Source organism: Streptomyces sp. NPDC051913, from assembly GCF_044593635.1.
In the GTDB taxonomy this organism is placed as follows: domain Bacteria; phylum Actinomycetota; class Actinomycetes; order Streptomycetales; family Streptomycetaceae; genus Streptomyces.
In genome coordinates this window covers 169,404-215,852 of sequence record NZ_JBIUCI010000016.1, presented here as the reverse complement: position 1 = coordinate 215,852, position 46,449 = coordinate 169,404, and the positions used below count along the sequence as shown (strand labels likewise).

Sequence of the window (46,449 nt, the reverse complement as noted above, 5' to 3'; positions counted from 1 at the left end):
GAGGCGCCGGAGTGGGGCTGGACGTTGGCGTACTCGGCGCCGAACAGCTCCTTGATCCGGTCGATGGCGATCTGCTCGGCGACGTCGACGTGCTCGCAGCCGCCGTAGTAGCGGCGGCCGGGGTAGCCCTCGGCGTACTTGTTGGTCAGGACCGAGCCCTGGGCCTCCATGACCGCGAGCGGGGCGAAGTTCTCGCTCGCGATCATCTCCAGGGTGGACTGCTGGCGGTTCAGCTCGGCGTCGACCGCGGCGGCGACCTCCGGGTCGAGCTCATGCAGGGGCGTGTTCAGGACGGTCATCTGCGGCTTCCTAACGTCCGGCATTCAGCGGAAGACCACCGTGTGGTGGCCGTTGAGCAGCACGCGGCTCTGGCTGTGCCACTGCACGGCCCGCGCCAGGACCTGGGCCTCGACGTCCTGACCGATGGTCACGAGTTCGTCGGGGTCGCGGGAGTGGTCCACGCGGACGACGTCCTGCTCGATGATGGGGCCTTCGTCGAGGTCCGGTGTGACGTAGTGGGCCGTGGCGCCTACCAGCTTGACGCCCCGTTGGTAGGCCTGGAGGTAGGGCCGGGCGCCTTTGAAGCTGGGCAGGAAGGAGTGGTGGATGTTGATGGCCCGGCCTTCGAGCTGCTTGCAGAGGTCGTCGGAGAGGATCTGCATGTAGCGGGCCAGGACGACCAGGTCGATGTCCAACTCGCGGACGAGTTCGAGGAGTCGGGCCTCGGCCTCGGGCTTGGTGTCCCTGGTCACCGGGATGTGGTGGAAGGGGATGCCGTAACTGTCGGCCAGGCCCTCGAACTCGCGGTGGTTGGAGACGATCGCCGGGATCTCGATGTTCAGCGAGCCGGCCCGCTTGCGGAACAGCAGGTCGTTCAGGCAGTGCCCGAACTTGGAGACCATGATGAGCGCGCGGGTGGGGGCGTGGGCGTCGCACAGCCGCCAGTCGATGCCGTACGCCTCGGCCACCGGTGTGAAGTCGGCGCTGAGCCACTCCACCGAGGCCTTCGGGTCGGAGACGTCGAAGTGCACGCGCATGAAGAAGCGCCCCTGGCGCCGGTCGTCGAACTGCCTGCTCTCCAGGATGTTTCCGGAATGGGTGACGAGGAAGCCGCTGACGGCGTGGACCAGTCCGGCCTGGTCGGGACAGGAGAGGGTGAGGACGAACTCGCGGCCTGTGTGGGGGCGAGGGGGCATGGCATCCTCCAGCAGTGCGTCATGAGCAACAGTGCGAGCGATACGCAACATGGTCCAAGCGTGAGGGGGTCTGGTCAAGGGCGTCACCACCCCGGTTGTGTTGTGTATGGAGAAAAACTCTGCTCAATGAGCAACGCTGTCGGGCAACGACTGCTCGAACCAGACGACTTTGCCGGTGCTCAGCCGAGTCGCGCCCCAGCGCTCCGACAGCTGGTCGACCAGGAACAGTCCCCGGCCGCCCTCGTCGCTCAGCCGGGCGTGCCGCATCCTCGGCACCACCGGCGAGTCGTCCCCGACCTCGCAGCGCAGCACGTCCGTGCAGAGCAGGCGCAGGGTGATCGGGCGGGACGCGAAGCGCACGGCGTTCGCCACCACCTCGCTGACCATGAGCTCCGTGGTCTCGATCAGCGAGTCGAGGCCCCAGCGGTGCAGCGTCCGCCGGGTCAGCCGTCGGGCCTGGCCGGCGGTCTGCGGTCGCGGTGCCATGTACCAGTACGCGACGGTCTCCGGCAGGATGCCCTCGAACCGGGCGGCGAGCAGGGCGACGTCGTCGTCCCGGTCGCCCTTGCCCAGCGCGCCGAGGGCCGCGTCGCAGAGGGTCTCCAGCGCCGGGGGAGTGCCCTGCGTGGCGGCCGTACGGAGCCGGGCGCGCAGGTTCTCGACGCCGGTCAGCACGTCGGAGTCGCGGGACTCGACCAGGCCGTCGGTGTAGAGCAGCAGGGTCGCCCCGGCCGGGGCGTGGATCTCGGTGGACTCGAAGCCGCCGCCGCCCACACCGATCGGCGGCCCGGGCGGGACCGACAGGATCTCGCCGGTTCCGTCGGGACGCAGCAGCACCGGCGGCAGATGGCCGGCGTTGGACACCAGCAGCCGCTGGAGGACGGGGTCGTAGAGGGCGTACAGACAGGTCGCGGTGTGCTCGGTGCCGAGGCGACCGGCCTGTTCGTCGAGGTGGTGCAGCACCTCGTCGGGCGGCAGGTCGAGCAGGGCCAGGGTCTGCACGGTGGTGCGCAACTGCCCCATGATCGCGGCGGACGTCATGGAGTGGCCCATCACATCGCCGATCACCAGGGCGACCCGGTTGCCCGGCAGCGGGATCGTGTCGTACCAGTCGCCGCCCACCTGCGCGGTCCGTGAGGCCGGCAGATAGCGGCTGGCCAGCCGGACGCCGGGCGGCTCGGGGAGCGACGGCGGGAGCATGGTGCGCTGGAGCGTGTCGGCGACGGACGCCTCACGGGCGTACAGCATCGCCTTGTCGATGCCGAGCGCGGTGTGGGTGGCGAGCTGCGAGGCGACCAGCAGATCGTCGTCGGTGAAGGGGTGCCGGCCGGTGCCGCGCAGGAGGACGACGCTGCCGAGGACGTGGCTGCGCCCGTGCAGCGGGGCGAGGATCAGGCGCCGCCCGGGCGGTGGCGTCGTGCCGACACTCGCCGGGCCCAGCAGCTCGGCCACCGTGGCGGCCGCGTTCGGCGCGTCCCCGAAGACGGGCCGGCCGTCCCTCAGCCGCGTGGCCAGCGGACCGCCCACGGCCGGATGCGCGGCCTCGGTCGCGGAGGCCGGCGCCTGCGGGGAGGTCTGTCGCGTGGTGTGCAGCCTCAGGACGCCGGGGGCGGGGGTGGTCTCGTCGCCCACCGGCAGCGGGTCGTACAGATGAACGAGTGCCGTGTCGGCGAAGGCCGGGACGGCCGCCCGGCACAGCTCCGACAGGGTCTCGTCGAGGTCCATGCCGCGGGCGATGCTGCGGGTCGCCGCGTCGAGATACCGGAGCCGGTCCGTCTGCGGCTCGGCCGGGCGCGTCTCGTCGGCGCGGTCACCGGGGACGGACGCCGGGCCGGGGCGCCTCGGCCGGCGGGCGGGCGTGGCGCGCCCCTGCGCACCGGCCGCTTTTCTGCCGGTGCGCTTGCCGGTCCCGAGGCGCTTCGTCATGTGTGTCCTTCCCGCCGCGTGCCCGCGCGGAGCAGGGTCGTCAGGCGCGCCGCCGTCGGCAGCGCAGGAAGATCTGCACCTCGGGCTGGACGTCCGCGGAGGCCGGGGCGTAGGTGAACGAGGACTCGTCGACGATCTCGAAGCCCGCGGTCTCGACGACCTCGCGCAGCTCCTCCCTGAGGTAGCCGGAGACCCGGATGCTCTCCCCGATGAACGGGATGGAGAAGTCGTCGACGTCCGCCTCCACCATCGACAGCGCGAACAGACCGCCCGGCACCAGCAGGTGGTGGATGGTCCGCAGGGCCGGCGGGATCTCCGCGCGCGGCAGCATGAGCAGCGAGAAGAAGGCCGCCACCGCCTCGAACCGGCCGAGATCCAGCGGGCCGCCGGGCCGCAGGTCGGCGATGTCCGCCTGGCGGAACTCCGCGGCGGGCACGTTCCTGCGCGCCAGCGCCACCATCCCGTCCGACAGATCGACACCGACGACCGCCAGGCCCGCCTCCGCCAGCTGAAGCGCGGTCGGAATGCCGGTGCCGCTCCCCAGATCGAGCGCGCGGGACCCGGTCGGCAGCGACCGGATCAGCCACTCGGCTGCGGCGACCTGCCCCTCCTTGTGCGGGAAGGCCTCGTCGTAACGGTCACCGAGGGCGTCGAAGGCCGCGGCCTGACCGGTACGGTCGAGCCGCAGATTCGCGTAGCCGGAGTCGTCGGCGGGGCTGCTCACAGGAGTTCTCCTTCGGTGCCGCTATAGGCGAGTTTTTCATATTTGCACCGTCGAGGATGAGGCGTGGACAGCAGCACTGTCCGCTCGGCCCGTCCCGGGGGCCACCGCGCCGCTCAGGTCCCGATGCCCGCCGTCCTGGTCACCGCCGTGGTGGGCGGAACGCGGGCCCCGTGACTCCCCGGCAGACCCCGCACGCGGCGCTCGACACCGGCAAGCCGCCTCGCTGGCCGTCGCCAGCCGACGGTCACGGGTTCGAGGGCGGTGCGCTCGCGGAGCTCGCCGAGGCCGTCCTCCGCCGCGGGCGCGGACGCGATTGCGTGCCCGGCACAGGGTGCGCAGCCCGCTGCAGTCGATGAAGGACACCTGCCTCAGGTCCAGCACCAGGTCCGGGGAAGGCGGTACTCATGCCTCTGATCATGTTCGAGGCCCACGAGGATTCAGCGCCCTGCCACCCGCAGCGGGCCGTCGGCGGCACGGCGAGATCGACCTGTGCACAGGGCCACCGCTGTCGGCCCGTCTCGATGCCCTGACACCCTGTTCCCCAGCGCCCCGGTGTGGCGGAGATGGTGCCGGTCCCCTGCCGGACGGGGCCCGACCGGCCCAAGCGGAGGGCGGTCACCCGGGCCAAAGCTGAACAGGGGGCACAGCGGGGGACGGGCGGAGGGCCGGCGACAACGGCCCGGTCCTCCCCGGGCCGCTCCGGCGGCCCGGCACCAGCAGGAGGTGAGTGGTCGTGGCCGACACGACATCATCCGGTACGGCGGCCGGCCGCACCGAACATCCCGGAGGCGACCTCGGACGCCGCCTCATGCAGCGCCGCAGGGAGCTCGGGCTGACCCGGGCCGACGCGGCCGACCGGGCCGGTGTCTCCTCTTCCTACCTCCGGTATCTGGAGGAATCGTCCTCCGCCGCGCCGGGCAGGAGCGTTCTGCTCCGGCTCGCGGGGGCACTGGGGACCAGCGCGTCCGTACTCACCGGCGGCGCGGCCGAGGCCCCACCGGGCCGGGGACAGGCCGCCCGCGGTGCCGGGCTGGTCGCGCTCGGCGGCGAGGAATGCCGACGCCGCCTCGGTACGCACGGCGTGGGCCGCCTCGCGCTGACCACCGCAGACGGCCCGACGGTCCTGCCGGTCAACTACTCCGTCGTCGACGGAGTGATTGCCTTCAGGACGACACCCGGCACAGTCCTCTGCGAGGCCTTGGGCCGGCGGATCGCCTTCGAGGTCGACCACATCGACGAGGCCATGAGCCGGGGCTGGAGTGTGCTCGTACGCGGCCGGGCCCGGCGCGCCGAGGACCCCGCCGCCGTCCGCCGGCTGACCCGACAGGCGTACAGCGCACCCTGGGCGGGTGGCCGACGCGACCTGTGGGTGTGGGTCGACGCCGACGAGATCACCGGTCGTGAGATCAGGGAGGATCCGACGTCCGGCAGCTGACCGCACGACGGTCACGGTACTGAACAGGCCCTGTGCACAAGGACGTTCGGCCCTCCACTCCAGGTCTCACAGCCCCTGCGGCTCCGCTCGCCGCGGCGGGACATTGAGGGTGCGACGAACGTCGTCGAGTGCCCGAGCATCACCCCTGGAAGGGATGAGCACCATGGCCGTTCACGATCACCCGCACCGTCACCCGGGATTCCGCTTCCCGTCCCTGCGAAAGAGTGGGACGGCGAGCCCCTCGACCGAGACGAGCGCTGCCGCGGCGACGGCGACGAGCGCGTACGTTCTGGCCGGGCTGCGCATCCTGACCGGGTTCGTCTTCCTGTGGGCGTTCCTCGACAAGACCTTCGGCTTCGGGTACGCCACCCCGTCCGGCAAGGGCTGGATCGACGACGGCTCGCCCACCAAGGGCTTCCTGAGCGGGGTCGCCGCCGGCCCGATGGAGTCCACCTTCCACGACTGGGCCGGGGCGGGCTGGGCGGACTGGCTGTTCATGCTCGGTCTGCTCGGCATCGGCCTCGCGCTGATAGCGGGCGTCGCGCTGCGGCTCGCCGCGTTCGCCGGTACGGCGATGATGGCGCTGATGTGGATCGCCGAGTGGCCTCCGGCCAGGCACCTGTCCGACGGGTCGGTCAGCATGTCGACCAACCCCTTCGCCGACTACCACCTCGTGTACGCCGTCGTGCTGATCGCCCTCGCGGCCGCGGGCGCCGGTGCCACATGGGGACTGGGCAGGGCCTGGGCCCGGCTGCCCTTCGTCAGCCGCAACCGCTGGCTGCTCTGACCGGAACCGCCGGCTGATCGAAGTGACCGGCCATGACTTGGGCCCCGCCGTGGAGACGGCGGGGCCCCGGTCGTGTGCTCAGAGGTCCGGGACGGCCTCCGTCGTGGTGAGCAGCATCCCGGTCACCAGATCGGGGCGGATGCGGACGGCGTAGTCCATTGTCTGCTCCACCCAGGGCCGCAGCATCGTCCGGTACCGGGCCAGTTCACGCGGGTCGGTCACCAGATGCGCGTATCCCGTGACGACGACGCTCCAGCCGAGATGGGTGTCGGGGTCGATGACGTCCGCCTCGTAGGCGACCACCACTCCCTCGCCGTCCGCCTGGCGGGTGTGCGAGGTCAGGGCCGCACCCTCGTGGGTACGGATGACGATGTCCCCGCCGTCCACGACGTGGTTGACGGGGCGGATCTGCGGCAGCGCGTGACGGGTGAAGACGACCCGGCCCAGGGACACCCCGCCGAGCAGTCTCAGGGCTTCGGAACTGTCCAGTTCCCTCTTGATGGTCATGAGGTCTTCCAAAGGGGCCGCGGCGCCGACTGTGCGATCCGCCGGAGAGTGGGGGACGGATCCGATGGAACGCCCCCTGTTCCGCGGAGGCTAGGGCCGGATGGCCCTGGTCTTTGGGCCCGAGGGCGAGAAGGATCTCAGGGAGAAGCCGAAGACACACGCGACGAGGAGCGTTCGATGGCGGACGGCGCTGGACAGCCCGGCCCCGAGGACCCGATCAGGGTCTTCCTGCTGGACGACCACGAGGTGGTACGACGCGGGGTGCGCGACCTGCTCGACGACGAACCGGACATCACGGTCGTCGGCGAGGCCGGCACCGTCGAGCAGGCCCTGGTGCGGGTCCCCGCCCTGCGCCCCCAGGTCGCCGTCCTCGACGTACGCCTCCCGGACGGCGACGGCGTGACCGTCTGCCGGGAACTGCGCTCCCGCATGCCCGAGCTGGTCTGTCTGATGCTGACCTCCTTCGACGACGAGGAGGCCCTGCTGGACTCGATCATGGCCGGGGCGTCCGGATACGTCCTCAAGCAGATCCAGGGCTCCGACCTGGTGTCCGCCGTGCGCACGGTCGCCGCGGGCCAGTCGCTGCTCGACCCGTCCGCCACCACCAAGCTGATGACCCGGCTGCGCGAGGGCGAGAAGCAGGAGGCGGAGCCCGAGGCACTGCCAGGCCTGACGGAGCGGGAACGGGAGATCCTGGCCCTGATCGGCGAGGGCCTCACCAACCGGCAGATCGGGCAGCGGCTGTATCTCGCCGAGAAGACCGTCAAGAACCACATCTCCCGGCTGCTGGCCAAGCTGGGCGTGGAGCGCCGTATCCAGGCCGCCGTCATCGCCACCCAGGCCCAGGACCGGCTCCGGCAGGAAGGCCGCTGAACCGAAGGGCTCCGCGGACTCCCGGGGCTCGCGTACCGCTGGATGCGGCGGGCCGATACCGTGGCAGGAGAGTCGCACGGCCGGCCCCCGCAGGGCGTACGGGACCTGGAGGAACGCAGGTGGGAAGCTCCGAGGAGTTCTCGATGGCCCGGGTGCGGCTGCCGCAGCTGAGGCTGGACGAGCTGCTGGAGGAATTGCAGGCGCGTCTCGACGCGGCCCGTGGCACCCGCGACCGGGTGCACAGTCTGCTGGAGGCGGTCCTCTCGGTGGGGCGCGAGCTCGACCTGGAGCAGGCGCTGCGCAGCATCGTGGAGGCCGCGGCGGTGCTGGTCGACGCGCGGTACGCGGCGCTGGGTGTGATCGGCTCGGACGGCAAGCGGCTCTCGGCGTTCCACACGGTCGGGGTCAGCGAGGAGCAGATCGCCCGGATCGGCCCCTATCCCGAGGGGCACGGCATCCTCGGTGAGTTGATCACCCATCCCGAGCCGTTGCGGCTGGTGAAGCTCTCCGAGCATCCGGCCTCGTACGGCTTCCCGGCACACCATCCGCCCATGAACACCTTCCTGGGCGTCCCGATCCGGGTGCGCGACCAGGTGTTCGGCAACCTGTACCTGACGGAGAAGCGGGGCGGGGCGCAGTTCGACGAGGAGGACGAGTCGGTGCTGTCGACGCTGGCCGTCGCCGCCGGTGTGGCCATCGACAACGCCCGGCTGTACGAGGAGTCCCGGCTGCGCGAGCGCTGGCTGCGGGCCACCGCCGAGATCACGCACAGTGTGATGTCCGGCAGTGAACGCGGCGAGGTTCTGCGGGTGATCGCCGAACGGGCCCGGGAGATCACCGCCGCCGCGCTCGCGCTGGTCGCGGTCCCGGTGGAGGGCACCGGCTCGCTGGCGACGGAACTGGCCATAGGGGAGGGCGCCGACGCCTATCGGGGCCTGCTGGCGCCCGTGGACGACGGGCTGATCGGCCGGGCCTTCTCCAGCGGAGTGCCCGCCACCGTCGCCGACGTCGCACGGGACGCGTGGATATCGGCCGTCCCGTCGGGCGTCGCCGGGCTCGGGCCCGCGGTCGCCGTACCCATCGGCACGGGCGAGGGCGTACGGGGTGTCGTCCTGCTGGTGCGGGAGGCCGGGCACACCGTGTACTCCGGGCAGGAGATCGAGCCGCTCCAGGCCTTCGCCGCGCAGGCCGCGGTCGCCATGGAGCTGGCGGACCGCCGGCGGGACGCCGCCCAGATCGCCGTCCTCCAGGACCGTGACCGGATCGCCCGGGACCTGCACGACCTCGCGATCCAGCGCCTCTTCGCCACCGGCATGACCCTCCAGAGCGCGGGCCGTTTCATCGACCACTCCGAGGCGTCCGAGCGGGTGGCGCGGGCGGTGGACGACCTCGACGAGACCATCAAGATCATCAGGTCGACCATCTTCGGCCTGCGCTCGCGCGAGGACACCCCCGGCTCGGGACTCCGCGCCCGCGTGGTGCGGGTCGTCGGGGAGGCGGCACCGGTGCTGGGCTTCGCGCCGAGCGTGCGCATGGAGGGCCTGCTGGACACCCATGTGCCGAAGGACGTCGCCGAGCACGCGGTGGCCGTCCTCTCCGAGGCCCTGACCAACATCGCCCGGCACGCGCGGGCGACGCGCGCCGACGTGGTCCTGGAGACGGACGGCCGAGATCTGCGGCTGACGGTCTCCGACGACGGCGTGGGCATCCCGGCCGGGGGCCGCCGCAGCGGGCTGCGCAACATGGCGGAACGCGCCGAACAACTCGGCGGGGAACTGGAGTCGGCCTCTCGGTCCGGCGGCGGTACGACGCTCGTGTGGCGCGTTCCCGTCCAGGAAAAGTAGCGCGGGGCGCGCCTCACAGCTTGAGCGTGAACCAGGTGGTCTTGCCCTCGTCGGTCGGACGCACCCCCCAGCCGTCGGCCAGGGCACGGACCAGCAGCAGACCGCGGCCCGACTCCTCGTCCTCCGCGGCGATCCGCGGCTGGGGCAGATGCGGACTGAGGTCGCTCACCTCCACGGTGAGGTCCGTGGCCGTCCGGCACAGATGCAGGCCGATGGGGCCCTCGGCGTGCTGGACCGCGTTGGTGAGGATCTCGGAGAGCAGCAGCCGGGCCTCCTCCGCAGGACCGCCGCACTCCCAGGCGGTGAGCGCCTTGTTGAGGAAGGCGCGCCCCTCCGGCACCGAGGACGGCAGGGCCGGCAGATCGGTGGCGAGCGCCGCCAGCGGCGCGGCCGGAAGCTGCGCCAGCAGCAGGGTCACGTCGTCGTCATGACTGTCGGAGTCGGGCAGCAGACTGGTCAGGACATGGTCCGCCGCGCTCTCCAGACAGGGCGCGTCGACGGCGAACGAGTCGAGCACGGAGGTGAGTTGGCCGAGGCGCTCCTCGATGTCGCTGCCGGGTGTCTCGATCAGCCCGTCGGTGTAGAGGACGAGCGTGGCGCCGGGCGGGATGTCCGCGCAGGACTGCTCGTAGAGGATGCCGCCGACGCCGAGCGGAGCGTTAACCGGGGTCCGCAGACCGCTCACGGCGCCGCCCGGGGGAGCGATCAGGACGGGCAGATGGCCGGCCGAGCAGACGGTGACGGTACCGCTGTCCGGGGCGACGACCAGATAGCAGCAGGTGACCAGCTGGTCGGGGACGTCCAGGTCGGCGACACAGGTGTCCAGGGCCTGCATCAACTGGCGCGGCTGCATGCCGGTCTTGGCGAGGGCGTGCGCGGCGGAGCGCAACTGGCCCATCACGGCGGCGGCTTCCAGTCCGCGGCCCATCACATCGCCGATCAGGACCCCCACCCGGCCGGCCCCCAGCGGGATCAGGTCGAACCAGTCGCCGCCCACGCCCGCACCCTGGGTGGCCGGCCGGTACCGGCTCGCCGTGGCCAGCCCGGGGATCGTGGCCGGCGTGCCCATCAGACTGCGTTGCAGGGTCAGCGCGATGTGCCGCTGCTGCTCGTAGAGGATCTTGAGTTCGGCCTCGGCCCGTTTGCGGTCGCTGATGTCCCGGACGATGGCGCAGGCGCCGACGACCCGTCCGCCGGTGTCGCGGGTGGGCCACAGGGTGACGTCGACGTCGAGCAGTTCGCCGCCGCGGGTCAGCCGCAGGGTCTCGAAGTGCTCGACCTTCTCCCCGTGCCGCAGCCGTTGCAGGAGGGCGGTGACCTCCCCGCGCTTCTCCCTCGGGGCCAGGACGGAGACATGACGGCCGATGGCCTCCTTGGCGGTGTAGCCGTACAGGCTCTGCGCGGCGGCGTTCCAGTAGGTGATGTACCCGTCGAGGGTCTTGGCGAGGATCGCGTCCTGGGAGGACTCGACGAGCGCGGCGAGTTCGTTGATCCGGGCCTCGGCCGCCCTGCGGTCACTGACGTCGCGGACCGCGGCGGACACCAGCAGCCCGTCCGCGGTCTCCAGCGGGCTCAGGCTGATCTCGACCGGGAACTCGGTGCCGTCCTTGCGCAGCCCGTGCAGATCGAGTCCGGCGCCCATGGGTCGGACCTGCCGGTTGGCGGCGTATCCGCCGCGGTGCCGGGTGTGGTGCGGGCGGAAGCGGTGCGGGATCAGCAACTCCACCGGATGGCCGAGGAGTTCCTCACGGCGGTAGCCGAACAGGGCCTCGGTCTGGGCGTTGACGAGTTTGATGATGCCGCTGTCGTCCACGATGACCATCGCGTCCGGTGCCGCTTCCAGAAGACCGCGGAACCGGTCCTCGTCGGCTCCCGGCCGGAGTTCTCCGTCGCAGGCGCAGGGTGTCCGCGCCCCGCCGCCCGCCTCGTCCGGTACTGAAACCAGGTCCATGCCATTCCCCATCCGCCGCCGGTGATGGTGCGGGTCATCTCACCGCACCCGGACGGGAACCGGGACGCTATGTCGCTTACTGTCCGTACCCCGGCGGAACCTGTCCACCGCATATGCGCCCGATGGCCGTCTCACAGCGGTACGACGCTCACCGGCCGGGCCTGACACCGGGTACGGCACTCCGCGGCAGCCGCCGGTTCATGGTGCGCCAGACCGGCCCACCGGAGCGGCCCACCGGAGCGGCCCACCGGAGCGGCCCACCGGCGCGGCCCACCGGCGCGGACCGCCCCGGCTCCCGGCACCGGCGCCCGGAGCGGCGCCGCCCGGCGCACCCAAGTACCGGCGGGGACCAGGGTGCCGTCCGTCACCGCGAGAAGCGTCAGCGGCCTCCGTACCGGTCGGTGAGGGCGCCGACCGGGAGCCCGACGATATGAGCCCGGCCCGGCCGGATGCGGGGGATGGCCGGCGGATGCTCAGCGTCCTCTTCCACGAGGCCGTGGGCGCCGCGGGTGCGTGGTCCCCTGCGTCAGGAGGCGTCCGGCAGCCACAGGTCGGGGCCGAAGACCTCGTAGCGGATGTGACGCGGTGGGATGCCGCGGTCGAGCAGCTGGGTGCGGACGGCGCGCATGAACGGCAGTGGGCCGCACAGGTACACGGTCGCGTCGGCGGGCACGTCCACCCCGTCGAGGTCCATCAGGCCGGAGCGGGCCTCGGGTTCGGCGGTGCCGACACGCTCGTACCAGAACACGGCGTCGGCCTTCGGCAGCCGCTCGGCGAGGGCGCGCGTCTCGGTGCGCAGGGCGTGGGCGGCGGGGGAGTCGTCGGCGTGCAGGACCAGGACCCGGCGGGTGGAGCCGGTGGCGGCCAGGCGGGCCAGCATGCCGACCATGGGCGTGCAGCCGATGCCCGCGGAGGCGAGGACGAGGGGGGTGTCCGACTCGTCGAGGGCGACGTCGCCGAACGGCAGGGACAGGGTCAGCTCGTCGCCGGCCCGCACGGTGCCGTGCAACAGGGTGGACACCTCCCCGCCGCCCACCCGCTTGACGGTGATCCGCCGCAGCTCGCCGCCCGGGTCGCCGGACAGACTGTACTGGCGCAGCTGGTGCACGCCGTCCGGCATCAGGGCCCGGACGCTCACGTACTGCCCGGCCCTCGCCGCGGGGGCCGGGCCGCCGTCGGCCGGACGCAGGACGAAGGAGACGACGTCCACGGTCTCCTCGTGGCGCTCGACGACCTTCCACGGCCGCCAGACGTCCCCGGGCACGACGCCCGCCTCCTGGTAGAGGCGGGACTCCTGGGCGATGAGCGCGCCGGCCATCAGCCAGTACACCTCGTCCCAGGCCGCGGCCACCTCGGGGGTGACCGCGTCGCCGAGCACCTCGGCGATCGCCCCGAACAGGTACTTGTGGACGATCGTGTACTGGTCGTCGGTGACCCCGACCGCGGTGTGCTTGTGCGCGATCCGCGCCAGCAGCGCGTCCGGACGGACGTCCGGATCGGCGAGCAGCGCGGTCGCGAAGCCCGCTATCGACCCGGCCAGGGCCCGGCGCTGGGCGCCGTTCGCCTGGTTGCCCCGGTTGAACATCCCGTCCAGCAGTTCGGGGCGGTCGCGGAACATCGCGCCGTAGAAGCGCGTGGTGATCTCGTCGAGGGCTCCGGCCACGGCGGGCAGCGTGGCCCGGACGACGGCGGCGGACTCTGCGGACAGCATGAAGCCTCCGGGATGAGGGGGAACGCGGAAGTGCGGGGCACGGCCCCGCCGCACACCACCCTCGTCCCCGGACCCCCGCCTGCCCCAGGGCCCCATGGGACCAGGACCGGGGCCGATCGGCCCAACGCCGGGAGGGCCGCTCGGCGCCCCGCTCCGGCGGGGCCGGGGCGAGGGGAACGGGCCGGGGGCGCGTCAACTTCTCGGTCGGACACGGAAGTTCAGGCCCATCGAACGGTCCGGTCGGGCCGCTGTCCGATCGCAGTCGGACCCTCACGGATCAGTCCCAGAGAGTCGCTCCTCGCGGGCGGGCCGCGTGCGTACGGTCCGGGACATCGAGGCGGGCCGGCGGCGCCGGTCCGTCGCAGTCAACGCAGCGCAAGGGAGGCACTGTGGCGAGTGTGGAAGTGTCGCTGAAGGAGATGATGGCCGGGGTCGAGGGGGCTCTGGGGGCCGCGGTCGTGGACTACACCAGCGGAATGGCGCTGGGCACCCTGGGCGGGAGCAAGGACCTGGACCTGACCGTCGCCGCGGCCGGCAACACGGACGTCGTCCGGGCCAAGGTGCGCACCATGGAGCAGGTCGGCCTCAAGGGCCGGATCGAGGACATGCTGATCACGCTGGACAGCCAGTACCACCTGATCCGCCCGGTCACCGGCCGCAGCGGCAACGGCCTGTTCCTCTACCTCGTCCTCGACAAGGCCCGCTCGAACCTGGCCATGGCCCGGCACCAGCTCAAACGGGTCGAGGAGGGCATCGAGATCTGACACGGGCGCCGCCGCCGGGACCACCGCTGCCCTTCATGTGAAGACTTCTTCAAGTCACCACATCAGCATGGTTCCAATGTGTGTTCGCGCACGGCCCGGGACGTGAAGGATCGGCGTCCGAGGGCGGCCTGTGGTGCGGCGGCGCCCCCTCAGGTGCCGTCGCACCCCGGCAGCCGCAGTCCCTCAGCCGACAAGGAGCGAGCATCCATGCAGGCCCCCCTCTACCAGGTCAAGGCGGAGTTCTTCCGCATGCTCGGCCACCCCGTGCGGATCAGGGTGCTGGAACTCCTTCAGCACGGACCGGTGTCCGTACGGGACCTGCTGGCCGACATCGAGATCGAACCGTCCAGCCTCTCCCAGCAACTGGCGGTGCTGCGACGCTCCGGCATCGTCGTGTCCATGCGGGAAGGCTCCACCGTCCGCTACGCGCTCGCCGGCGGCGACGTCGCCGAACTGCTGCGCGCCGCCCGCCGGATCCTCACCGAGCTGCTCGCCGGCCAGAACGAGCTCCTCGCCGAACTCCGGCAGGCGGACGCCCCCGCCGAACCCCTGCGCACCAGCGGATGACCCGCGTGTGGATCAGAGGCTCGCCGTGTGGTCCGGGACGTAGGTCTGGAGATCACGTGGCGTACGTACATAGCCGGTGGACGGCGGGCGCTCCGGGAGCTCCAGGACCGGCGGCGGTACCTCCTGGTACGGCACGGAGTCCAGCAGATGGGCGATCATGTTCAGCCGCGCCCGCTTCTTGTCGTCGCTCTCGACGATGAACCACGGTGCCTCGGTGATGTCGGTGTGCACCATCATCTCGTCCTTGGCCCGGGAGTACGCCTCCCAGCGGCTGAGCGACTCCAGGTCCATCGGGGACAGCTTCCAGCGGCGCAGCGGGTCGTCGAGGCGGCGCCGGAAACGGTCCTGCTGCTCGGTGTCGCTCACCGAGAACCAGTACTTGCGCAGCAGGATCCCGTCCTCCACCAGCATCCGTTCGAAGATGGGGCACTGGCGCAGGAACAGCTGGTACTCCTCCTGGGTGCAGAACCCCATCACACGCTCCACGCCGGCCCGGTTGTACCAGGACCGGTCGAACAGCACGATCTCTCCGGCGGCCGGGAGATGTTCGACATACCGCTGGAAGTACCACTGCGTCCGCTCCCGCTCGGTCGGCTTCGGCAGGGCCGCGATCCGTGCGACGCGGGGGTTGAGATGCTCGGAGACACGCTTGATCGTGCCGCCCTTGCCGGCCGCGTCCCGCCCCTCGAAGACGACGACCAGCCGCGCGCCCTCCGCCCGCACCCACTCCTGAAGCTTCACCAACTCGGTCTGCAACCTGAGCAGTTCACCCTCATAGACCTTCCGCCCCAGCTTCTCCTTCGCCTTACCGGCCATGTCGTCCACCCACTTCTTCGCATATGTGGTCGAGTCCCCGTGTCGGCACAGTACTGGCCGATCAGCGCGGGAACGGGCAGGCCGGCGCCGACGCCACGCACGTGTGCGAGGGGCGCGGGCGCGCTAGGGCCTGTCCGGCGGATCAGGTCGCAGGGAAGTGCGGCGCCTCATCGACGCCGGTGAGCGGGGCTTGGGGCGTCCAGATGCAAGGCGGAGGAGGGCGGCGACGCGGAGCGTCGGCAACCGACGACAACGCCGAGCCGGCCAGTCCGGCAACACGCTCTACGACGGCTGGAACGACTCCGGCGCCACCAACGCCGCCCTCGCCCTCAACGCCACCGAGTGGCTCTCGACATGAGCTGAGCGGAGCGCGCGGTGATGCGGTGGGTGGCCTCGGGACACCGGCCCGGGGCCGCCCACCTGCGTCAGCTGTCGACGCGATGCACGCGTTGGCTGCTCAGCTCGTAGCGCGCGCCCACGATGGCCAGTTGCCCGCCGGTCACCTTCGCGGCGAGGTCGGGCTCGGCCGCCAGACGCGCGCGGACCGCGCGGACGTTGGCGTCGATCGTCGCGTCGATACGCGCGGCGCCGTCCTTCGTGTGATCGATGTTCGGTCGTATCTGGTCGGCCAAGTACTGGATGTGAGCCGGTAGTTGCTCGCCCGACTCCTCGGCCTCCACCGCCGCCCGCACCGCGCCGCACGACTGGTGCCCGAGGACGAGGACCAGCGGTATCGCCAGTTCGAGCACCCCGTACGCGATGCTGCCGAGCACGGCCTCGTCCAGGACCTCGCCGGCGCTGCGCACGGTCATCAGGTCGCCGAGCCCCTGGTCGAAGACCAGCTCGGGAGGGACCCGGGAGTCGATGCAGCCGAGGACGACCGCGAAGGGGTGCTGGCCGGAGACGAGGGCCTGACGGGTGGCCGGTGTCTCGTCCGGATGCTGCTCGTGGAAGGTGCGCCAGCGGCGGTTGCCCGCGGCCAGTTCGCGCAGCGCCGCGTCGGGTGTGTCGGGGCGAGGGTGCGACCTCGGGGAGGCGGCGGACGCCGGGGACGCGGCGAGGGTGAGGCCGGTGCCGAGAGCTGCGGCGCCGGTCAGTCCGGCCCGCAGGAACGTACGGCGGACGGGTCTGTCGGGGGTGGCTTGAGAGTTCACGGAGAGGAACGTATGTCCGAGTCCGGCCGTGATCCGTCCCGTTGCCAACAGCAGGGCAAAACAGGGGAGAAGCATGACCTTCACCGTGGTTCCCGTGCACTGCATTCGGGCCAACCTGTCGCCCGATACCCCCGGTTGAGTCATCGGATGCCCGTGCCATGGGGGAGTTGGATGGGGGACCTGTGGAGTTTTCGTCCACCGCCCGTACGGGCTTGCCACGCCAACGCCCGTGCAGTAATCAGGTGAATCATGAACTTGTTCAGCCGTGGCACTCCGTTCCGCCGAGCGGAGCCCACAGTCACCCCCCACCACCCCACCGGCAGTCCGGGCGCCCCCACCGCCCTTCTCCCGGACCCCGCCCTGGCCGGCCTGACCGGTGAGTGGGTCATCGACCCGGCGCACAGCAGGATCGGTTTTTCGGTACGGCACGCCATGGTGACGACCGTGCGCGGGGCCTTCGCGGAGTACCAGAGCCGGCTCTACTTCGACGGCCGTGACCCGTCCCGCTCGCAGGCCGAGATCACGATCTCCACGGCCAGCGTCGACACCGGCGTGGAGCAACGGGACGCGCACCTGGTGGGCCGTGACTTCTTCGACTCGGCGAACCACCCGCGGATGCGCTTCAAGAGCACCGCGGTGGAACCCCTTGGCAACGATGTCTACCGGATGACCGGTGACCTCACCATCAAGGCCGCCACCCGCCCCGTCGACCTAGAACTCACCTACATCGGCCAGGTCACCGACCCCTTCGGCTACCAGCGCGCGGGCTTCGACGGAACCACGACGATCGACCGCACCGAATGGGGCCTGAACTACAGCTCCAGACTGGCCGAGGGCGGGGCCATGGTCAGCGAGAAGGTCCGCCTCCAGTTCGACATCGCGGCGATCCGTACGGCTCCCATGGGTTGAAAGACCTCTCCCGCCGCGGCGATAACATCATGATCATGGCGGACTGGGAACTCCGAGCGGCATCGACGGCGGATCTCGAAGCGATCGTCGAGATCCGTGCCGTCGTCATGAGGGCGGACCTCGAGCGGCTCGGGCGATACGACGAACACCGGGTACGGCAGCGGCTGCGTGACGCGTACCAGCCTGAGCACACCTGGGCGATCGAGGTGGCCGGTGCCCTGGTGGGCTGTGTGGCGCTGCGGCCCGCCGCCGACGCCTACTGGCTGGAGCACTTCCTCCTCGCCCCGGACCTCCAGGGCCGGGGCATCGGCTCGGCCGTCCTGAGCACCCTGCTGGAACGCCCCGACCGGGAGGGCGCCCTGACCCGACTGAACGTGTTGCAGGGCAGCGCGGCCCGCAGGCTCTACGAGCGGCACGGCTTCGTGCCGGAGTCCGAGGACGAGGTGGACGTGTACATGGTCCGCACCCCGGCGGACCGCACGGCGTGACCCGGGTCAGCGACGCTGTCGCAGCAGATGACCGAAACCCGCGGTCTCCAGACGCTGGGCGAGCGCGGCGCTGTCGATGCCGAACTCGGCGGCCGTGTTCGCGAGATGCCAGTCGTGCGCGGCGAGACGGCTGAGCAGGAAACCGCGCCGGACCTGGTTCTCGGAGAGCCGGAAGGTCTTGAGGTAGGCGGTCCGGCCGTGCTCGTCGACGATCGCCTCGCCGATGTGGTTGTCCTGCTTGGGACGGAACTCGGGCAGGAACCGGGAGAGCGTGAAACGTCCCATCCGCCGCACCGGCTGCCATACGCTCTCCTGCTCCACCAGACCGGCCGCCATGGTCGTGTCGTGGAACTCCGCCCAGCGGTCCGTCTGCTCCGCGGCGGCCGCCCGTAGCTCGGCCAGCGAACGGATACCGGTGCCGGCGATGTGCGCCCGGAAGTCCGACACCGGCGGCATCAGCGTCGCGTAGTGGTGCACCAGATCGCCGTACAGGTCCTGGACCAGCGTCGGATGCAGCGTCCGGTAGTCCTCCGGATGCGGCACCACGAAGGCGGCGGCCAGCGCGTCGGCCAGGTAGACGAGCACACCGCACTGACCGGGGTGGATCTCGAAGACGCTCAGCGCGTCGGCCAGCCCCGGCACCTGTAGTCCCAGGTAGGCGGCCTCGACACGCGGCGAAAGACCCTGCCGTACGGCCTGCCGCGACCACTCCTCCCAGGCGATCGTGGGGCCGCCGAAGTGCAGGGCGAGATAGCCCTCAAGCGCGAGGTGCAGAGGCAGGAACCGCAGCCGCCGCCGGGCCTCCTGACGTGCCATCCGCCGATGGAAGTGCAGCCCCACCGCCGCCACCGGCTCCTGCCCGGGCCCGCCCTCGGCGAGCTGGGTGCCGTAGGCGGCGGCCGGGGAGCCGTCCCCGGTCCACTCGGCGACGAAGCTGTGCGGGATGTAGGAGCAGTAACTGCCCTTGCGGCCCAGGTCGACCACGCCGGGACCGGGATGGATCCGCGGATGCAGCCGCAGGTCCTCCACCGGCTCGTCCCGCACCAGCGGCACCAGCCGCACCGCGCCCCACACCTGCGAGGGACGCGTCCGCAGCCCGTCGAACAGGTCGGCGGGGGCATGGAGTTCGCTGTACGACGTCATCGCGCACCCCCGGCCGCGACCCGCTGCCCCGGCGCGGCGGTGAGCCGCTCCGCGCGGGCGTCCAGGTAGGCCGTCAGCTCGGCCAGCCCGGTCCGCCCCTCGGCGAACTGTGCGATCTCGACGAGCGCCGGCAGATCCTCCGCGTCCCGCACACCCGCGGTCGGCACACTCGGGGCGAGCCGTCGTACGTCGAAGTCGTCCGCGTCGTAGACCGGGTTGAGGTGGACCACACTGGTGCGGCGCTCCGGGTCGAGGCGGGTGCGCCAGACGCGGAGCACCTCGGCGGCGAGCCCGGGCGGGGCGTTGTCCCAGCCGTCGGAGACGATGACCAGCCGGTCCGGGGCCGTCTCCAGCGCGTCGAGGATCCGCTCGCCCAGCGGGGTGGGACCCACGGGATGCGCGAGCAGCGCGTCACGGCGGCCGGAGGTCCACAGTCCGGCATAGCGGGAGGCGAGCGCTTCGAGGAGGTAGTGGCAGGCGAGGGCGACCGCCAGCGGCCGGCGCCGCTTCACGCCCGAGCCGTAGGAGGAGAAGCTGTCGTCCAGTACGGCCGTCACCCGGCCCCACGTCCCCCGGTGCGCGCCCGCCACCCGCACGGCGGCCGCCCGCAGCGCGCCGGTGAGTTCCTCGCGCCGCTCGACGCGCTCCGCGGCGGGCAGCGACAGCACATAGCCGGCGAGCCGCGTCAGCGGCATCCGCGCCAGGTCGCCCCTGACCGAGTCCGCGACCCCTCGCCGCTCGGCCGTCTCCTGGAGCCGCAGCGCCTCAAGGCGGGTCAGCCGGGGCGCGATCCGCTCCAGGAAGACGCCACGCGCGATGCCGTGCTTGGCCGCGAATCCCTCGGCGACGGTGTACGGCAGCTCGTACAGGGCCGCCTGCTCGTAGTGCGCCCGGCGCCAGGTCTCCAGGATCGGGGTGTCGTAGTGGGCGCGGCTCAGGGGCGCGAACAGGAACGTGCCGAGCTCCCCGTCGCCCGGGGACAGATGAGCGTGCCGCAGGGCCTGCTTGAGGCCGCTGCGGTACTTGACCGCGTCGAAGGCCAGATCGGGACGGGCGGCCAGCCAGTCGCGCAGCAGCGCGCGCGTACGGCGGTTGTTCACCCCGGCGCGGCGCAGCGCGCGGAAGAGTCCGTAGACCCGCTGGGGCGGCAGCAGCGCCAGCCGCCCCGCGATCAGCCGTCCTTCACCGCGACGCTGCTCCACGGTGGCCTCGGCGGAGGTCTCCAGCAGTCGGCGGACGATCAGCGCGGCGTTGTGGTCGTTGATGTCGAGCGCCAGTACGCCCGCGTACAGATCGCGGTAGTTGCCGAGCATGTACGCGTGCAGGAAGTCGAGCGAGAGCCGCTGCGTGTCCGCGTCGGTGTGGAACTCGCGCTGCCCGGTCGCGGTGATCGCCGCGTTGACGAAGAGCAGTACGTCGTCGGCCGCGACGAGATCCCCGTACGACTCCATGCCTTTTGCCCGCCCCCTTCGGTACCGGATGCCGGCCGGGGAATGGGGGCACGAGCTGCGAATCATTGCTGTACAGGCAGGTTCCGGAAGTCGCACCGAAGTCCCGCGGCCGGCGCTGGGACGCTAACACGCCGCCGAGCTGCGCTTCCACGGCATTTCCGGGCCTCGGACCGGCTGCTACCCGGCACCGCCCCCGCGCGCCCGCCACAGGTCGCGCAGGAGGGCGATCTCGGCCATGTGGTGGATGAACTCGAGGTTGGCCCCCGACAGCACGCCGATGTACGGCTCGTCGGCATCGGAGCCGTAGGGGTACTGGGAGAAACCGACCGTGTCGAGCTGCTCCTCGGTCATCCGGCCCACGCTGTCGCGCCAGCGGTCGATCACCGGCCAGAACCGCTCAAGGGTCACTGTGGCCGAAGGCGAGAAGTCGACCATCTGCTTCGGATCCTGTCGCCGCTCGCCGAAGGCCCACTCCCACGCGCCCGCGAACTCGAAGTGCAGATGCCCGAGGCGCCACGCGATGGTGGTGACCGGCGTCCTGTCGGGCTCCAGCGGGCCGGTGTGGTCGAGGATCTCCTGGACCCGCGCCACGCTGACGCTCCAGTCGTCGGCGATCTTCTCGACGGACATGCCCGAGGCGACCTGCCGGCCGACCTCCTCGTACTCGTTCGACGGGATGTCCGGCGCGCCCAGGTCGAGCACCCAGTCACCCGGTCCGAACGCCCTGGGCGTCACCGCCTCGCCGCGACGCCGCAGCGACCAGCAGTCGGGTACGGGCTCCCACAGGTACTCCTCGTCGCCGAGGCCGATGAGCCGCACCTGGGCCATCTCCCTGGCGCGGTCGAACTGGTCGAGCAGCAGGCCGAAGCGGTCGGTGGGTGAGCCGGGCGTGTCCATGGGGTTCCCCTCGCGGTCGTGTGTCGCGTCCCAGGTGCGCGGGCGGGAGCCTATGGGCTCGGCGTCCGGCCGGGCGAGTGAATTAGCGGCTGCGGAAGTGAGGTTGCGGCGGCGCGGCCTAGGCTTCTCCCGCCACCGGCCCGACTTCGAGGAGCACCGCCGTGTCCCACCCCGCCGCACCCCCGTACCCGTACCGCGACGCCCACGGGCCGGACGAGGCTCCCGCACCGCACGCCCTGCTCAAGCCGGTGCTCGGACTGCTGGGTACCTGGCACGGCCGGGGCCGAGGCGGATACCCGACCCTGGACGGGGACTTCGCCTACGCGCAGGAGGTCACCTTCAGCCACGACGGCCGGCCCTTCCTCCACTACGAGGCGCGGGCCTGGCTGATCGACGCGGACGACACGCCGCTGCGTCCGGCGGCCCGCGAGAGCGGCTGGTGGCGGCTCCAGCCCGACGGCCGGGTGGAGGCGCTGATCACCCAGCCCACCGGTATCGCGGAGATCGCCGTCGGCCGGGCCACGGAGAACACCGTCGACCTGTCCACCCACCGAGTGGCCCTCACCCCGACGGCCAAGGAAGTCGAGGCCACCCGCCGCCGCTACAGCCTCACCGACCAGGACACGCTCACGTTCGTCCACGATCTGGCGGCGGTGGGGCAGCCGTTGCAGCACCATCTCTCGGCGGAACTGCGGCGCGGGAGCCGGGGCTGAGCGCCGCACGCGAAGGGTTCACCGCGGTGGGCGGCCGGGATACAGTCCCCCGACCGATTTCCGGCACAGCACGTTCACCACGGGGAGATCTGCCATGACCAGTACCGACGACGGTGCTTACGAGGGTTTCACGGCCGAGGAACGGGCCGCGATGAAGGATCACGCGCGGGAGATGAAGACGGCCGCGCGGCGGCGTTCGAACGCGGACAAGGCGGCGGAGGCCGAGCGGGACGTGCTCGCGAAGATCGCCGAGATGGGGGACTCGGACCGGGTGATGGCCGAACGGGTGCACGCCGTTGTCGTCGCCGCCGCACCGGCCCTCGCGCCCAAGCTCTGGTACGGCATGCCGGCCTACGCATTGGACGGCAAGGTCGTCTGCTTCTTCCAGAGCGCGGAGAAGTTCAAGGCGCGGTACGCGACGCTCGGCTTCAGTGATCTGGCCCAGCTGGACGAGGGCCCGATGTGGGCGGCCGGGTTCGCCCTGACCGAGGTGACGGCCGAGGTGGAGGAACGGATCGGCGCGCTCGTGAAGCGCGCGGTGGGCTGAGGCACCAGCAGGGGGCGCGGGCCCTGGCGGGCCCGCGCCAACACGGCTGGGAGCTCTGAGCGTTGACCACCCACGACATCGCTTGTTCGGTCTGTCGGACATTGTTCGAAACCTCTTGACGCTGCCCCACCAGCCGATTGACACTCTCGCAACACGACGTCATCCAGCCGAAACGTCAGGGCGCCCTTGGCCGAGGCGCCCGTTCCCGGCTGACTCCCGCTTGCCCTCCCTTCCCCCCGTCAGCCATGCCTCAGCAGGGAAACCCCACATGACGCACCTCGCACGTCCGCGTACCCGCGCGAGACGCTGGGCGGGCCGCCTCGCGGGCCTGACCGCCGTGTCGCTGCTCCTGGGCCTCGCCGCCCCCGTCACCTCCGCGACCGCGGCGACCGAGGCCGAAACCGCGGACGTCACCGACGGCCTGGCCCTCTGGTACAAGCTCGACGCCGCCTCCGGCTCCACCGTCACCGACGCCTCCGGCAACGGCCGCGACGGCACGGTCAGCGGCACCGCCGACTGGTCCGGCACCGGCCAGGGCCTCGCCTTCAACGGCTCCGACACCTACGTCAAGGTCCCGAACGACGTCATGAAGGGCATGACCTCGATCACCGTCTCGACGGACGTGCTGATCGATGCGGCGCAGTCCACGCCGTACTTCATCTACGGCTTCGGCAACTCCAGCGGGAGCAACGGGAACGGCTACCTGTTCACCACCGGCAACTCCCTGCGCACCTCGATCGCGACCGGCAACTGGTCGACGGAGCAGACCACCAAGCCGTCGGACGCGCACAACCTGACCCGCGCGGTGTGGAAGCACCTCACCTACACGCAGACCGGCTCGACGGCCGTGCTCTACGAGGACGGCGTCGAGGTCGGCCGCAACACCGCGGTGACCATCACCCCCGGCGCCATCGGCTCCGGCACCACCACCGCCAACTACATAGGCAAGTCCGTCTACTCGGGCGACAAGCTCTTCAAGGGCCGCATCCGCGACTTCCGGGTCTACGACCGTGCCCTGGACGCCTCCGAGGTCGAGCAGCTCTCGCTCCCCGTGGCCACCCAGGGCGTCGCCGACGACAAGGCGGCCCTCGACCTCGGCGACACCGGCGCCGTCACCGCCGACCTGGACCTGCCGAAGACCGGCGCGGCGGGCGGCTCCACGATCAGCTGGGCCAGTGACAACACCGCGGCTGTCTCGGACACCGGCAAGGTGACCCGCCCCGCCGCCGGTGAACCCGACGCCCACGCCACGCTCACCGCGACCCTGAAGAAGGGCACGGTGACCGACACCAGGACCTTCGAGGTCACGGTCCTGCCCGACTTCGACGACCAGTCCGCGACCGAGCAGGCCGCCGGGGCCCTCACCGTCCACAACCTCGACGACGTACGCGGCAACCTCACCCTCCCCGCGGCCGGCGACTACGGCACCAAGGTCGCCTGGTCCTCGGCGAGTTCGGACGTGATCACCGACGAGGGAGTCGTCCACCGGCCGGCCCACGGCGACGGCGCCACCACCGTCGAACTGACCGCCACCGTCACCAAGGGCGACGCCAAGACGGCCCGCACCTTCACCGCGAAGGTCCCCGAACTCCCGAAGCAGGAAGCCCTCAAGGGCTATATGTTCAGCTACTTCACCGGCGAGGGCACCTCGGACGGCGAACAGCTCTACTCCGCCCTCAGCAAGGGCGACGACCCGCTGAAGTGGCGGGAACTGAACGACGGCAAGCCGGTTCTGACCTCCACGCTCGGCGAGAAGGGCCTGCGCGACCCGTTCATCATCCGCTCCCCGGAGGGCGACAAGTTCTACCAGATCGCCACCGACCTGCGGATCTACGGCAACGGTGACTGGGACGCCGCCCAGCGCAGCGGCAGCAAGTCCATCATGGTCTGGGAGTCCACCGACCTCGTCCACTGGACCGACCAGCGCCTGGTGAAGGTCTCCCCGGACAGCGCCGGCAACACCTGGGCACCGGAGGCCTTCTACGACGCCGCGCTCGGCGAGTACGTGGTCTTCTGGGCGTCGAAGCTGTACGACAACGAGGCGCACTCGGGCGACACGTACAACCGCATGATGTACGCCACCACCCGCGACTTCTACACCTTCAGCGAGCCCAAGGTCTGGGTCGACCGCGGCTACTCGGTCATCGACTCCACGATGATCCAGCACGACGGCACCTACTACCGCCTCTCGAAGGACGAGCGGAACAACACCTCCTCGACCCCCAACAGCAAGTTCATCTTCGAGGAGAAGAGCGACTCGATCCTCGGTTCGTGGAGCGCGGTGGCCGAGGGCATCGGCAAGGGCGCCATGAACGCCGCCGAGGGGCCGCTGGTGTTCAAGTCCAACACCGAGGAGAAGTGGTACGCGTTCCTCGACGAGTTCGGCGGGCGCGGCTACATCCCCTTCGAGACGACCGACCTCGACTCCGGCGTCTGGACCCCGGTCGCCGACTACGACCTGCCGGCCAAGCCGCGCCACGGCACGGTCCTGCCGGTCACCCAGGCCGAGTACGACCGTCTGCTGCGCGCCTACCAGCCCGACCAGCTGGTGGAGAGCGTCGAGGACATCCAGGTGAAGACCCGGACCGGTGAGGCCCCGGTCCTGCCGGCCACCGTCATCGCCACCTACGCCGACGGCGTCAAGCGCCCCGTCGCCGTCGACTGGGCGGACGTCCCGGCGTCCAAGTACGCGCAGCCCGGCACCTTCACGGTCACCGGCAGCCTGCCCGACGGCGCCGCACTCCCGGTCCAGGCGGAGGTCACCGTCTCGGCGGAGGGTCCGGACGTCCCCGCGGACCTGCTCCTGGAGTACGGCTTCGACGAGACCGGCGGCAACATCGCCCGCGACACCAGCGGACACGGCTACCACGGCACCTACGCCCGAACTCCCGCCTTCGGCACCGGAGTCGACGGCGGCTCGTTCAAGATGTCCGGCGACTCCAGCACGTCCCCGTACGTGAAGATCCCCAACGGGGTGCTGAAGAACGCCGACAGCGTGACCGTGTCCACGTACGCCAAGTGGCAGGGCGGCGCGAGCTTCCAATGGCTGTTCGGGCTCGGCCCCGACAGCGACAAGTACCTGTTCGCCACCCCGTCCAACGGCGGCTCCAGCCTCTACTCGGCCATCACCAAGGCGAGTTGGTCCGCCGAGTCGAAGCTGACGGCCGGCTCCCAGCTCACCCCCGGTGAGTGGCGGCACGTCACCGTCACGCTCGACGGCACGACCGGCCTGATGGTCCTCTACGTCGACGGCGTCGAGGCCGCCCGCACCACGACCGGCATCAAGCCGTCCGAGCTGTACGACGCCAACAAGGACTACAGCGGCTACATCGGCCGCTCGCTCTACTCGGCCGACCCCTACTTCGCCGGTGAGGTCGACGACTTCCGTATCTACGACCGCGCTCTGTCGGCCGCGGAGGTCATGGAGCTCAGCGGCAACACCGCGGGCATCGCCAAGGCCACGCAGCCGGATCTGAAGGTCGACGCGATCATCGACAACGCCGACAGCAAGATCACGCTGCCGCTGAAGGAAGGCACTGATCTCACCTCGCTGGCACCGGAGTTCACCCTCGCCCACGGCGCGGCGATCAGCCCCGCCTCCGGCAGCGTCCAGGACTTCACCCAGCCGGTGACCTACGAAGTGACCGGCTCCGACGGCAAGAAGCGCACCTGGACGGTGTCGGCGCTCGTCATGAAGAGCCCGGTCCTGCCCGGCCTCAACGCCGACCCCAACATCGTCCGCTTCGGCGACACCTTCTACCTCTACCCGACCACCGACGGCTTCGACGGCTGGAGCGGCACCCAGTTCAAGGCGTACTCCTCCACCGACCTGGTCCACTGGAAGGACCACGGCGTCATCCTCGACCTCGGCCCCGACGTCTCCTGGGCGGACAGCCGCGCCTGGGCGCCGACCATCGCCGAGAAGGACGGCAAGTACTACTTCTACTTCTGTGCCGACGCCAACATCGGTGTCGCGGTGTCCGACTCGCCGACCGGCCCGTTCAAGGACGCCCTCGGCCAACCCCTGCTGAAGGCGGGCCAGTTCAGCGGCCAGATGATCGACCCCGCCGTGTTCACCGACGACGACGGGACCTCGTACCTCTACTGGGGCAACGGCCATGCCTACGTCGCTCCGCTGAACGCCGACATGGTCTCGATCGACACCGCGAAGATGCAGGACATCACCCCCAGCGGGTACAACGAGGGCTCCTTCGTCGTCAAGCGCAAGGGCACCTATTACTTCATGTGGTCGGAGAACGACACCCGGGACGAGAACTACCGGGTCGCCTACGCCACCGGCCCCTCGCCCACCGGCCCGTGGACCAAGCGCGGAGTGATCCTGGAGAAGGACCTCTCGCTCGGCATCAAGGGTCCCGGCCACCACTCCGTCGTCCATGTCCCGAACACGGACGACTGGTACATCGCCTACCACCGCTTCGCCATCCCCGGCGGTGACGGCACGCACCGTGAAACCACCGTCGACAAGCTGGAGTTCGACGCGGACGGCCTGATCAAGAAGGTCGTTCCGACGCTCACCAGTATCGACCCGGTGACCATCGTGCACGCCGGTCCGGACGCCGAGGGCACCGAGGGCAGCGCGATCGCGCTCAACGGCACCCTCTCCGGGGCCGGCAGCCCGAAGTGGACGGTCGAGGACGGTGCGCCCTGCGCCCTCGCCGACCCGGCGGCGGCGCGGACCACCCTCACCTGCACCGACGACGGCACCTACACCGTCACCCTGACCGGTGGCCGCAGCAGCGACACCGCCACCGTGAAGGTCGCCAACGCGGCACCGGCCATCACCTCCGCCACCGGCCCCAAGTCCCCGGTGTCGGTGGGCAGGACCGCCGTCGTCACCGCCGCCTTCACCGACCCGGGCACCTCCGACACCCACACCTGCACCGTCGACTGGAAGGACGGCAGCACACCCCGGGCCGGCAAGGTCACCGCCACCGGCTGCCGGGCCGAGCACACCTACACCAAGGCCGGCATCCGCCGCCCGGTGGTCACCGTCACGGACGACGACGGCGCCTCGGACGACACGACCCTGCCCGAGCTGATCGTCTACGACCGCGCGGCCGGCCCCGCCTTCGGCACCGGCGTCTTCACCTCCCCGGCCGGCGCCTACCCCACCCGCCCCGACCTGTCCGGCAAGGCCGCCTTCTCCTTCGTCGCCCTGTACGAGAAGGGGGCGACCGTTCCGAGCGGCAAGGCGTCCTTCGACTTCGGTGCGGCCAGGCTGAAGTTCCGCTCGACGGGCTCCGACTGGCTCGTGGTCACCGGCTCCCAGGCCGTCTACCAGGGATCCGGCACGATCGACGGCAAGGGCGGATACGCGTTCCGGATCACCGCGACCCCGGACACCTTCCGCGTCAGCATCTGGAAGAAGGCGGGTGGCGACATCGTTTACGACAACGCCACCAGCCCGAAGTTGACCGGCATCATCACCATCGGCGTCGCCCGACGGTGAGCCGGGCACCGGGCGGCGCGGGCACCGACAAGGGCCCGCGCCGCCCGCCGTACCCCACCGTTCAGGAGGCCGTGCCCATGGCAGTGCTGGAGATCGACGCCCTCGTGTTCGACGTGCTCGGCACCCTCGTCGACGAACCGGCGGGGCTCCGCGCCGGTATCCGCGCGCTCGATCCCTCGCTCGACGAGACCAGGGTCGAGGAGCTCCTCGCGCTGTGGCAGCGGCACGTCGAACGCGAGCAACGCCGCGTCGTGGACGGGGCAAGGCCTTATGTCACCAGCGAGACCATCGACGGGGAAGCGGCGCAGCTGGTCGCCGACGCGGTCGATGCCGACGCCACCGCGCTCGCCCGGTCGGCCCGCAGGCTGCCGCCGTGGCCCGACACGGTGCCGGCACTCGCCCGCCTCGCCGAACGGTTCCCCCTGATCGGCCTGTCCAACGCGAGCCGCACGGCCCTGCTGGGGCTCAACGCCCACGCCGGACTGCGCTGGCACCAGGCCCTGTCCGCCGAGGACGCCCGGACCTACAAACCGGATCCGGCCGTCTACCAGCTGGCCGTCACCGTCTCCGGGCTGCCGCCGGAGCGGCTGCTGATGGTCGCCGCCCATGCCTGGGACCTGCGCGGAGCCCAGCGCCTCGGCCTGCGCACCGCGTACGTGGCCCGCCCCGTCGGCGACCCGCCCGCGCCCGAGGACCGCTTCGACCTGTACGTCGACGAACTGGCCGACCTGGCCGACCGGCTCGACAAGCCGTAGACCCGGCGGAGGTGACGACGACCCGGACGTATGGTGCCCCTCATGAGCGCTCCCGCCCCGGATCCGTCCCCCTCACCCACCGCCCCCAGGGCCCGGGACATCGGGCTGGGCGTCGGTGATCTGCCCACCGGGCCGTACAACGCGGTCACCGATGTGCCGGGCATCCGGGTGGGACACACCACCCTCACCGATTCACCGCGCGTGCACAGCGGAGTCACCGCGATCGTGCCCGAGGGGGTGAGTCCGGCCCGCCCGTTGCCCGCCGGAGTGTTCGTGGGCAACGGCTACGGCAAGCTGCTGGGCGGTACACAGGTGGCCGAGCTCGGCGCCCTGGAGACGCCGGTGCTGCTCACGTCGACGCTCTCGGCGTTCCGGGTCGCCGACGCCCTGGTCGGCTGGATGCTGGACCGGCCCGGGAACGAGGGCGTGCGGAGCGTGAACCCGGTGGTGGGGGAGTGCAACGACGGGCTGCTGTCCGACATCCGCTCCCGCCCGGTCCGCGAGGCACACGTCCGGGCCGCCCTGGAGGGCGCGTCCGGCGGGCCGGTGGCCGAGGGATGCGTCGGCGCGGGGACGGGGACCGCCGCACTGGGCTTCAAGGCCGGTGTCGGCACCTCGTCACGGAGGCTGGTACTGGCCCGACGTGAGGTGACCCTGGGCGTGCTGGTGCAGGCCAACTTCGGTGGCACGCTCAGGATTTCGGGCCGCACGGTCACCCCCGTCGACGTCGGTCTGCCCGACCCGGACGCCGGGCCCGACCGCGGCTCCTGCATGGTCGTGGCCGCCACCGACGCACCGCTCGACGCCCGTCAGCTGACCCGGGTGGCCCACCGCGCGGTCTACGCGCTGGCCAGGGTCGGTGCCGGGTACGGCCACGGCAGCGGGGACTACGGTCTCGCCTTCGGCACCCGCCCCCTGGGCGAGGCCGCCGGTCCGGCCGTACTGCCCGACGACCTGCTCGACCCCCTCTTCGTCGCGGTGCTCGACGCCGTGGAGGAGGCCGTCCTCAACTCCCTGCTGACGGCCACGACGACCACGGGCCCGCACGGGCGGACGCGTCACCCGCTGCCCGCGGGGCCCCTGCTCGGCCTGCTGGGGCGAGCGGGCTGAACCGTCCCGCGCGGGGTCAGTGCGAGCGGGCCGCGGCGATGAAGGCGGCCATCTTCTCCCGGCTCTTGATGCCCGGCGAGGTCTCGACGCTGCTGGAGACGTCCACCCCGTACGGGGCGAACGCGTCGATCACGCCCGCCACGTTGTGCTCGTCGAGGCCGCCGGCGATCACGACCCGGCCGGGCACGTCCCTGACCCACTCGGGGATGTCCGCGAAGACGCCGCTGCCGGTGCTGGCGTCGTAGAAGAAGTACTCCAGGGCCTCGGGGCGCTCGGGCGGGGCGCCGGAGGCGAGGGCGAGGTTGGGGATGTCGACCATCTCGTACACCTGGATCGTGTCGAAGTGCTCGGCGACGGCGGTCGTCTCGGCGTGGGCCAGGGCCACGGCGAACGACGGAATCCGCCCGCGGGCGTGGGCGGCGAGTTCCACCGCCCGTTCCGGCGGGCAGTAGCGCTTGCTCCTGGGCGTCACCACGATCCCGATGGCGTCGTATCCGAGCTCGATGGCCCAGTCGATCTGCTGTTCCTGGGTGAGTCCGCACACCTTCACGAACCCGCCGGACCCCGTCGCCCGCCGCCCACTCATCCCGTCTCCTTCTCGCACGTGTCACGAAGCTGCGCTCACCGTATGCGCACACCGACCTGGCGTTTCCCCCGCCCCGGCGACCGGCGGCGGGGGATTTTGTACTGGCTGTTGTTCGCCACGCCGGCTCGGCGGCTGGTCCGGGCGGCGCCGGTGGTTCAGTTCTCCGAGAGGAGCCAGCCGATGCGCAGTTCCTCCGCGCCGGGGCGGAACGCCCGTACGAGCTCGGCACGTTCGGGGTCGTCCTCGGGGAGTTCCTCGGCGAGGAGGGCCTGGGCGGCGACGGTCTGGGGCCGGGCGCCGAGCGCGGCGCGCAGATGGAGTGAGCGGCGCAGCATGGCGAGGCGCTCGGCGGGCGGTCGGTGCGGGGCGAGATGCCGGATGATGTAGGACTCGAGGTAGCCGTCGCCCGACCGTGTCGCGATCTCGAGAGCTCTCTCGTAGCGCGGCACGGCGCCGGCCGGGTCCTCGTCGATGTTGTCCAGCAGCACGGCCCAGTGGTACTCGGCCCAGGCGCGGACGGTGTCGTCGCCGCTCTTCGCGCCGCTCTCCGCCGCCGCGCGATAGGCGGCCTCGGCCACCGCGCGGTCGTCGGGTCGGGAGGCGTGCCGGAAAAGCAGTCGGCTGTAGGCGAGACGTCCCGTGAGCAGGTGTGCGGTCGGAGATTCGGGGTCGAGCGCCGCGACCGCCTTCTCGGCCTCCTCGTGCCCCTCGATCCGGAAGAACCAGCGGTCGACGGCGATCTCCGCGCGCAACTCGGGCTCGGTGACCGGGCCCAAGGCGGCGAGCGCGGCGTCCCACTCGCCGAGCACATGCAGACGTCGAGCCGTGTAGGTGGCGTCAGTTAACATGGCGCCTACATTAGGAAGCGGCGATGTAGGTGGTCAAGTGCAGTACGGTGACTACACCGGGAACGTGGCGCGGCTGGCCGTCGAGTTGGCCAACACCGGGACCCTCGACCGGCACGGCGAGCTGGTCGGCGCGTTCTTCGCGGAGCACGAGGTCGTCGCCCCGGCGGGTGGTGACTACGGCGGGCTCCCAGACCTCGTGCGCGCGGCCCTGGAGCAGGCAGTGGACGGGGCCGCACCCGAGGCCGTGCACCGCCTGCTGCGCGACTACCCGCCGGAGATGCATATCTCCGACCATGACGGACTCGGCGGCTGGCACATCCACTTCAGCCGCAACGGCACCCCGGCGGAGCGCTGGGTCGGGCAGTTGATCGCCGCGCAGCTCGCCCTGATCGTGGCTGGGGACCCGGCGGTGACGCTGGGACGGTGCGCGGCGGCCGGGTGCGGGAACTACTTCGTCGACCAGTCACGGAACCGGACACGCCGCTTCTGCTCCAACGCGTGCGCGAGCCGGACGACGGTGGCGGCGTACCGGGCCCGGGCGGCGAAGAACACCTAGCGACCGCGAAGAGGCGTCCGCACAATCAGCACGACCGGCCCGCCTCTACTCACGGAGATGCCACACCCCGGCCGGCCGAACGAGGTGCGGTGGCGGGTCATCATCGACCCGGCAGGACACCCGTTCTGTCTGATGAGGGACTCCGACGGAACGTTTTCGTCCCGTGAGCCGCGGACTTACACTCGCCGCGACACACGGGGGTGGGGACATGCGCAGAGTGCGGAAGGACCCCGAGGAGCTGCGCGGAGACGTCTTCGGGCGGGCGCGCGTGACCCTCGTCGCCGGTGTGCTGGCGTGGGTCGTACGGTCCTACGGGCTCGGTGACTGGCCGGACGGGTGGCCGTACGTGGAGTTGGACGTGCCGGACCGGTTCTTTCCGACCATGACGGCGGTTCTCGGACTTGTAGGGCTGGGCTTCCTCGCCGCTACGGCGGTCGCCGTCGCGCAATGGCGCACCGCGCGCAGATACGAGCGCTGGGCCCAGGACCCCGAACTCGCCGCGCTGGTACCGCCGGAGGCGAGACACGACTCGGTGCGCCGGTCGGGACGGCTGAGCGTGCGGGCCGGCTACTACACGGTGGGCGTCTTCCTGGGCTCCTGGGTCGCCGTGATCCTCGCCGCGCTGGCCTTCTACGGTGTGCTCGTCCTGCTGGGCGAGGCGCCCACGCAGGAGGACGACAGCCGGCTCGGAAAGATCTACACGGGCGTGTTCCTGGCGCTGTTCGCCACGGCCTGTCTGGTGCCCGCCGTCGCCCTGTTCCGCCGCTGGTACAGCTCCCGCACGGTCGAGCGTCTCTCGGAGGACCCGAACCTCGTCGGACTCACCCTCTCCCACCCGGCGTTGGTGTCCCCCCGCCGAGCCTCCGCCATCCCCTCCCTGGACGTCAGGTTCCAGCCGCCGATCGCGGGCCGCTACGCGGAGCTCCATCAGGTCACCCGGGAGAAGAACGTGATCGACCGGCGGCCCTGGCGGATCGCCTACCTCCGCCTCTTCGACAACGAACCCCGAGTGCGCGACTTCATGCGAGGCGCCTGGCGGGAGTTCGGGTACGTCCATCTCATCCGCAGCGCCGCCTCGGTGTCCCCCACGGAGTTGCGGGAGGCGCACCGGCTGGGGACCACCAAGATGTTCATCAACAGCCGGGCCCGGATGTCCGAGGAGCTCTACCACCAGCCCGTCCACCCCTTGCCCCGTGGCCGCCACCGACTCCTGGGCGCCGCTCGGGGCGCGGTCCTGGTCAAGGACGCGTACGGCAGTTATCCGGTCCGTGCGCTGCTGTGTCACGGCGGCTTCTGGAAGTCGGCGGTGGACACGCTGCTGACCCACGTGGACCTGGTGGTCATCGATCTGTCGGGCTACCGGAGGGAGAACGAGGGCACCCGGTTCGAACTGCAGCGGGTCATCGACCGCGTCCCCGTCCATCGTTTCGTACTGCTCACCGACGCGTCGGGCGACCGGGCCTTTCTGGAGGCCCAGATCAGGGAGGCGTGGTCACACATGGCGCACGGCTCGCCGAACTCCGGTTCCGGGCAACGCGCCATCCTCGTGGCGCAGACCAGCGACCACGGCCGCTACTGGAGCGTCCGCCTGGGCCTCGACGTCGCCGCCCGGACCCGTCCGCTGCTCGTCCACCTCCACAACCGGCTGACCAGAGCCGAGTCGCGTTGAGCTGGCGGCGTTGTCAGTGGCCGTCCGTAGGGTGATGGGCACACCACGCGGGAGGTAGCGATGCGCAGGCCGGTCGAGGGCGAAGTGTTCGTTCACTACGGTCAGATCTATGTCGAGAGCGACCCGGACACCTTCGGCCCGGATCTCGACGAGGCGTTCGCCGGACAGCGCGGCGGACTGTGCGGCGCCGCGACCCCGGGCTCGCTGTGGCTGACGACGGGGCTGCACACGGGTGACGTCGGCTTCACCGTCGAGGTCCACGAGGAGCAGCCGCCGCTGGATCCGCGGTGGGAGGACGTGGTGGAGGTGTCCTTCCGCCCGGCCTCGGCGGAGAGCCGGCTCATGCAGTGGGCGGGCGAGGACATGTGGGAGCTGGACCTGGAGGAGATCGACTACCGGGTGCGCTACTGCGCGAAGGGCATGGACGAGGCGCACAGGAAGGACACCCGGCTGGACTCCGAGCCGCAACTGGACCGCTATCTGCTGCAGTTCTGGCCCGCCCCGCCGGAGACCGACCGCATCCTCAAGGAGACCTCCAAGATCGCCGCCTACTGGCACGCCTTCGCCCGTGAACAGCCGCCGGCGCCCACCCCCGCCGAGCGGGCCGAGGCCGAACGCCGCGAGCGGTTGGAGAAGGAGCGGGCCGAGCGGGAGCACCGGCTGGCTCATGAACGCTGGGAGTGGGGCGGGCAGTTGCCGAGCGAGGCGCTGCGCGCGGTCCGGGGGAACGTCTGGGGCCTGGTGCGCTTCGATCCGCCTCTGGTCCATGCCATCGACGCCGCCGGTCCTGAAGTCCAGCGCGCGGTGGCGGTGTTGGCGGCTCGGCGGGCGTGCGAACTGTCCGGTCTCACCGCCCTCGGCTGGGTGACCGACGGTCTGGCCGCCCTGGCGGAAGGGCGCACGCTGCCGCCGCCCTTCGACGACTGGGACAGCATGTGGCGGACCCTGTCCGACGACCCGCACGCCCCGGACGGGACGGTGGGTGAGGCCGTCCCGCCCGAGCGGCCCCCTTTCCGGTCGCCGACGGAGCGACCGGAGGTGCAGACCTGGTCGGAACCTCAGGTGATCGGCCCCGCCGGCGCCGTCATGGCAGAAGTGCCGAAGCGTCGGACCGGAGCCGGGTCGGCCACCATGGCGGTCACGATCGGCGCCCCGGAACCGTCCCGGCGGATTTCCCAGCCGCACATGGCACTCCCCGCGGTGACCGGTGCCGCCGAGTCGGACCCGCTCCGGGCCGCGCTCGACGCGGTGTTCGCGGCCGTGGTCACCTACGGGGAGCGGTACGAGACGCTTCTGGAGGAGATCCGGTCGGCACTGCCCCCGGTGGACGACGCGTCATAGTGCCTACGGCAACCAGGCGCCGGGGCGAGCATCAGCCGGGGCGCCGGAGCGAAGCGCAGTTGCGACCCTCGCAGCGCCCGCTGAGCGCGGGAGTCCTAGACGGCCCGCGATTCCTCACCGGCGCCACGGGCAGACGTCGGCAGCCGCCTCGCCGTCTCCACGAGGGACCTGGTGAACGGATGGCGCGGCATGGTGAGCACACGCCGGGCCGGGCCCTGTTCGACGAGTTCGCCGGCGTCCAGGACGGCGATGCGCTGGGCCAGGGCGGCGGTGTCGAGGTCGTGGGTGATCAGGACGAGCGACAGGTCGTCGCGGTCGTGCAGCAGGGCGGTGAGGAGGTCCAGGATGCCGCGGCGGGTGACGCTGTCGAGGCCGGAGGTGATCTCGTCGCAGACGAGCACGCGGGGGCGGGCCAGCAGGGCCCGGGCGAGGGCGGCCCGCTGGAGTTCACCGCCGGAGAGCAGCCCGGGGTGCCGACGGGCGAGATCCTCGCCCAGACCGAGTGCGGCCAGCGTGGCCAGGGCCTCCTGTGATGCGTCGACGGGGTCGGTGCCGCGCAGCCGGACCGCCGTGCGCGCGACCTGGTGCAGGACCGGACGGTGTTCGTCGAAGGCCGCGCGCGGGTCCTGGAAGACGTACTGCACGGCCGCCAGTTGCGCGCGGCTGCGGGCACGCAGGCTGCGCGGCAAGGGGGTGCCCTCCAGGAGGATCTCGCCGTCGTGGTCGCGGTGCAGCCCGGCCAGGCAGCGGGCGAGGGTGGTCTTGCCGCTGCCGGAACGGCCGATGACGGCCAGGCATTCGCCTGTGCTCAGGTCGAGTCGGGGCAGCAGCAGCACCTCGGCGTCCCGATGGCGGGCGGTGAGGCCGCGGACCTCCAGGACGGGCCGCCCGGATACGTCGTCGGGTGCCCTGAACTCCGGCTGTGCGGCGAGGAGTTCACGCGTCCAGGGGTGCCGGGGCGCAAGCCGGACGCGTTCCGGCGAACCCGACTCGACGACGCGTCCCGCCCGCATGACGATCACCTCGTCGGCGAGCGCCCGTACGACGTCCAGGTCATGGCTGAGCAGCACCACCGCGATGCCGCGTGCGGCGACGGCGGCCAACTGTTCGACGACACGGCTCTTGGTGAGCGCGTCCTGACCGGTGGTGGGCTCGTCGGCGACGACGATCCGGGCACCCAGCAGCAGAGCCTGGGCGAGGACGACGCGCTGCTGCTGGCCACCGGAGAGCTGGTGCGGGTAGCGCCTCAACAAGAGTGTCGCATCGGGAAGTTGGGCCTCGGCGAGGGAGCGCAGGACCCGTTCGCGGGCCGCCGCCCGGCGCTGTGCCCGCGGCAGATGCCTCACCTGGGCGCGGGCGATGTCCGTGAGGAGCGCGGAGACCCGGCGGGCGGGGTTGAGAGCGGCCGCGGGATGCTGGGGGATGTAACCCACCCGGCCACCGGCCCCGCGACGCACCTCACCGGTGACGCGGGCGTCCCGCGGGAACTCGCCGAGCAGGGCCAGCCCCGTGGTCGTCTTGCCGCTGCCGGACGCCCCGACGAGGGCGACGACCTTGCCGGGCAGGGCCCGGAGTGTCACCCCGTCGACAATCGCCCGGCCGGCGACCTCGACGCGGAGATCCCTCAGCTCGGCCAAGGGCTCGTCGGTCTCTTTCATCTGATCGACCTCATGCTTGGGCCGCGGCTCCGGTCGCCCCCGAGCGCGGCGTCGAAAAGGAGGTTGGTGCCGGTCGTCAGGGCGACGATCAACAGGACGGGTACGACGACGGCCCACGGCTGGACGAACAGGCCCGTCCGGTTGCGGTCGACCATGACCGCCCAGTCAGCGGCGTCCGGAGCCACCCCCACACCGAGGAACGCCGCCGTCGCGACCAGATACAGCACGCCCGTCAGCCGTGTCCCGGCGTCGGCCGCCAGGGTGCGCAGCATGGACCGTCCGACATAGCCGACGGCCGTCCGCCACCAGGTCTCGCCCTGCATCCGCAGCGCCTCGACGGCGGGCCGGGCGGCGGCCTCCGCGGCGGCGGCCCGGACGAGACGGGCCGCGTCGGGCACGTTGACCAGCGCGACCAGCAGGGCGAGCCCGACCGCACCCGGCGCGAACACGGTCGCCGCCAGCAGGATCAGCAGCAGTGACGGCACGGCGAGCAGCACGTCCAGGGGACGCATCAACAGCTCCTCCAGCCAGCGCCGATGAGTGAGCGCGCCGAGCAGACCGACCGGGAGCGCGACGAGATACGACAACGCCGTGGCGGCCAGCGCGGTCAGCACCACAGGACGGCCGCCGTGCAGTACCTGCCGCCACACGTCTCGGCCCACGAAGTCGGTGCCGAGCCAGTGACCCCCGCCGAGCGTGAACGACGCCGCCCGTGGCCCCGGTTCACCCGCGAACACCGGCCCCAGCAAGGCGATCGCCAGCGGTACGGCGACGACCGCGACCCCGAACGCGAAGCGCCCCGTACGCCACGTGCTCACGCGGCCACCCCCGCCCGCGGAGCGAGCCGGTGGGCCACGAGGTCGGCGCCCAGGTTCAGTACGACGGTCAGCACGCCGAACACGACGGCGAGCCCCTGCACCACCGGCACGTCGCGTGCGGCGACGGCGTCGAGCAGCACGGTGCCGAGCCCCGGAATCACGTACAGCGCCTCCACGACGATGACGCCGCACAGCAACCAGTCCACGGTGCGGGCGAGTTGCTGTACGGCGGGGGCGAGCGCGGTGGGCAGGGCGTGGGTGTAGCGGATCCGGGTGCCGGAGATGCCGTAGCGCCGGGCGTGGGCCACGTACGGCGAGGCCAGCGCGTCGATCATGCCCGCCCGCACCAGCCGGGACAGCGAGCACACCGGACGCGACAACAGCACCAGCACCGGCAGGACGAGCGCGGCGGGATGGCCGAGCAGGTCGGTGCCGTATCCCACGGCGGTCGGGGGCAGCCAGGCCAACTGGAGTGCCAGGACGGTCACCAGGAGCACCCCGAGGGCGAACTCGGGTATCGCGTACACGGCGAGCGTCACCGAACTGATCAACCGGTCGGCCGGGCGGCCCTCATGGCGGGCGGCGAGCACCCCCAGGCCGAAGCCCAGAGGGATGAGCAGCGCCAGAGTGAGCGTGGCCAGCAGGAGCGTCGGCCCGAATCCCTCGGCGATGTACTGGCCGACCGGGCGGCCGGAGACCAGCGAGGTGCCGAGGTCGCCGTGGAGCAGCCCCGCCGCCCAGTCGGCCAGCCGCTCGTGGGCGGGCTCGTCGAGCCGCATGGCCTCGCGGATCGCGGCGATCCGGGCCGGGTCGGGCTGGTCACCGGCCAGGGCGACCGCCGCGTCGCCCGGCAGCGCCTCGGTGAGCGCGAAGACCAGCAGCACCACGGCCACGGTCTGCACGGCACCGAGAAGCAGCCGCCGGGCGACGAAGGAACGCACTCCGCTCACGCCAGCCAGACCTTGTCGAACCGAGCCCAGTCCAGAGTGTTGGCGGGCGCTTTGGCCTCAACACCCCGTACATTGCGGGCCGTTCCGAGGATCCAGTCGGCGAACCCCCAGATCAGGAAGCCGCCCTCGGAGTGCAGACGGCGCTGCATCCGGTCGTAGACGGCGGCCCGCGCGGTCGCGTCGCGGGTGGACTGGGCCTGCTCGTAGAGGGCGTCGAAGTCCTTGTGCCGCCATTGGGTGGCGTTGGTGGTGGAGTCGGTCAGCAGCCGCTGGGAGATGTGGGCCTCGATGGGCAGGGCGCCCGAGCGGTAGCAGCACAGGGTGCCGCTGTTGAGGATGTCGGCCCAGTAGGAGTCCTTGCTGCCCATCTTCACTTCGACGGTGACTCCGGCCTTGGCGGCCTGGTCGCGGAAGATGCTCGCGGCCTCGGTGAACCCGGCGGCGACGGCCGAGGTGTCCAGGGTGACCTTGAGGTGCTCGGCACCGGCCTGCTTGAGCAGGGCACGGGCCTTGCCGAGGTCCTGTTCGCGTTGGGGCAGCGAGTCGTCGTAGTACTCGTACCCCTTGCCGAACAGGTCGTTGCCGACCACCCCGGCACCGGACAGGGCCCCGTCGACGAGTTCGCGCCGGTCGGCGATGAGGAAGAACGCCTGCCGTACCCGCGCGTCGTCGAAGGGCGGCCGGTCCGTCTTCATGCAGAACGCCTGCATGGCGCTGTTGCGCAGCCGCACGATCTCGATCTGTCCCCTGCCTTCGTGGGCGCGGGCGGTCGTGGGGTTCAACTCGTGCGCGTACTCGATCTGTCCGCCGAGGAGCGCGTTGACGCGGGCCGACTCCTCGTTGGCGACGACGAACTCGACCTCGTCCAGATGCGGGGCGCCCTCCCAGTAGTCGTCGTACCGGCGGAAGACGGCCGAGCGGCCGGGGGCGAAGGAGACGAAGCGGAAGGGGCCGGAGCCGATGGGCTTCCTGTCGAAGTCGGTTGCCTTGTCCGGGACGATGTACGCCCCGAACGCGGCCAGCACGTTGGGGAATTCGGCCGTGGGCCGTTTGAGCACGAACTCGATCGTCCGCTGTCCGGTCGCCCGGCTGGCGTCGAGGTCGATGGGCTCCAGGGAGGCCTTGGCACGGAACGCCTGGTCCGGGTCGGCGATGCGGCGGTAGCTGTACAGGACGTCGGCGGCGGTGACCGGCCGGCCGTCGTGGAACATGGCCTGACGTAGCGTCACCTGCCAGCGGTCCAGTGTCTTGTTCGCCTCCCACTTCGCGGCGAGCCGGGGCCGGGCGGACAGGTCGGCGCCGTAGTCGGCGAGCTTGTCGTACAGGGCCTTGGCGCGTGCCGCGTCGGCGAAGAGGTTGGCCAGGTGCGGATCGAGGGTCTCGCCGGCACCGCCGCCCGCGAACGCGGCTCGCAGCCGCCCACCGCTCTTCGGAGCGCCGCCGCTCCTCGGTTCGCCCTCGTCGGTGCCGGCGCACCCGGCGAGGGTCAGCGCGCCCAGTGACGTGGCGGCGAGGAAACCGCGTCGGCGCAGGCCGGGATGACGTTCGTCGTACATGGATGTCCTTGAAGTGTGAGGTCAGGCGGGGGAGTTGAGGCGGGCGACGAGATGCAGCCGGTCCGCGTCCGTCGTGCCGTCGGGCAACCGGCCCTCTCGCCAAGGTGGTTCGGTGCGCGGGCCGGGGCCGTCGTGCAGTTCGAGCACCTCGAAGCCGTGCGAGGCCAGCAGCTTCCGTAGTTCCAGCGGGAACAGCAGCCGCCACGCGGAGCGCTGCTCGACCGGCGCCGAGCCGTCGTCCGCGGTCCATACGCGGGTGCGGCGCAGGAGTTGGGACGTGCGGTCCACGGTGAGTGTGGTCGTGGAGCGGTGGACGGTGCCCCGCCAGGTGAAGGAGCTGACGGTGGGCGTGTCCAGGAGGTCGGTACGGCCGAGGAAGTACGCGCCGTTGCGCATCTCCGCGACCAGCAGCCCGCCGGGCGACAGAGCACGGCCGCAGGACGTCAGGAACGCGTCCAGCTGGGCGTTGGTGTGGCAGTACAGCAGCGCGCTGTCCAGGCACACGACGGCGTCGAACACCCCCACGTCGAACCCGTGCAGGTCGGCGTGGACGTACACGGGCCCGGGATGGTGGACGCGGGCGTGGGCGAGCATCGCCTCGGACACGTCGGCGCCCGTGACCGCGCGGCCAGCGTCGGCCAGGTGGGCGGCGTCGCGGCCGGTGCCGCAGCCCATGTCGAGGACGCGGGGTCCGGCCCGGTACCGGCGCAGACAGTCCTCCGTCCAGCGCCCGGCCAGCCGGTCGGGGTCGGGGAAGCGGGCCTCGTACAGCTCGGGGTTGTCGGTGAGGAGATTGCGCGGAGGAGCCATCCGGGGTGCCTCCTCAAGCCGTCGCCGGTACGGGTACGGCGGGCCTCTGCGGCGTCGGGAGCGAGCCCGTCCGGCGCAGCCAGGCCACGCCCAGCGCCGAGGCCAGCCCGAAGAGGGCGCAGCAGGCCCACGGCAGCCATTCGGCGTCGCCGCGCTCCCCGGCGTCCATGGCCCAGCCGACGACGGTGCTGCCGACGGCGGCGGCGATGCCGGACACCACGTAGAAGACGCCGAAGTAGGTGCCGGTCAGCTCGCTGCGGCCGAACCCGGGGATCAGCTCCATGACGAACGGCTGGGCGACCATCACCCCGAGGTAGAGCAGCAGGGCACCGGCCAGGACGGGCAGCGCGCGCAGCGCGGGATGACCGGAGGAGCCCACGACCAGGGCGGGCGGCAGGAACGCCACCGCCATCAGCCCGAGGCCCGTGGCGATCCAGCGCGCCCTGTCCCCCCGCGCCTTGAGGGCCCGTGTGATCCGCAGTTGCAGCGCCAGGTTGGTGAGCGTGCCGACCAGGAAGACGAGCCCCGCGGCACCGTCCCAGCCGGTGGCCCGCCGTGCGCCGTCGGGCAGCAGCAGATACAGCTGGTTCTCCAGGGTGAACATGCCGACCATCGCGAGCGCGAAGGCGAGGAAGGCCCGGTTGCCGAGCACCTCACGCCAGTCCCCGAGCACCGTGCCTCGGCCGGGTTCCACCTTGCGGGCGGGCAGGACCAGGGCCTGGGCGACGGTGAGGACGGCGAAGATCCCGGCCGCGGTGAGCGCGGACGTACGGAAGTCGACGAGCAGCAGCGCGCTGCCCAGCAGCGGCCCGATCAGGGCGCCGGTCGTGGCGAACACGTTGAACAGGGCGAACGCCTCCGCCTTGCGCTCGTCCGCCTCCTGGGCGATGTAGGTGCGCACGGCCGGGTTGAACAACGCCCCGGCGAGCCCGCTGAGCACGGACGCGGCGAGCAGCACGCCCAGGTCGTCGCCGAGCGCGAACAGTGCGAATCCGACGGTCCGCAGCGCGCATCCGGCGATGATGACGCCGCGCGCACCGAGCCGGTCGGAGGCCGAGCCACCGACGATGAACAGGCCCTGCTGGCTGAGGTTGCGCACTCCGAGGACGATGCCGACGACGGCCGCCGACATGCCCAGGTTGTCGGTGAGATGGGTGGCGAGGTAGGGGATGAGGAGATAGAAGCCGGTGTTGACGCCGAGCTGGTTGACCAGCAGGAGCTGGACGGCGAGCGGAAAGCCGCGCATCTCACGCCACGTCCTCATACGCCCCCACCTCCACGACTCCGAGACCGGGCAGGCCGTTCGCCCGGACGACGCCGTCCGCTCCGTCGATGCCGGTCCACGGGTCGTGGGCGAGCAGCAGATGCCCGTCGAGGTCGGTCCAGCGGGCGCGGTCGGCCAGGTGCACGGCGGGCGCCAGCCCGAGGCTGCTGGCGGTGAGACAACCCAGCATCAGCTCCGTGCCACTGCCGTCGAGCGCCGCGGCGATCCGCAGGGCCGCACGGATACCGCCGCACTTGGCGAGCTTGACGTTGACGCCCTGGACGCGTCCGGTGAGGCGGCGTACGTCGTCCAGGTCCACCGCGTCCTCGTCGGCGATGACCGGCAGGGGTGAGCGTTCCGCCAGCGCGCCCAGTGCCTCCGGGGTGCCGGGCGCGAGCGGCTGCTCGACGGCCTCGACGCCGAGCTCGGCGAACCGGGGGAGCAGCGCCTCGGCCTGGGCCGGCGTCCAGGCGCCGTTGGGGTCGAGGAGCAGTCGGGCGCCGGGAGCGACGTCGCGGATGACACGGACACGTTCCACGTCGTCCTCCGGGTCGACGGTTCCCGCCTTGACCTTGAGGACCTCGAAGCCGCTCGCCGCGAGCCGTCGCGCCTGCGTCGCCGCGTCGGCCGGCGACGTGATGCCGATGGTGCGGGCGGTGGCTGCGACCGGCGGTTCCTCCCTGCCGAGCAGCCGGTGGACGGGGACCCCGGCCCGCTTGCCGACGAGGTCGAACAGGGCCGCCTCGACGGCGGCGGTCACGGCCGGGGGCGTGCCCTCGGGCGTCAACTCGACTGCGCACAGCGCGCTTTCCGGGTCGGGGAAGCGTGCGAGGGCCGTACCGGCGGCGGCGAGCAGTCGTACGAGAGTGTCGGTGTCGAGGCCGTAGTAGACGCTGGTGACGGCCTCGCCGTGACCGGTGACACCGTCGTGCTCGACGGTGAGCCACACGGCGTCGCGGGCGGACATGGTGGAGCGGGAGATGCGCAGCGGCTCGGCGAGGGCGAGGCGTACGGTGCGCAGGCTGGCCTTCACGGGGTCCTTTCCAGGAGCAGGGGATCGGCGACGCGGGTGCAGCGCACCCAGCCGGTGGCCTCGGCGGCGCGGGGGTGGGGGATCTCGACGGGGCGGGTGGCGGCCGTGGCCGGGTGGAGGCCGTGGGCGGCGGCGAAGTCGTCGTCGTAGACGGTGCCGAGGTAGCGGTGCGGGCCGTCGGGAAAGACGGTGGCGACGACCGCGCCGGGATGGACGCGGGCGGCCCAGGCCGCGACGCGGGCGGCGGCGCCGGTGCTCCAGCCGCCGCTGACGAAGCTGCCCAGGGCGAGGCGACGGCAGCTGTCCACGGCCTCGGCGGGGCCGACCCAGTGGACCTCGTCGAAGGCGTCGTAGGCGACGTTGCGCGGGTGGATGCTGCTGCCGAGACCGCGCATCAGCCGGGGCCGGGCGGGCTGGCCGAAGATGGTGGACCCGGTCGAGTCGACGCCGATCAGCCGCAGCGCGGGCCAGCGTCGGCGCAGCGGGCCGATGAGGCCGGCGCTGTGACCGCCCGTGCCGACGCTGCACACCAGGATGTCCAGATGGTCGAGGCGGTCGACGAGTTCGGCGGCCAGCGAGGCGTAACCGGCAGTGTTGTCGGGATTGTTGTACTGGTCCGGCCAGTACGCGCCGGGCAGCACCGCCAGCAGCTCCCGCAGCCGATCCAGCCGCGCGGCCTGCCAGCCGCCCACGGGGGCAGGACGGTCCACGAGCTCCAGCCGGACGCCGTGGGCGCGCAGCAACTGCCGCATGGACGCCTCCAGTTCACTGTCGCCGACCAGCACGACGGGGTGGCCGAGGGCCTGGCCCGCGAAGGCGAGCCCGATGCCGAGCGTCCCCGACGTCGACTCCACCACCGGTGCGCCGGGCAGCAGTTGGCCGCGCTCCCGGGCGCCCAGCAGCATCGACACGGCGGCCCGCGCCTTCATACCGCCCGCCGCGAGCCCTTCGAGCTTGGCCCAGAAGCCGGGATGCGGGCCGGGTAGTTCGGCGGTGACGCGGAGCAGGGGAGTGCGGCCGAGGAGGCCGAGCAGTTCCGGGCGGGCGACGGGGAGAACGGCGGTGGTGGTCATCGTCCGCCCTCCGGACGGTCGCCGCGCGACGCAGCGCCTGGGCCGCCGCCGTTGTGGACGGCACCCGCGCCGCCGCCGTAGTGGTGGACGGCCCCCGGGCCGCCGTCGAGCCAGAAGAAGGGGTACGGCTCGGCGCACACCGCGCTCACCCCGTGGCCGAGGAAGCGCGGTAGCACGGCACTGCCGGTCTGCGCGAACGCGACCAGCGGCCTGCCGTACGTCCGCGCGTGTTCCCGCAGCGGTTCGAACGTGCCGTTGCCGAGGGTCATCCCCGACACCAGCAGCGCGTCGCAGCGGCCCGCCTCGGCGAGCGCGTCGGTCACGACCGCCTCGCCCCACTCGGTCAGCCCACCCTTGAGGTCACAGGGAACGTACCCGAGCCCCCGCGAACGCAACGCCTCCAGAAGGGAGTTGACGACGCCCACCACCAGCACGGTGGCGCCCGCCGGCAGGTCGAGCAGACCGACCACGGCCGCCGCCCGGGCGCGGGACTTCTCGAGCGAGGTACCGGCGGACAGAGCTACGGGACGCGCCCCGTGCTCCGGCGTGTGCGGGGTGACGTGCATCAGATAGGCGTCCAGCGCTGCCACGCGCACCGGAAGCGCCGGATGCTCCAGCAGCCGGGCCACATCGGCGCCCACGCACTCCTCCACGGTCTCGTCGGACAGGGCGCCGGGCTCCACCGCGCAGGAGCCGACGGCTCCGCCCAGTCGCAGGCTCAGCACCTCGTTGCGATAGCCGGTGCCGCGTCCGTCGTGCCGTACGGCCTGTCGTGTGGTGAAGGCCACGGTGACGCGCTGTGCGGCCGGATCCGGGCCCAGCTCACCGGCGCGGACGCGGGTGAGGAGGTCGTCGAGACTCAAGGTGCCGGTGACGGCGGTCATCGGATCACCAGCCCGGACCGCAGCTCGCCGAGCAGCGCCTCGACCCGCTCCCGGGCGCCCAGCCCGGTGGCGTCGGCCGCCATGACGTGCCCGAGGTACTCGTTGTTGCTGCCCGCCGCGGTGACCGGTCGGCCCGGCTCGGCGAGCTGTAGCTCCAACACGTCTGGCCTGTCGCGGAGTTCATCGCCGCCGAGAGCTTCGAGTGTGCCGGCGGCCTCCGGTACCAGGAAGCCGACGGCCGCGCTGCGCAGCCCTGTGTCGCCGCCCCGCAGGTCGGGTCGGTGGCCGAGGGAGACGTCCACGAAGGCCGCGGCCAGGTCGATGCCGGTGACATGGCGGACCAGTTCGGTGATGCGGTTCCCGGCCGGGCGGGGATTGACCTCGACCACACGCGGACCGGCGGAGGTCAGCTTGATCTCGGTGTGCGCCACGACCCCGTCGGTGAGGCCGAGGGCCTTGAGCGCGGTGCGGGCGGTGTGCTCGGCGGCCTCGGCGTCGGCGGCCGACAGGGCGGCCGGGAACATGTGCCCGGTCTCGATGAACGCGGGCGCCCCGCCGATGCTCTTGTCGGTCACGCCCACCACGTGCACCGCCCCGGCGTACGACACGGTCTCGACGCTCACCTCGGGGCCGTCGAGCAGCTCCTCCAGCTGGACCGCGGGATCCCGGCGCTGGCCCCGGGCGTTGACCGGGAAGTCCGACAAAGCGCGTACGGCCGTGGCGAGTTGCTCCTCGTCGTCCACGCGGCGCACATACATACCCGCGCACAGGTCGACGGGCTTGACCACCAGCGGATAGCCGATCTCCCGTGCCGCGCGGACGAGATCGGCCCACTCCTCGTGCACGGCGTAACGCGGTCCGGGCACCCCCGCGTCGGCGAGGACGCGGCGGGTGGCGTCCTTGCGGCAGGCGTTCTCGACGGCCTCCGGTCCTGGACCCGGCAGGCCAAGACGTCCGGCGATCCGCGCCACGGTCGGCAGGTAGTAGTCGCAGGAGGTGAGCACACCGTCGAAGCGCAGCACCGCGTGCAGCCGCTCGATCGCGGGCAGCAGGGTGGCCAGGTCGTTCGTGTCGGCCGTGATGACATTGCGCGCGCCGAGCAGCGGGTGAGCGGTGCCCTCGGGCGCCGAGCGGAGGTAGTGGTGCAGATCGCGGGTGAGGAACGTGAACTCGTGCCCACCCTCCCGGATGGCCCTCGGCAGCAGTCTGCTCATCGACCCGACCCAGCTCTCGACCATCAGCAGATGAGCCACAACTCCCCTTTTCGTGCCATGAGTTCAGGATTCAGGGCAGCCCGGAGAAGCCCTCGGACGGGAGGGGCCGGGCCTTGCACCCAGACAAGCTATCGATAATCATTTTCATTTACCAGTCCCTTACCGCCCTGCCCGCCGCCCCCGCCGTGTCGAGTGCGCCCGGCTCAGCGTCCCGCTGGACTGGGCGCACCCAGACGGCCGACGCATCGAGGTGGCGGTCTCCCGCCTCCCCGCCTCCGGCACCCCGGCCGAACACCGCGGCGCGCGAGGCCGGCGTGCTGCCGTACCTCTCGACGGAGCAGATCGCGCAGGACATGGACGCGATACGGGCCGCGCTCGGGGGAACCGCGGACCGACTTCCTCGGCGTCTCCTACGGCACCTATCTCGGCGCCGCCTACGCCGCCCGCTTCC

41 protein-coding genes and 2 pseudogenes are annotated in these 46,449 nt (G+C 71.7%); 17 read left to right on the top strand and 26 right to left on the bottom strand.

Annotation, left to right across the window (positions count from 1 at the left end):
* From ACIHIX_RS37390 to ACIHIX_RS37370, 5 genes and pseudogenes are all read right to left on the bottom strand, one after another.
* Positions 1-299 (bottom strand): annotated as a pseudogene (locus ACIHIX_RS37390) (serine hydroxymethyltransferase); the annotation flags it as partial.
* Between the two features lie 24 nt (positions 300-323).
* Positions 324-1,196: a formyltetrahydrofolate deformylase gene (purU, locus tag ACIHIX_RS37385; protein WP_399964297.1), complete on the bottom strand. Its 873-nt coding sequence runs from the start codon at positions 1,194-1,196 to the stop codon at positions 324-326.
* A 123-nt stretch (positions 1,197-1,319) separates the two neighbouring features.
* Positions 1,320-3,122, bottom strand: coding sequence for a SpoIIE family protein phosphatase (locus ACIHIX_RS37380; RefSeq protein WP_399964294.1), 1,803 nt, complete (start codon positions 3,120-3,122; stop codon positions 1,320-1,322).
* A 40-nt stretch (positions 3,123-3,162) separates the two neighbouring features.
* Complete coding sequence (locus tag ACIHIX_RS37375; RefSeq protein WP_399964292.1) at positions 3,163-3,846, bottom strand: class I SAM-dependent DNA methyltransferase; 684 nt, start codon at positions 3,844-3,846, stop codon at positions 3,163-3,165.
* Between the two features lie 303 nt (positions 3,847-4,149).
* Positions 4,150-4,227 (bottom strand): annotated as a pseudogene (locus tag ACIHIX_RS37370) (STAS domain-containing protein); the annotation flags it as partial.
* Between the two features lie 352 nt (positions 4,228-4,579).
* Between ACIHIX_RS37370 and ACIHIX_RS37365 the strand changes: the two are divergent.
* Together ACIHIX_RS37365 and ACIHIX_RS37360 are read left to right on the top strand one after the other, a co-directional pair.
* Positions 4,580-5,281, top strand: coding sequence for a helix-turn-helix domain-containing protein (locus ACIHIX_RS37365; RefSeq protein ID WP_399964290.1), 702 nt, complete (start codon positions 4,580-4,582; stop codon positions 5,279-5,281).
* A 163-nt stretch (positions 5,282-5,444) separates the two neighbouring features.
* Positions 5,445-6,068 (top strand): hypothetical protein, encoded by a 624-nt coding sequence (locus ACIHIX_RS37360; protein WP_399964288.1) that lies wholly within the window; start codon positions 5,445-5,447, stop codon positions 6,066-6,068.
* 78 nt (positions 6,069-6,146) lie between these two features.
* Here the strand turns inward: ACIHIX_RS37360 and ACIHIX_RS37355 are convergent, their stop codons facing one another.
* On the bottom strand, positions 6,147-6,575 hold the full coding sequence (locus tag ACIHIX_RS37355; protein ID WP_399964286.1) for a pyridoxamine 5'-phosphate oxidase family protein: 429 nt from the start codon (positions 6,573-6,575) through the stop codon (positions 6,147-6,149).
* A 177-nt stretch (positions 6,576-6,752) separates the two neighbouring features.
* Here ACIHIX_RS37355 and ACIHIX_RS37350 point away from each other — a divergent pair, with 177 nt between their 5' ends.
* On the top strand, positions 6,753-7,448 hold the full coding sequence (locus ACIHIX_RS37350; RefSeq protein ID WP_399964284.1) for a response regulator: 696 nt from the start codon (positions 6,753-6,755) through the stop codon (positions 7,446-7,448).
* A 143-nt stretch (positions 7,449-7,591) separates the two neighbouring features.
* Complete coding sequence (locus tag ACIHIX_RS37345; protein ID WP_399964299.1) at positions 7,592-9,292, top strand: GAF domain-containing protein; 1,701 nt, start codon at positions 7,592-7,594, stop codon at positions 9,290-9,292.
* A gap of 13 nt (positions 9,293-9,305) precedes the next feature.
* Here ACIHIX_RS37345 and ACIHIX_RS37340 read toward each other — a convergent pair whose 3' ends face one another.
* The 3 genes from ACIHIX_RS37340 to ACIHIX_RS37330 all read right to left on the bottom strand — a co-directional run bounded on the left by ACIHIX_RS37340 (position 9,306) and on the right by ACIHIX_RS37330 (position 12,954).
* Positions 9,306-11,243: a PAS domain S-box protein gene (locus tag ACIHIX_RS37340; RefSeq protein ID WP_399964282.1), complete on the bottom strand. Its 1,938-nt coding sequence runs from the start codon at positions 11,241-11,243 to the stop codon at positions 9,306-9,308.
* A gap of 131 nt (positions 11,244-11,374) precedes the next feature.
* Positions 11,375-11,611, bottom strand: coding sequence for a hypothetical protein (locus tag ACIHIX_RS37335; protein ID WP_399964280.1), 237 nt, complete (start codon positions 11,609-11,611; stop codon positions 11,375-11,377).
* A 158-nt stretch (positions 11,612-11,769) separates the two neighbouring features.
* A complete protein-coding gene (locus ACIHIX_RS37330; RefSeq protein ID WP_399964278.1) occupies positions 11,770-12,954 on the bottom strand; it encodes a globin domain-containing protein in 1,185 nt (394 codons plus the stop codon).
* A 389-nt stretch (positions 12,955-13,343) separates the two neighbouring features.
* Here ACIHIX_RS37330 and ACIHIX_RS37325 point away from each other — a divergent pair, with 389 nt between their 5' ends.
* The gene (locus ACIHIX_RS37325; protein WP_399964276.1) at positions 13,344-13,718 is read left to right on the top strand and encodes a hypothetical protein; all 375 of its coding nucleotides are present in this window, start codon (positions 13,344-13,346) and stop codon (positions 13,716-13,718) included.
* A gap of 207 nt (positions 13,719-13,925) precedes the next feature.
* Positions 13,926-14,285: a metalloregulator ArsR/SmtB family transcription factor gene (locus ACIHIX_RS37320; protein ID WP_329331850.1), complete on the top strand. Its 360-nt coding sequence runs from the start codon at positions 13,926-13,928 to the stop codon at positions 14,283-14,285.
* A gap of 12 nt (positions 14,286-14,297) precedes the next feature.
* On the opposite strand, the gene ppk2 is transcribed toward ACIHIX_RS37320, so the two are convergent.
* Positions 14,298-15,101 (bottom strand): polyphosphate kinase 2, encoded by an 804-nt coding sequence (gene ppk2, locus ACIHIX_RS37315; RefSeq protein ID WP_399964274.1) that lies wholly within the window; start codon positions 15,099-15,101, stop codon positions 14,298-14,300.
* Between the two features lie 190 nt (positions 15,102-15,291).
* Here ppk2 and ACIHIX_RS37310 point away from each other — a divergent pair, with 190 nt between their 5' ends.
* Entirely contained in the window at positions 15,292-15,459 is a 168-nt protein-coding gene (locus ACIHIX_RS37310) for a hypothetical protein (protein ID WP_399964301.1), read from the top strand.
* A gap of 67 nt (positions 15,460-15,526) precedes the next feature.
* On the opposite strand, the gene ACIHIX_RS37305 is transcribed toward ACIHIX_RS37310, so the two are convergent.
* Positions 15,527-16,255, bottom strand: coding sequence for a carbonic anhydrase (locus ACIHIX_RS37305; RefSeq protein ID WP_399964272.1), 729 nt, complete (start codon positions 16,253-16,255; stop codon positions 15,527-15,529).
* Between the two features lie 249 nt (positions 16,256-16,504).
* Between ACIHIX_RS37305 and ACIHIX_RS37300 the strand changes: the two genes are divergently transcribed.
* A complete protein-coding gene (locus ACIHIX_RS37300) occupies positions 16,505-17,164 on the top strand; it encodes a YceI family protein (RefSeq protein WP_399964270.1) in 660 nt (219 codons plus the stop codon).
* A 35-nt stretch (positions 17,165-17,199) separates the two neighbouring features.
* Positions 17,200-17,652 carry a GNAT family N-acetyltransferase gene (locus ACIHIX_RS37295; protein WP_399964268.1) on the top strand — a complete coding sequence of 151 codons (453 nt, stop codon included), beginning with the start codon at positions 17,200-17,202 and terminating at the stop codon, positions 17,650-17,652.
* A gap of 6 nt (positions 17,653-17,658) precedes the next feature.
* On the opposite strand, the gene ACIHIX_RS37290 is transcribed toward ACIHIX_RS37295, so the two are convergent.
* The 3 genes from ACIHIX_RS37290 to ACIHIX_RS37280 all read right to left on the bottom strand — a co-directional run bounded on the left by ACIHIX_RS37290 (position 17,659) and on the right by ACIHIX_RS37280 (position 21,143).
* Entirely contained in the window at positions 17,659-18,795 is a 1,137-nt protein-coding gene (locus ACIHIX_RS37290) for an ARPP-2 domain-containing protein (protein ID WP_399964266.1), read from the bottom strand.
* A complete protein-coding gene (locus tag ACIHIX_RS37285; protein ID WP_399964264.1) occupies positions 18,792-20,246 on the bottom strand; it encodes a hypothetical protein in 1,455 nt (484 codons plus the stop codon). The genes ACIHIX_RS37290 and ACIHIX_RS37285 overlap by 4 nt, the downstream gene beginning before the upstream one ends.
* A 177-nt stretch (positions 20,247-20,423) precedes the next feature.
* Complete coding sequence (locus tag ACIHIX_RS37280; protein WP_399964262.1) at positions 20,424-21,143, bottom strand: DinB family protein; 720 nt, start codon at positions 21,141-21,143, stop codon at positions 20,424-20,426.
* 161 nt (positions 21,144-21,304) lie between these two features.
* Between ACIHIX_RS37280 and ACIHIX_RS37275 the strand changes: the two genes are divergently transcribed.
* The 5 genes from ACIHIX_RS37275 (at position 21,305) to ACIHIX_RS37255 (ending at position 29,738) form a co-directional block, all read left to right on the top strand.
* The gene (locus tag ACIHIX_RS37275; protein WP_399964260.1) at positions 21,305-21,856 is read left to right on the top strand and encodes an FABP family protein; all 552 of its coding nucleotides are present in this window, start codon (positions 21,305-21,307) and stop codon (positions 21,854-21,856) included.
* 94 nt (positions 21,857-21,950) lie between these two features.
* On the top strand, positions 21,951-22,403 hold the full coding sequence (locus tag ACIHIX_RS37270; protein ID WP_399964258.1) for a hypothetical protein: 453 nt from the start codon (positions 21,951-21,953) through the stop codon (positions 22,401-22,403).
* 268 nt (positions 22,404-22,671) lie between these two features.
* Positions 22,672-27,873, top strand: coding sequence for a family 43 glycosylhydrolase (locus ACIHIX_RS37265; RefSeq protein ID WP_399964256.1), 5,202 nt, complete (start codon positions 22,672-22,674; stop codon positions 27,871-27,873).
* A gap of 77 nt (positions 27,874-27,950) precedes the next feature.
* Entirely contained in the window at positions 27,951-28,628 is a 678-nt protein-coding gene (locus ACIHIX_RS37260) for a haloacid dehalogenase type II (RefSeq protein WP_399964254.1), read from the top strand.
* A gap of 42 nt (positions 28,629-28,670) precedes the next feature.
* Positions 28,671-29,738, top strand: coding sequence for a P1 family peptidase (locus tag ACIHIX_RS37255; protein WP_399964252.1), 1,068 nt, complete (start codon positions 28,671-28,673; stop codon positions 29,736-29,738).
* A gap of 16 nt (positions 29,739-29,754) precedes the next feature.
* Here ACIHIX_RS37255 and ACIHIX_RS37250 read toward each other — a convergent pair whose 3' ends face one another.
* Together ACIHIX_RS37250 and ACIHIX_RS37245 are read right to left on the bottom strand one after the other, a co-directional pair.
* Complete coding sequence (locus ACIHIX_RS37250) at positions 29,755-30,324, bottom strand: hypothetical protein (RefSeq protein WP_399964251.1); 570 nt, start codon at positions 30,322-30,324, stop codon at positions 29,755-29,757.
* A 155-nt stretch (positions 30,325-30,479) separates the two neighbouring features.
* Positions 30,480-31,172, bottom strand: a complete 693-nt coding sequence (locus tag ACIHIX_RS37245) for a hypothetical protein (RefSeq protein ID WP_399964249.1) — start codon at positions 31,170-31,172, stop codon at positions 30,480-30,482.
* A 37-nt stretch (positions 31,173-31,209) separates the two neighbouring features.
* Here ACIHIX_RS37245 and ACIHIX_RS37240 point away from each other — a divergent pair, with 37 nt between their 5' ends.
* The 3 genes from ACIHIX_RS37240 (at position 31,210) to ACIHIX_RS37230 (ending at position 34,738) form a co-directional block, all read left to right on the top strand.
* Entirely contained in the window at positions 31,210-31,728 is a 519-nt protein-coding gene (locus ACIHIX_RS37240; protein WP_399964247.1) for a CGNR zinc finger domain-containing protein, read from the top strand.
* Positions 31,729-31,936: 208 nt separating this feature from the next.
* Positions 31,937-33,397 carry a hypothetical protein gene (locus ACIHIX_RS37235; RefSeq protein ID WP_399964245.1) on the top strand — a complete coding sequence of 487 codons (1,461 nt, stop codon included), beginning with the start codon at positions 31,937-31,939 and terminating at the stop codon, positions 33,395-33,397.
* 60 nt (positions 33,398-33,457) lie between these two features.
* A complete protein-coding gene (locus tag ACIHIX_RS37230; RefSeq protein ID WP_399964243.1) occupies positions 33,458-34,738 on the top strand; it encodes a hypothetical protein in 1,281 nt (426 codons plus the stop codon).
* 95 nt (positions 34,739-34,833) lie between these two features.
* Here the strand turns inward: ACIHIX_RS37230 and ACIHIX_RS37225 are convergent, their stop codons facing one another.
* From ACIHIX_RS37225 to ACIHIX_RS37180, 10 genes are read right to left on the bottom strand one after another with little or no spacing between them, the layout of a single operon-like run.
* Positions 34,834-36,396 carry an ABC transporter ATP-binding protein gene (locus tag ACIHIX_RS37225; protein ID WP_399964241.1) on the bottom strand — a complete coding sequence of 521 codons (1,563 nt, stop codon included), beginning with the start codon at positions 36,394-36,396 and terminating at the stop codon, positions 34,834-34,836.
* A complete protein-coding gene (locus ACIHIX_RS37220; RefSeq protein ID WP_399964239.1) occupies positions 36,393-37,214 on the bottom strand; it encodes an ABC transporter permease in 822 nt (273 codons plus the stop codon). Before ACIHIX_RS37220 ends, ACIHIX_RS37225 begins: the two co-directional genes overlap by 4 nt.
* Positions 37,211-38,164: an ABC transporter permease gene (locus tag ACIHIX_RS37215; protein WP_399964237.1), complete on the bottom strand. Its 954-nt coding sequence runs from the start codon at positions 38,162-38,164 to the stop codon at positions 37,211-37,213. Before ACIHIX_RS37215 ends, ACIHIX_RS37220 begins: the two co-directional genes overlap by 4 nt.
* Entirely contained in the window at positions 38,161-39,720 is a 1,560-nt protein-coding gene (locus tag ACIHIX_RS37210; protein ID WP_399964235.1) for an ABC transporter substrate-binding protein, read from the bottom strand. The genes ACIHIX_RS37215 and ACIHIX_RS37210 overlap by 4 nt, the downstream gene beginning before the upstream one ends.
* A gap of 21 nt (positions 39,721-39,741) precedes the next feature.
* A complete protein-coding gene (locus ACIHIX_RS37205; RefSeq protein ID WP_399964233.1) occupies positions 39,742-40,530 on the bottom strand; it encodes a class I SAM-dependent DNA methyltransferase in 789 nt (262 codons plus the stop codon).
* A gap of 13 nt (positions 40,531-40,543) precedes the next feature.
* Entirely contained in the window at positions 40,544-41,794 is a 1,251-nt protein-coding gene (locus ACIHIX_RS37200) for an MFS transporter (RefSeq protein ID WP_399964231.1), read from the bottom strand.
* Positions 41,778-42,827 carry a dipeptide epimerase gene (locus ACIHIX_RS37195; protein WP_399964229.1) on the bottom strand — a complete coding sequence of 350 codons (1,050 nt, stop codon included), beginning with the start codon at positions 42,825-42,827 and terminating at the stop codon, positions 41,778-41,780. Before ACIHIX_RS37195 ends, ACIHIX_RS37200 begins: the two co-directional genes overlap by 17 nt.
* A complete protein-coding gene (locus ACIHIX_RS37190; protein WP_399964227.1) occupies positions 42,824-43,900 on the bottom strand; it encodes a PLP-dependent cysteine synthase family protein in 1,077 nt (358 codons plus the stop codon). The genes ACIHIX_RS37195 and ACIHIX_RS37190 overlap by 4 nt, the downstream gene beginning before the upstream one ends.
* Entirely contained in the window at positions 43,897-44,784 is an 888-nt protein-coding gene (locus tag ACIHIX_RS37185) for a hypothetical protein (protein WP_399964225.1), read from the bottom strand. The genes ACIHIX_RS37190 and ACIHIX_RS37185 overlap by 4 nt, the downstream gene beginning before the upstream one ends.
* The gene (locus tag ACIHIX_RS37180) at positions 44,781-46,037 is read right to left on the bottom strand and encodes an ATP-grasp domain-containing protein (protein ID WP_399964223.1); all 1,257 of its coding nucleotides are present in this window, start codon (positions 46,035-46,037) and stop codon (positions 44,781-44,783) included. Before ACIHIX_RS37180 ends, ACIHIX_RS37185 begins: the two co-directional genes overlap by 4 nt.
* Positions 46,038-46,449 lie beyond the last annotated feature (412 nt).

Coding starts and splice junctions, on each gene's coding strand:
- ACIHIX_RS37190 (WP_399964227.1), bottom strand. CDS start 43,900: ATGACCACCACCGCCGTTCTCCCCGTCGCCCGCCCGGAACTGCTCGGC.
- ACIHIX_RS37350 (WP_399964284.1), top strand. CDS start 6,753: ATGGCGGACGGCGCTGGACAGCCCGGCCCCGAGGACCCGATCAGGGTC.
- ACIHIX_RS37280 (WP_399964262.1), bottom strand. CDS start 21,143: ATGGACACGCCCGGCTCACCCACCGACCGCTTCGGCCTGCTGCTCGAC.
- ACIHIX_RS37345 (WP_399964299.1), top strand. CDS start 7,592: ATGGCCCGGGTGCGGCTGCCGCAGCTGAGGCTGGACGAGCTGCTGGAG.
- ACIHIX_RS37355 (WP_399964286.1), bottom strand. CDS start 6,575: ATGACCATCAAGAGGGAACTGGACAGTTCCGAAGCCCTGAGACTGCTC.
- ACIHIX_RS37340 (WP_399964282.1), bottom strand. CDS start 11,243: ATGGACCTGGTTTCAGTACCGGACGAGGCGGGCGGCGGGGCGCGGACA.
- ACIHIX_RS37320 (WP_329331850.1), top strand. CDS start 13,926: ATGCAGGCCCCCCTCTACCAGGTCAAGGCGGAGTTCTTCCGCATGCTC.
- ACIHIX_RS37260 (WP_399964254.1), top strand. CDS start 27,951: ATGGCAGTGCTGGAGATCGACGCCCTCGTGTTCGACGTGCTCGGCACC.
- ACIHIX_RS37185 (WP_399964225.1), bottom strand. CDS start 44,784: ATGACCGCCGTCACCGGCACCTTGAGTCTCGACGACCTCCTCACCCGC.
- ACIHIX_RS37265 (WP_399964256.1), top strand. CDS start 22,672: ATGACGCACCTCGCACGTCCGCGTACCCGCGCGAGACGCTGGGCGGGC.
- ACIHIX_RS37290 (WP_399964266.1), bottom strand. CDS start 18,795: ATGACGTCGTACAGCGAACTCCATGCCCCCGCCGACCTGTTCGACGGG.
- ACIHIX_RS37300 (WP_399964270.1), top strand. CDS start 16,505: ATGAACTTGTTCAGCCGTGGCACTCCGTTCCGCCGAGCGGAGCCCACA.
- ACIHIX_RS37250 (WP_399964251.1), bottom strand. CDS start 30,324: ATGAGTGGGCGGCGGGCGACGGGGTCCGGCGGGTTCGTGAAGGTGTGC.
- ACIHIX_RS37200 (WP_399964231.1), bottom strand. CDS start 41,794: ATGAGGACGTGGCGTGAGATGCGCGGCTTTCCGCTCGCCGTCCAGCTC.
- ACIHIX_RS37330 (WP_399964278.1), bottom strand. CDS start 12,954: ATGCTGTCCGCAGAGTCCGCCGCCGTCGTCCGGGCCACGCTGCCCGCC.
- ACIHIX_RS37230 (WP_399964243.1), top strand. CDS start 33,458: ATGCGCAGGCCGGTCGAGGGCGAAGTGTTCGTTCACTACGGTCAGATC.
- ACIHIX_RS37205 (WP_399964233.1), bottom strand. CDS start 40,530: ATGGCTCCTCCGCGCAATCTCCTCACCGACAACCCCGAGCTGTACGAG.
- ppk2 (WP_399964274.1), bottom strand. CDS start 15,101: ATGGCCGGTAAGGCGAAGGAGAAGCTGGGGCGGAAGGTCTATGAGGGT.
- ACIHIX_RS37210 (WP_399964235.1), bottom strand. CDS start 39,720: ATGTACGACGAACGTCATCCCGGCCTGCGCCGACGCGGTTTCCTCGCC.
- ACIHIX_RS37225 (WP_399964241.1), bottom strand. CDS start 36,396: ATGAAAGAGACCGACGAGCCCTTGGCCGAGCTGAGGGATCTCCGCGTC.
- purU (WP_399964297.1), bottom strand. CDS start 1,196: ATGCCCCCTCGCCCCCACACAGGCCGCGAGTTCGTCCTCACCCTCTCC.
- ACIHIX_RS37295 (WP_399964268.1), top strand. CDS start 17,200: ATGGCGGACTGGGAACTCCGAGCGGCATCGACGGCGGATCTCGAAGCG.
- ACIHIX_RS37270 (WP_399964258.1), top strand. CDS start 21,951: ATGACCAGTACCGACGACGGTGCTTACGAGGGTTTCACGGCCGAGGAA.
- ACIHIX_RS37360 (WP_399964288.1), top strand. CDS start 5,445: ATGGCCGTTCACGATCACCCGCACCGTCACCCGGGATTCCGCTTCCCG.
- ACIHIX_RS37255 (WP_399964252.1), top strand. CDS start 28,671: ATGAGCGCTCCCGCCCCGGATCCGTCCCCCTCACCCACCGCCCCCAGG.
- ACIHIX_RS37245 (WP_399964249.1), bottom strand. CDS start 31,172: ATGTTAACTGACGCCACCTACACGGCTCGACGTCTGCATGTGCTCGGC.
- ACIHIX_RS37380 (WP_399964294.1), bottom strand. CDS start 3,122: ATGACGAAGCGCCTCGGGACCGGCAAGCGCACCGGCAGAAAAGCGGCC.
- ACIHIX_RS37235 (WP_399964245.1), top strand. CDS start 31,937: ATGCGCAGAGTGCGGAAGGACCCCGAGGAGCTGCGCGGAGACGTCTTC.
- ACIHIX_RS37285 (WP_399964264.1), bottom strand. CDS start 20,246: ATGGAGTCGTACGGGGATCTCGTCGCGGCCGACGACGTACTGCTCTTC.